51 protein-coding genes and 1 pseudogene (2 of these 52 running past the window's edge) are annotated in these 57,210 nt (G+C 65.5%); 17 read left to right on the forward strand and 35 right to left on the reverse strand.

What is annotated here, in order from left to right; translation table 11 throughout:
• The 11 genes from KXR83_RS05205 to KXR83_RS05255 form a co-directional block, all read right to left on the reverse strand.
• Positions 1 to 345, reverse strand: partial view of a D-arabinono-1,4-lactone oxidase gene (locus KXR83_RS05205; protein WP_437423876.1) — the beginning only. The gene continues 966 nt to the left of window position 1, outside the view; the window shows 345 of its 1,311 coding nt (coding positions 1–345); it begins with the start codon at positions 343 to 345; its stop codon lies off the left edge, out of view.
• Positions 333 to 1,592 carry an alanine racemase gene (locus tag KXR83_RS05210; protein WP_437423877.1) on the reverse strand — a complete coding sequence of 420 codons (1,260 nt, stop codon included), beginning with the start codon at positions 1,590 to 1,592 and terminating at the stop codon, positions 333 to 335. Before KXR83_RS05210 ends, KXR83_RS05205 begins: the two co-directional genes overlap by 13 nt.
• Positions 1,589 to 2,842, reverse strand: coding sequence for an MFS transporter (locus KXR83_RS05215; RefSeq protein WP_437423878.1), 1,254 nt, complete (start codon positions 2,840 to 2,842; stop codon positions 1,589 to 1,591). Before KXR83_RS05215 ends, KXR83_RS05210 begins: the two co-directional genes overlap by 4 nt.
• The gene (locus KXR83_RS05220; RefSeq protein WP_437423879.1) at positions 2,839 to 3,567 is read right to left on the reverse strand and encodes a TetR/AcrR family transcriptional regulator; all 729 of its coding nucleotides are present in this window, start codon (positions 3,565 to 3,567) and stop codon (positions 2,839 to 2,841) included. The genes KXR83_RS05215 and KXR83_RS05220 overlap by 4 nt, the downstream gene beginning before the upstream one ends.
• A 178-nt stretch (positions 3,568 to 3,745) precedes the next feature.
• The gene (locus KXR83_RS05225) at positions 3,746 to 4,747 is read right to left on the reverse strand and encodes an enoyl-CoA hydratase/isomerase family protein (protein ID WP_437423880.1); all 1,002 of its coding nucleotides are present in this window, start codon (positions 4,745 to 4,747) and stop codon (positions 3,746 to 3,748) included.
• Between the two features lie 13 nt (positions 4,748 to 4,760).
• Entirely contained in the window at positions 4,761 to 6,575 is a 1,815-nt protein-coding gene (locus KXR83_RS05230) for an ABC-F family ATP-binding cassette domain-containing protein (RefSeq protein WP_437423881.1), read from the reverse strand.
• Positions 6,572 to 7,510, reverse strand: coding sequence for a 4-(cytidine 5'-diphospho)-2-C-methyl-D-erythritol kinase (locus KXR83_RS05235; protein ID WP_437423882.1), 939 nt, complete (start codon positions 7,508 to 7,510; stop codon positions 6,572 to 6,574). Before KXR83_RS05235 ends, KXR83_RS05230 begins: the two co-directional genes overlap by 4 nt.
• Before the next feature lie 24 nt (positions 7,511 to 7,534).
• Positions 7,535 to 8,398, reverse strand: coding sequence for a 16S rRNA (adenine(1518)-N(6)/adenine(1519)-N(6))-dimethyltransferase RsmA (gene rsmA, locus KXR83_RS05240; RefSeq protein WP_437424452.1), 864 nt, complete (start codon positions 8,396 to 8,398; stop codon positions 7,535 to 7,537).
• A gap of 31 nt (positions 8,399 to 8,429) precedes the next feature.
• A complete protein-coding gene (locus KXR83_RS05245) occupies positions 8,430 to 9,551 on the reverse strand; it encodes a transglycosylase family protein (protein WP_437423883.1) in 1,122 nt (373 codons plus the stop codon).
• Positions 9,552 to 9,621: 70 nt separating this feature from the next.
• Positions 9,622 to 10,551 carry a TatD family hydrolase gene (locus KXR83_RS05250; RefSeq protein WP_437423884.1) on the reverse strand — a complete coding sequence of 310 codons (930 nt, stop codon included), beginning with the start codon at positions 10,549 to 10,551 and terminating at the stop codon, positions 9,622 to 9,624.
• Between the two features lie 2 nt (positions 10,552 to 10,553).
• Complete coding sequence (locus KXR83_RS05255; RefSeq protein WP_437423885.1) at positions 10,554 to 11,402, reverse strand: PhzF family phenazine biosynthesis protein; 849 nt, start codon at positions 11,400 to 11,402, stop codon at positions 10,554 to 10,556.
• A gap of 36 nt (positions 11,403 to 11,438) precedes the next feature.
• Here KXR83_RS05255 and KXR83_RS05260 point away from each other — a divergent pair, with 36 nt between their 5' ends.
• Both KXR83_RS05260 and KXR83_RS05265 read left to right on the forward strand, forming a co-directional pair.
• On the forward strand, positions 11,439 to 11,954 hold the full coding sequence (locus KXR83_RS05260; protein WP_437423886.1) for a GNAT family N-acetyltransferase: 516 nt from the start codon (positions 11,439 to 11,441) through the stop codon (positions 11,952 to 11,954).
• 10 nt (positions 11,955 to 11,964) lie between these two features.
• Positions 11,965 to 12,897: an alpha/beta fold hydrolase gene (locus KXR83_RS05265; RefSeq protein ID WP_437423887.1), complete on the forward strand. Its 933-nt coding sequence runs from the start codon at positions 11,965 to 11,967 to the stop codon at positions 12,895 to 12,897.
• Here the strand turns inward: KXR83_RS05265 and KXR83_RS05270 are convergent.
• Positions 12,863 to 13,282: pseudogene (locus KXR83_RS05270) on the reverse strand (TIGR03668 family PPOX class F420-dependent oxidoreductase). The gene KXR83_RS05265 and the pseudogene KXR83_RS05270 sit on opposite strands and share 35 nt — an antisense overlap.
• Before the next feature lie 264 nt (positions 13,283 to 13,546).
• Between KXR83_RS05270 and nhaA the strand changes: the two are divergent.
• The 3 genes from nhaA (at position 13,547) to KXR83_RS05285 (ending at position 17,658) form a co-directional block, all read left to right on the forward strand.
• Entirely contained in the window at positions 13,547 to 14,839 is a 1,293-nt protein-coding gene (nhaA, locus tag KXR83_RS05275) for a Na+/H+ antiporter NhaA (protein WP_437424453.1), read from the forward strand.
• 66 nt (positions 14,840 to 14,905) lie between these two features.
• Entirely contained in the window at positions 14,906 to 16,459 is a 1,554-nt protein-coding gene (gene metG / locus KXR83_RS05280; protein ID WP_437423888.1) for a methionine--tRNA ligase, read from the forward strand.
• Positions 16,460 to 16,479: 20 nt separating this feature from the next.
• Positions 16,480 to 17,658, forward strand: coding sequence for an aminodeoxychorismate synthase component I (locus KXR83_RS05285; RefSeq protein ID WP_437423889.1), 1,179 nt, complete (start codon positions 16,480 to 16,482; stop codon positions 17,656 to 17,658).
• 72 nt (positions 17,659 to 17,730) lie between these two features.
• Here KXR83_RS05285 and rsmI read toward each other — a convergent pair whose 3' ends face one another.
• A complete protein-coding gene (gene rsmI / locus KXR83_RS05290; protein ID WP_437423890.1) occupies positions 17,731 to 18,579 on the reverse strand; it encodes a 16S rRNA (cytidine(1402)-2'-O)-methyltransferase in 849 nt (282 codons plus the stop codon).
• Positions 18,580 to 18,667: 88 nt separating this feature from the next.
• On the opposite strand from rsmI, the gene KXR83_RS05295 reads away from it, so the two are divergent.
• The gene (locus KXR83_RS05295; protein ID WP_437424454.1) at positions 18,668 to 20,245 is read left to right on the forward strand and encodes a dolichyl-phosphate-mannose--protein mannosyltransferase; all 1,578 of its coding nucleotides are present in this window, start codon (positions 18,668 to 18,670) and stop codon (positions 20,243 to 20,245) included.
• Between the two features lie 90 nt (positions 20,246 to 20,335).
• Here KXR83_RS05295 and KXR83_RS05300 read toward each other — a convergent pair whose 3' ends face one another.
• The 4 genes from KXR83_RS05300 to KXR83_RS05315 form a co-directional block, all read right to left on the reverse strand.
• Positions 20,336 to 22,036 carry a BCCT family transporter gene (locus tag KXR83_RS05300; protein ID WP_437423891.1) on the reverse strand — a complete coding sequence of 567 codons (1,701 nt, stop codon included), beginning with the start codon at positions 22,034 to 22,036 and terminating at the stop codon, positions 20,336 to 20,338.
• A 106-nt stretch (positions 22,037 to 22,142) separates the two neighbouring features.
• Positions 22,143 to 22,502, reverse strand: a complete 360-nt coding sequence (locus KXR83_RS05305; protein WP_437423892.1) for a GntR family transcriptional regulator — start codon at positions 22,500 to 22,502, stop codon at positions 22,143 to 22,145.
• A 22-nt stretch (positions 22,503 to 22,524) separates the two neighbouring features.
• Entirely contained in the window at positions 22,525 to 23,775 is a 1,251-nt protein-coding gene (gene arcA / locus KXR83_RS05310; protein WP_437423893.1) for an arginine deiminase, read from the reverse strand.
• 10 nt (positions 23,776 to 23,785) lie between these two features.
• Positions 23,786 to 24,997, reverse strand: coding sequence for an MFS transporter (locus KXR83_RS05315; RefSeq protein ID WP_317713122.1), 1,212 nt, complete (start codon positions 24,995 to 24,997; stop codon positions 23,786 to 23,788).
• Between the two features lie 182 nt (positions 24,998 to 25,179).
• Between KXR83_RS05315 and KXR83_RS05320 the strand changes: the two genes are divergently transcribed.
• Positions 25,180 to 25,980, forward strand: a complete 801-nt coding sequence (locus KXR83_RS05320; RefSeq protein WP_437423894.1) for an oxygenase MpaB family protein — start codon at positions 25,180 to 25,182, stop codon at positions 25,978 to 25,980.
• A 55-nt stretch (positions 25,981 to 26,035) separates the two neighbouring features.
• Positions 26,036 to 28,183, forward strand: a complete 2,148-nt coding sequence (locus KXR83_RS05325; protein ID WP_437423895.1) for a molybdopterin-dependent oxidoreductase — start codon at positions 26,036 to 26,038, stop codon at positions 28,181 to 28,183.
• 13 nt (positions 28,184 to 28,196) lie between these two features.
• Here KXR83_RS05325 and KXR83_RS05330 read toward each other — a convergent pair whose 3' ends face one another.
• Entirely contained in the window at positions 28,197 to 29,708 is a 1,512-nt protein-coding gene (locus KXR83_RS05330; RefSeq protein ID WP_437423896.1) for an MFS transporter, read from the reverse strand.
• A 68-nt stretch (positions 29,709 to 29,776) separates the two neighbouring features.
• On the opposite strand from KXR83_RS05330, the gene KXR83_RS05335 reads away from it, so the two are divergent.
• Positions 29,777 to 30,361: a TetR family transcriptional regulator gene (locus KXR83_RS05335; protein ID WP_437423897.1), complete on the forward strand. Its 585-nt coding sequence runs from the start codon at positions 29,777 to 29,779 to the stop codon at positions 30,359 to 30,361.
• Here the strand turns inward: KXR83_RS05335 and KXR83_RS05340 are convergent, their stop codons facing one another.
• Entirely contained in the window at positions 30,362 to 31,369 is a 1,008-nt protein-coding gene (locus KXR83_RS05340) for a TauD/TfdA family dioxygenase (protein WP_437423898.1), read from the reverse strand.
• Between the two features lie 131 nt (positions 31,370 to 31,500).
• Positions 31,501 to 31,977: a redox-sensitive transcriptional activator SoxR gene (gene soxR / locus KXR83_RS05345; RefSeq protein WP_437423899.1), complete on the reverse strand. Its 477-nt coding sequence runs from the start codon at positions 31,975 to 31,977 to the stop codon at positions 31,501 to 31,503.
• 53 nt (positions 31,978 to 32,030) lie between these two features.
• Between soxR and KXR83_RS05350 the strand changes: the two genes are divergently transcribed.
• Positions 32,031 to 32,561 (forward strand): NADPH-dependent FMN reductase, encoded by a 531-nt coding sequence (locus KXR83_RS05350; protein ID WP_437423900.1) that lies wholly within the window; start codon positions 32,031 to 32,033, stop codon positions 32,559 to 32,561.
• Between the two features lie 2 nt (positions 32,562 to 32,563).
• Entirely contained in the window at positions 32,564 to 34,051 is a 1,488-nt protein-coding gene (locus tag KXR83_RS05355; protein WP_437423901.1) for a DHA2 family efflux MFS transporter permease subunit, read from the forward strand.
• 6 nt (positions 34,052 to 34,057) lie between these two features.
• Here KXR83_RS05355 and KXR83_RS05360 read toward each other — a convergent pair whose 3' ends face one another.
• A complete protein-coding gene (locus KXR83_RS05360) occupies positions 34,058 to 34,381 on the reverse strand; it encodes a hypothetical protein (RefSeq protein ID WP_437423902.1) in 324 nt (107 codons plus the stop codon).
• Positions 34,382 to 34,469: 88 nt separating this feature from the next.
• Complete coding sequence (locus KXR83_RS05365; RefSeq protein WP_437423903.1) at positions 34,470 to 35,342, reverse strand: universal stress protein; 873 nt, start codon at positions 35,340 to 35,342, stop codon at positions 34,470 to 34,472.
• Positions 35,343 to 36,012: 670 nt separating this feature from the next.
• On the opposite strand from KXR83_RS05365, the gene KXR83_RS05370 reads away from it, so the two are divergent.
• Complete coding sequence (locus KXR83_RS05370) at positions 36,013 to 36,513, forward strand: DUF5994 family protein (protein WP_051721550.1); 501 nt, start codon at positions 36,013 to 36,015, stop codon at positions 36,511 to 36,513.
• 17 nt (positions 36,514 to 36,530) lie between these two features.
• Here KXR83_RS05370 and KXR83_RS05375 read toward each other — a convergent pair whose 3' ends face one another.
• Positions 36,531 to 38,159 carry an AMP-binding protein gene (locus KXR83_RS05375; protein WP_437423904.1) on the reverse strand — a complete coding sequence of 543 codons (1,629 nt, stop codon included), beginning with the start codon at positions 38,157 to 38,159 and terminating at the stop codon, positions 36,531 to 36,533.
• Positions 38,160 to 38,250: 91 nt separating this feature from the next.
• Here KXR83_RS05375 and KXR83_RS05380 point away from each other — a divergent pair, with 91 nt between their 5' ends.
• A complete protein-coding gene (locus tag KXR83_RS05380; protein WP_437423905.1) occupies positions 38,251 to 39,108 on the forward strand; it encodes a LuxR C-terminal-related transcriptional regulator in 858 nt (285 codons plus the stop codon).
• Positions 39,109 to 39,111: 3 nt separating this feature from the next.
• Here KXR83_RS05380 and KXR83_RS05385 read toward each other — a convergent pair whose 3' ends face one another.
• Both KXR83_RS05385 and KXR83_RS05390 read right to left on the reverse strand, forming a co-directional pair.
• Positions 39,112 to 41,352 carry a SulP family inorganic anion transporter gene (locus tag KXR83_RS05385; protein ID WP_437423906.1) on the reverse strand — a complete coding sequence of 747 codons (2,241 nt, stop codon included), beginning with the start codon at positions 41,350 to 41,352 and terminating at the stop codon, positions 39,112 to 39,114.
• Positions 41,353 to 41,454: 102 nt separating this feature from the next.
• Positions 41,455 to 43,266 (reverse strand): ABC transporter ATP-binding protein, encoded by a 1,812-nt coding sequence (locus KXR83_RS05390; RefSeq protein WP_437423907.1) that lies wholly within the window; start codon positions 43,264 to 43,266, stop codon positions 41,455 to 41,457.
• A gap of 98 nt (positions 43,267 to 43,364) precedes the next feature.
• On the opposite strand from KXR83_RS05390, the gene KXR83_RS05395 reads away from it, so the two are divergent.
• A complete protein-coding gene (locus tag KXR83_RS05395; protein ID WP_437423908.1) occupies positions 43,365 to 43,940 on the forward strand; it encodes a TetR/AcrR family transcriptional regulator in 576 nt (191 codons plus the stop codon).
• 29 nt (positions 43,941 to 43,969) lie between these two features.
• Positions 43,970 to 45,172 (forward strand): trans-sulfuration enzyme family protein, encoded by a 1,203-nt coding sequence (locus KXR83_RS05400; protein WP_437423909.1) that lies wholly within the window; start codon positions 43,970 to 43,972, stop codon positions 45,170 to 45,172.
• Between the two features lie 6 nt (positions 45,173 to 45,178).
• Here the strand turns inward: KXR83_RS05400 and KXR83_RS05405 are convergent, their stop codons facing one another.
• From KXR83_RS05405 to KXR83_RS05430, 6 genes are read right to left on the reverse strand one after another with little or no spacing between them, the layout of a single operon-like run.
• On the reverse strand, positions 45,179 to 46,474 hold the full coding sequence (locus tag KXR83_RS05405; RefSeq protein WP_437423910.1) for an MFS transporter: 1,296 nt from the start codon (positions 46,472 to 46,474) through the stop codon (positions 45,179 to 45,181).
• 39 nt (positions 46,475 to 46,513) lie between these two features.
• A complete protein-coding gene (locus tag KXR83_RS05410; RefSeq protein WP_437423911.1) occupies positions 46,514 to 47,764 on the reverse strand; it encodes an amidohydrolase family protein in 1,251 nt (416 codons plus the stop codon).
• Between the two features lie 54 nt (positions 47,765 to 47,818).
• Complete coding sequence (locus KXR83_RS05415) at positions 47,819 to 48,463, reverse strand: GntR family transcriptional regulator (RefSeq protein WP_437423912.1); 645 nt, start codon at positions 48,461 to 48,463, stop codon at positions 47,819 to 47,821.
• 14 nt (positions 48,464 to 48,477) lie between these two features.
• The gene (locus KXR83_RS05420; protein ID WP_437423913.1) at positions 48,478 to 49,533 is read right to left on the reverse strand and encodes an isopenicillin N synthase family dioxygenase; all 1,056 of its coding nucleotides are present in this window, start codon (positions 49,531 to 49,533) and stop codon (positions 48,478 to 48,480) included.
• A 53-nt stretch (positions 49,534 to 49,586) separates the two neighbouring features.
• Complete coding sequence (locus KXR83_RS05425) at positions 49,587 to 50,471, reverse strand: ABC transporter permease (protein WP_437423914.1); 885 nt, start codon at positions 50,469 to 50,471, stop codon at positions 49,587 to 49,589.
• Positions 50,468 to 51,250 (reverse strand): ABC transporter ATP-binding protein, encoded by a 783-nt coding sequence (locus tag KXR83_RS05430; RefSeq protein ID WP_437423915.1) that lies wholly within the window; start codon positions 51,248 to 51,250, stop codon positions 50,468 to 50,470. The genes KXR83_RS05425 and KXR83_RS05430 overlap by 4 nt, the downstream gene beginning before the upstream one ends.
• Positions 51,251 to 51,567: 317 nt before the next feature.
• Between KXR83_RS05430 and KXR83_RS05435 the strand changes: the two genes are divergently transcribed.
• Both KXR83_RS05435 and KXR83_RS05440 read left to right on the forward strand, forming a co-directional pair.
• Positions 51,568 to 52,734, forward strand: coding sequence for a nitrate ABC transporter substrate-binding protein (locus KXR83_RS05435; protein WP_437423916.1), 1,167 nt, complete (start codon positions 51,568 to 51,570; stop codon positions 52,732 to 52,734).
• A gap of 132 nt (positions 52,735 to 52,866) precedes the next feature.
• Positions 52,867 to 53,835, forward strand: a complete 969-nt coding sequence (locus KXR83_RS05440) for an isopenicillin N synthase family dioxygenase (RefSeq protein WP_437423917.1) — start codon at positions 52,867 to 52,869, stop codon at positions 53,833 to 53,835.
• 103 nt (positions 53,836 to 53,938) lie between these two features.
• On the opposite strand, the gene KXR83_RS05445 is transcribed toward KXR83_RS05440, so the two are convergent.
• The 4 genes from KXR83_RS05445 to KXR83_RS05460 all read right to left on the reverse strand — a co-directional run.
• Entirely contained in the window at positions 53,939 to 54,265 is a 327-nt protein-coding gene (locus KXR83_RS05445; protein WP_437423918.1) for a DMT family transporter, read from the reverse strand.
• Complete coding sequence (locus KXR83_RS05450) at positions 54,262 to 54,642, reverse strand: DMT family transporter (protein ID WP_437423919.1); 381 nt, start codon at positions 54,640 to 54,642, stop codon at positions 54,262 to 54,264. Before KXR83_RS05450 ends, KXR83_RS05445 begins: the two co-directional genes overlap by 4 nt.
• Positions 54,639 to 55,829, reverse strand: a complete 1,191-nt coding sequence (locus KXR83_RS05455; protein ID WP_437423920.1) for a lipase family protein — start codon at positions 55,827 to 55,829, stop codon at positions 54,639 to 54,641. Before KXR83_RS05455 ends, KXR83_RS05450 begins: the two co-directional genes overlap by 4 nt.
• Before the next feature lie 62 nt (positions 55,830 to 55,891).
• A protein-coding gene (locus KXR83_RS05460) for a bifunctional 3-(3-hydroxy-phenyl)propionate/3-hydroxycinnamic acid hydroxylase (protein ID WP_437423921.1) crosses the window boundary here: on the reverse strand, positions 55,892 to 57,210 show its 3' portion. 211 nt of this gene lie beyond the right edge of the window; 1,319 of the gene's 1,530 nt are visible here — the last part of the coding sequence; its start codon lies beyond the right edge, outside the window; its stop codon occupies positions 55,892 to 55,894.

A 57,210-nucleotide genomic window follows, 5' to 3' on the forward strand; every position in this document is an offset into this window, starting at 1 on the left:
GGTCTGGGCATCCACGTCGCCGAGGTTCGCCATGGCCAAGCCGTACGGCGCGAGAAGCCCGGGGATCTCGCGCAAGGTGGTACCAGCTCGCAGTGTCGCCCGGCCCGTGGCCGTGTCGACCGCGACTAGTCCACGCTGACCTGACATGTCCAGCTGGATCTCTGGCGCGATCGCAATGGCACTGAAGCTGTGCCCCGACCCCACGGCCTTGACGCTCACTCCGTTGTTGCGAGCTCTCGCCACCACATCGGCAACCTCATCGGTGTTTCGCGGCGTCACCACCTCGGCCGGGTTCACCGATTCCGTCCGGCCCCAGTTCCGCCACACCGCCGTCACAGAAAGCACTTCCCTTCGCCGCGATACGTCGGCAGTTCACCGACCACCTTGCCGCCGTCGACCACGAGGATCGAGTTGACGTGTTCACTCAGCTCGCCGGACTTGGTGTGCCGCATCCACACCCGGTCGCCGACCCGCATCTGTTGTGCGGCCTTGCCCGTCAGTGGAGTCTGTACTTCCCCGGCCGCCTCGCGCGGCAGGTAGTCGAGTCCCGCAGGCCACACCGGCAGCGGCAACCGGTCCCGCGCCGGCGGTCCGGACGCCACCCACCCACCGCCCAGGCACGTGACGATGCCCCGTGCCGGGACGCGAACAACCGACAAGCTGAAGGACATGGCCGGCGCCGGCTTGAAGTAGGCATAGTTGTCGAACAGGTGGCCGCCGAAGAAACCACTACCCGCAGCGATGTCCGTGATGGACGGGTCGGTGGCGGTGACCTCGATCGAACCGGTCCCCCCGGCGTTGACGAACTCGAGGTCCGCGATCGTGCGCAGGGCATCGACCACCCGCCCCCGCCGATCGATCAACTCGGTAATCGACCGCCGCTGCATCTCGGTGATCATCTTGTTACGCAGGCGCTTGCGCGGTATCGCATCGCCCACACCGGCCACTTGGGCCTCGTAGGACATCACTCCGACCAACCGCACACCAGGCCGCGCAGCCACCTCGTGCGCGAGCCGTTTGGCTTGCGCAGCCGTGCGAATCGGCGATCGCCGAACACCGATGTGGCCGAGCAGTCGAGAGGAGTAGGACGCGTCGACGTCGATGGCAACCCTCACGTCAACAGCGCCCGGTGGCACCGCTTGCGCGATGACGTCGAGGTGGTCCACCGAATCGACCAGGAGGGTGACCCTCTCGGCCGCCACCGGGTCCGTCGACAGTTTCGCGATCGCATGCGCGTTGGCTGTCGGATATCCCACCAGTACGTCGGTCACAGCCGCCTCGGTGGCAAGCCAGTGGGCTTCGGCGACGTCGTAGGCCAGCACACCGGCAAAACCATCGGTGGCCAGGATCTCACTGATCACCGAACGCACCCGCAACGATTTGGAGGCGATCCGAATCGGCACTCCGCCGGCTCGGGCACGCAGATCCGCCACGTTGTGCCGTAGCGCTGTCAGTTCGAGCACTGCCACCGGCCCGTCGGGCGCACCGTGGTCGCGCACCGCCTGATCTATGGCACGCCAGTATCTTTCGGGTTCTGCCGCCCACGGCCACTCCGGCCGCATCACGGCTCCGTCCAGTCCGAGCTCGGTCATCGCACACTCCTGACCTTGAGCACCGACAGACCGCCGAGTATTCCGAAGAACGCCGACGCGACGAACAGCCCGGTGAACCCGGAAATGAGGTGGACGATGAAGGCCCCGAGCAGCGGGCCCAGGGCTTGGGGCACGGCCATCGCGATGTTCATGATCCCCAGATCCTTTCCGTAGTGGTCGGCGTCGGGCAGCACTTGCGTGGCCAGCGCTTGGTCGACGGCGAGGAAACATCCGAATCCCGCACCCAGCAACGCGGCCGCGACGATCGTTGTGGCAAGGCCGGGCACCAGCGCGATCACCAGTGCAGCAGCGCCTTGGAGCACACCGGCCACGAGCACAAACGGCTTGCGCCTCCCGATCCGGTCACTCAGGGCGCCGGCTCCGACCGCGACCGCGATGACGAACACCATGTAGACCGCGGTGAGAGCCAGCAGCGACTCCTCGGGTTCGGACACCTCGAGCCCGAACTGGAGGTAGAAGAACAACAGCGATGTCCCGAGCGCATTGCCGATGTTGACGAGAACGCGTCCCAGTAGTGTCCAGCCGAAGTCCGGTTGTTCGCGCGGCGAGATCCACAGCTCGGCGAACAGCGCGCCCACACTCAGGCGACGTGTCGCGACCGATTGCACGGGAGGGTCGGGAACCCAAAGGGCAAAGGGCACAACGAATAAGACAAGCAACAGTGCCAGCAAGGCATACCCGGCGACGTAGTGTGCGCCCACAGCGGTGAGCACTGCGATACCGGCGATGGTGCCGATCGCCTGCGGCGCCGACACCCAGCTCGAGACCACACCGCGCTGCTCGACGGGTACCTGGTCGCTGATCAGGGCGGTCAGTGCCGCGGCAGCCATGCTGAAACCGGTCAGCGCCAGGCACCAGAAGAGGGCCAGCCCCCAGTAGGTGTTCTGCGGGCCCAGCATGACAAGCGCGGCCGCGAAGACCGTCGTGCCGGCGAGGATCCAAGGGCGCCTGCGGCCGAATCGTCCAGTGGTCCGGTCACTGAGGGCGCCGGCGAGCGGGAACGCCACCAGAGCGCACACCGCCGACAGCCCGGAGATCGTTCCGAATGTGGTGACGCTGCGCTCCCAGTTACTCTGCTGCAGTACGTCTCCCACGCCCAGCCAGTCATTGATCTGTTCGGGCAGCGCCAACTGGAACGGCGCCAGCTGCGCCATCCAGATGCCCACCCAGGCCAGCGCGAACAGCGACACCCACCGTCTCGACACCCTGGGCTGCGTCGTGATGGTCACGGCGACACCAGATGTGAACGCAACATGGTCACGGTGGCATCGATGATCCGCTCTGCGATCTCACGGTTGCCGGTGCTGAGGTAGGCCAACGTCAGACCATCGGTGGCCGCGACCACCAGCGGTGCGAGATGGCTGGGCGGGGTGGCCCATTCGACATGCATCGCCTCGGCCGCCGCTTCCAGCGTCGTCTGCGCTATTTCGTAGTACCGGTCGTAGAGGCGTTGCGCGAAGTGCTCGAGACCTTTTGTGCGCCTGGCGTATTGCGCCAGGGTGATCATCGCCGATTCACGCCCGGGGTCGGCGATGATGCTCTCGAGATACGACATCAACCCGGCTTTGAGAAGGTCGCCGATGTCGGCCGGCAGAACCCATTCGGCTGCTTGTTCGGTCCCAGCACCTCCGGTCCCGGTATCTTCGGTGCGACGCCCGGGATCGTGCGGCCCGGACTCATCCGGCCCGGTTTCACTCGGCCCGGTTTCATTCGGCCTGGGGCTCGACGACGGAGGACTCAGAGGCGCGATGAAGGTGGCGAGTTCGTCAGAGGTTCCACGCGCCACCAACTCGGCGAGTAGTTCGTCGCGTGACTCGAACGCGTAATGGAAACTGGCCAGCGACATCGAGGCAGCAGCGCTGATCCGGCGGGTGGTCGCGGCTTCGACCCCGTGCTCGGCGATCACCCGGAAAGCGGCCTGGACCAGCAGATCTCTGCGGGTCTCCACGGACATCCTCGCCACGGACCACCCTTTCGCCACCGAGTGAGTGGGTCAGATGACCCACTCGTGGTGTCGAGCGTATGGCAACGGGGGTCACCGCGCTGTACGAATGGCCAGGTCGACCAGAATCGGCATGCTCAAGCACAACCCACGGCCGTGGGATCGAAGTCGATCTCGGGCCAGGTGACCGCTAGCCGACGATGCGGGCAACCACTGCTGGATCCACATCGGCGAGGTCGGCCGGGTCGAACCGCGGGTTTCGATCCTTGTCCACCAGCACGGCCCGAACCCCTTCGGCGAAGTCGTGAGTCCGGGTGATCTGTTCGGCCGCGTTGAGCTCTCGTTCGAGGCACTGATCGAGCGTGGAGCGGCCACCGAGGTCGATCATGGCAGCCGTCACGGCGAGGCTGGTGGGTGACGCCTTGTCGAGCAGGGCAACCATCTCGGTGGCCCACTCGTCGACCACGGCGCCGCGCAACCCGCCCACGATCGCCTCGATCGGGTCGTCGCTGAAGTACTCGGCGATCTTGGCCAGCGGCAAGTCGGTCCCGGTGACGGGCTCCGCGCGTCCTGACAACGCCTGACCCAGCGGCACTCCCGAGCGGATGTCGTCCGCCAGGCCCTCGAACAGATCGCTGGGCACGTAGTGGGTGGCCAGGCCGAGCGCCACCGCGTCCGCGCCACGCACCCGCGCGCCGGTGAGGCCCAGCCAGAGCCCGACGCCGGCAGGCAGTCGCGGCAAGAAGTAGGTGGATCCGATGTCCGGGATGAACCCGATTGCTGTCTCGGGCATTGCGATCATGGCCTTTTCACTGACCACGCGAACCTCACCGTGCACGCTGATGCCGAGTCCACCACCCATGGCGGCACCGTCGATCAGCGCGACATAAGGCTTGGGGTATTCGGCGATCAGCTGGTCGAGTTCGTATTCCGCGCTGAAATACCTTGTGACAGAAGCGTGGTCGCCTGCAACGGCGGCGTCCCGGATGGCACGGATGTCGCCACCCGCGCAGAACGCGCGGTCGCTGGCCGAGGTGACCAGCACGAGTTCGATGGCCGGATCGTCAGCCCACGCCGTGAGGACGGGAAACATGTCGTCCACCATCGTCTGGTCCAGGGCGTTGAGCGCCTTGGGACGATCGAGGATGATCTCGCCGACCCCACCTGAGACCTGTGTACGGATGAACGACATCGATTCCTCCTTCTCAGCCGACCTGGTCGGCGAGTTCCATCCATGACTCCTCGGCCGCTTCCCGCTCTGCGACAACGTCTTTGAGCTCGGCATTGAGCTTCATCAACTGGTCTGCATCGGTCGCGGCCGCGGCCAGGAGTTCGTGCAGTTGCTTCTCGCGGTCGACCAACCGCACCACCTGCTTCTCCAGGCGTTTGAGCGACTTCTGCATGTCCCGCTCGCTGCCGGAGCCTCTTGCCGCACCGGCACCCGTTGCCGGGGTCGCGCCCGGGCGTGACGGGGCCGCCGAGGTCGGCGCCGGTCCGGCCGCGAGCTTCTTGAGGTATTGCTCGATGCCGCCCGGCAGGTTGGTCAATCGGCCGTCACCGAACAGTGCCCAGGTGCTCTCGCAGATCCGCTCGATCAAGAACCGGTCGTGACTGATGACCACGAGGGTGCCCGCCCAGTTGTCGAGCAGGTCTTCCAATTGCTGCAACGTGTCGATGTCGAGGTCGTTGGTGGGCTCGTCGAGCAGCAACACGTTGGGCTGCGCCATCAAGACCCGGGTCAACTGCAGTCGGCGGCGCTCCCCACCCGAGAGGTCACCGACCGGCGTGCGCTGCTTGGCCGGGGTGAAGCCCAACCGTTCGGCCAACTGACCGGCCGATATCTCCTTGTCACCCAGGGTGATCCGGCCGGCCACATCTTCGACCGCCTCGATCACGCGCATGTCGACGGGCAGGTCGTCGAGTTCCTGGCGCAGCCAGCCGATCGAGACGGTCTGACCTTCGATCCTCTTGCCCGCGGCAGGCGGGGTCTCACCGGCCAGTGTGCGGAGCAGGGTTGTCTTACCCGAGCCGTTGATACCGACGAGTCCGATCCGCTCCCCCGGCGCCAGGCGCCAGGTGAGGTCGTCGAGCAGGACGCGTCCGTCCGGGGTCGTCAGCCGAGCATCTTCCAGCTCGATGACAACCTTGCCGAGTCGACGTTTGGCAAAACTGGCCAGCGCCACCGAATCTCGCGGTGGCGGCACATCGGCGATCAGCTTTTCCGCGGCCTGGATCCGGTACTTGGGCTTCGACGTACGAGCCGGGGGGCCACGCCGCAGCCAGGCGAGTTCTTTCCGGGCCAGGTTCTGCCGGCGTTCCTCGGCAGCGTCGGACAACCGCGACCGTTCCGCGCGGGCGTACACCCAGTCGTTGTAACCGCCTTCGTAACTCTCGACCTTGCCGTTCTGCACCTCCCATGTCTGGGTGGCGACGCGGTCGAGGAACCACCGGTCGTGGGTGACCACCACGAGTGCACTGCGCCGCGAAACCAGATGGTCTGCGAGCCAGGCGATGCCCTCGAGGTCGAGGTGGTTGGTGGGCTCGTCGAGGATCAACAGGTCGAGGTCCTGCACCAGTGCGGCCGCCAGCGCGACCCGGCGTCGCTGTCCGCCCGAGAGGTCCGTGACCAGAGTGTCCAGACCCAGTGCGCCGATGCCGATTCCGGCCAGCACCGAACGGATCCGGGCGTCGCCGGCCCATTCGTGTTCGGCCACATCGAGGGGTCCGAGCACAACCTGGCCGATGGTTTCTTCCGGCGGCAGATGTCCGCGCTGGGTGACCACCGCCATCCGCAGACCGGTGCCCCTGGCGACACGGCCTTCGTCGGGGGGTTCGATACCGGCCAGGATCTCCAGCATCGTGGTCTTGCCACCACCGTTGAGGCCGACGACCCCGATTCGGTCGCCTTCCTGCACACCGAGGCTCACCTTCTCGAGCAGCGGCTTCACCCCGAACGACTTGCTGATGTTCTCGACGCTGATGAGGTTCGCGCCGTTCGTCTTTCGTGCTGCGGTGGTCATGCGGCCCCTTCGATCAGGCGGGCGCCGGCAACCGGTCCGGATGCGGTCCGGACTGCGCGGCACACCCCGGCTCCCGACAACTCGGCGGCGGTGGTCACGGCGGACGTCTCATCGGCACACAAGAACGCGCAGGTCGGTCCGGACCCGGACACGATCCCGGCCAGCGCCCCGGCGTCGACGCCTGCGCGCAGTGTCCTGCGTAGCGCGGGCCGCATCGACAGCGCGGCAGGTTGCATGTCGTTGTGCAGCAAGGCCGCCACGCGCACGGGGTCTCCCGACGCCAGCGCCTGCAAGAGTTCGTCGGGCGATTCGGTGTAGGTGCCGGTGTCCTCTTCTGAGGAGTACGACTTTCGGAGTTGATCGAGTTCGCGGTACACGGCGGCGGTACTGAGTCCTTCCTTGGCCACGGCCAGCACCCAGTGGTACTCGCCGCGTGAGAGCACGGTGGTCAATTTCTCGCCGCGACCCGTGCCGAGTGCGGTACCGCCCCGCACCGCAAACGGGACGTCGCTGCCCAGTTCGGCCGCGAGGTCGCGCATCTTGTCGCGACCGATGTCCAGTCGCCACAACCGTGCCAGTGCCACCAGTGTCCCGGCAGCATCCGCGCTTCCCCCGGCCATCCCGCCGGCGACGGGAATTCCCTTGGTGATGCTGATGGCGACGGCGGGTTCGCGACCGGCCACCCGGGCCATCAGCTCCGCCGCGCGCCAGGCGAGATTGGTTGCATCGAGCGGTACCGCGCCGGCGCTGTCGCCGGTGACGGTGATCGCCAGGTCGTCGGCCGGGACCACCGAGATGGTGTCGGACAATGAGAGCGCCTGGAAGACGGTGGTCAATTCGTGATAGCCGTCACGACGTGGCAAACCCACCCCCAGGTGCAGATTCACCTTGGCAGGCACCCGGACGGTGACGGGGCGTGGGACGACAGACAACACGGTGTTCAAGTCTATGCGGCCCTCCTAATCGAGTTGCGCGGCGAGCGCGACGTAGTCCTCGATGGCCAGCCGCTCACCGCGCAGACCTGGGTCGATCCCGGCGGCGACCAGCATGCTCTCCGCCTGTGCGGCAGAACCGGCCAGTCCCGAGAGGGCGGCACGTAATGTCTTGCGCCGCTGAGCGAAAGCCGCATCGATCACCGAGAACACCCGACGTCGATGTACTTCGTCGATCGGCCACGGCGCCTGGGCGTATCGGCGGATCCGCACGAGTCCCGATTCCACCTTGGGTTCGGGCCAGAACACGCTGCGCCCCACGGTCCCGGCCTGCCCGACCTCTCCGAAGAAGCGCGCCTTGACGCTGGGGACCCCGTAGACGCGGCCACCTGGCCCCGCGGCGAGCCGTTGGGCCACTTCGAGTTGCACCATCACCAGGGCCGTGGTGATGCTGGGGAACTCCGACATCAGGTGCAGCAGAACCGGCACCGCGACGTTGTACGGGAGGTTGGCGACCAGCGCGGTGGGCGGCTGCGGTAGATCGGCTGCCTTGACCCGCAGTGCGTCGGCGGTGACAACGGTGAGTTCACCTGCCTGATCGGGCGCGCGGTCGGCAACAGTGTCGGGCAGACGACCGGCGAGGCGGGGGTCGATCTCGACGGCGAGCACCGATCGTGCCGCGCCGAGCAACCCCAGGGTCAGCGAGCCGAGCCCCGGGCCGACCTCCAGGGCGACGTCATCGCCTCCGACTCCTGACGCCGCGACGATCCGCCGCACCGTGTTGGCGTCGTGAACGAAGTTCTGCCCCAGCGTCTTGGTGGGCCTGATGTCGAGAGCGGCTGCGAGTTCCCGGATTTCGACGGGGCCGAGCAGCGCGGGTGAGTTCGTCAGAGCGCTGCCCGATCAACGGGTGCCTGCGCGGTCAGCGCAAGCCGAGTTTCGAGGAACAAGAGGGCCACGCGCCCCATCCTTGCGCGGCCTGGGTCTTGGTGGCAATTGCGATCTGTTCCTCACGGGTCGCGAGGTCGGCACGCGGGGCGTATTCCTGCCCACCCCAGCGGTCCCAGGTGTTCTGGTCGAACTGCACACCACCGTAGAAGCCGTTGCCGGTGTTGATCGCCCAGTTACCGGTGGCCTCGCACTGCGCCAACGCATCCCAGACCGAGCCCGGCGGCACGTACGGCGCACCCGGTTTGGTGCCCACGGCAACTTCTGCGGCAACCGGTTCGACCTTGACCTCGGCATCGACCTGCTTCTTCGCGGTCTCTTTGCCGTTGACCGTTGTCACCTCGTAGGTGACCTCTTGCGAACCGGGAGTGCCCGGCTTCTTGACGACCTTGCGGTCCTTGACCAAGTTCGGGTCGTCGACCTTGTTCTCGGGCGGCGCGACCGGTTCGGTGACGGTGATCGTCTCGGTGCGGATACGCGTGACCGTGATGTCCATGTTGTTGGTCACCGGGGTGTCGGGCGCTGGGGTCACCTCATCGGTGGGGGCCAGCGGCTTACCCGTGTCGGCGAGGAGTTCGGCGACGGTCTTGGCCGCGATGTCCTTGGTGACCTTCTCGGAACCGTCGGTCAGGTGCACCTTCTTGGGCAGCACCACGTTCACCAGGCCACCGGAGACGGGGAGCTGGTCGGTGGTGGGGCCTTCGATCTCGATCGAGTCCGAGACCAGGTTCACCTGCGCCAGTGCCTGCTCGACGGTGGTGGCGTTGGTCTTGATCTCACGGGGGCTGCCGTCGACGTTCACGGTCAGGGTCTTGAGCCGGTGGAACGTGATGGTCTCACCGTCGCCGACACCCGCGCCCGGGGCCGGCTGGACCAGGTCTCCGCCAGACGGGTCGTAGCCCTGTTCCTTGAGGATGCCCTCGACGGACGTGCGCATCGTGGCCACCGTCTTGAGCTCCCCGTCGACGTCGATGGTGACGTTCTTGTACATCGCGGTGCCCATGATGCCGCCGGCGATGAGCACGATGAGCAGAAGGGCGACAGCGATACGCGGGGTGCGGGAGGTCGACGAGTTGATACGAGAGAGCACAGACATGATCACGTTAAGATAACGGGATGGTGTGTTTTGTGCAAAGCGACAGGTAAAGAGCCAGTTCAGGCTGTTCTCAGATGTCGAGGCGGTAGGCCCTCACGGCGTTGGCCGTGATTGCCTCGGCGACCTCCGCGGGGTCCTGTCCTCGCACCTCGGCCAGCGCTCGCGCCGTGTACGGCAGCACGTACGACTGATTCGGCTGCCCGCGGTACGGGTGCGGGGTCAGGAAAGGCGCGTCCGTCTCGATCAGCAGCAGGTGGTCCGGCACCAACTTGGCGGCCGCCTGCAGCGTGGTGGAGTTCTTGAAACTGACCGTCCCGGCGAAACTCAGCAGATAGCCCCGCTCGATGCACTCGGCCGCGATCTGCTCATCTCCCGAGAAGCAGTGCATGATCACCGTGTCCGGCGATCCCTCGCGAGCAAGCACGTCGAGCAGATCCCGATCGGCCTCACGATTGTGGATCATCAACGGCTTACCGACCCTCTTCGCGAGGTCGATGTGCCAGGCGAACGCCTCGTGTTGTTGCGGCACCGTGGCGCAGTCGTCCGATCGGCCCGGCCAGTAGTAGTCGAGGCCGGTCTCCCCGACCGCGACGACCCTGGGATCGGTGAGCATCTGCTCGAGCTCCGCCTTGGCGGCGTCGTCCAGCTCATGGGCATGGGTGGGATGCAGGGCCACCGCGGCGTACGCGCGCTGGTCCCACTGGGCCGCGGCGAGAGCCCAGCGGGCGTCGACCATGTCATCGGCAACCGTGACCACCGCCCGCACGCCGACGGATTCGGCGTGGTCGAGGATGGCGGTCACCGAATCGGCGTCGCGGCCGCCACAGGCAGCCAGGTGGGTGTGGGAATCGATCAACGGGGCAAGAGGCTCGGGATCCGGTGGCGGGGTCCGGCGACGCTGCTTCTTCAACTCTTTGTTGCTGACCCCGGCGTCGTTGCCGTCGGTGATATTGCCGTCAGGCTTGTTGCCATCAGTGGTGGTGCTCTGGTGGTCGGCCATCGCTACAGGTCCACCTCGCCGCTGATGACGGTGGCACTGCGGCCACCGACCCAGATGTCGGTGCCGTCATCGTCGATGTAGACCCGGCCTGCCCGGCCGAGCACGGTACCCTGCGAGGCCACGTACGACGCCGGCACCGTCTGCTCACCACGCAGCCATGTCGCGAGGCCGGCATTGAGACTCCCCGTCACCGGATCCTCGGGCGCGGCGACCCCCGGGATGAAAGCGCGAACCTCAAAATCCGGCCGATCGGCGGGCATGGGCGTATCGCCCCGGTACGAACCGATCACACCGACGTTGAGCGAACCGAGTGCATCGAAATCCGGGCGGACATCGAGTACTCGCTGCGCGGAGGTGAGCATCAGGCCGATCCACCGTGGCCCGTTGTCCACCCAGTTCGAGGCGACCACATCGGACGGCGCGAGCCCCAGGGCTTTGTGGATCGTGGCCAGATCCTGGTCGTCGACAGGGCCCGACCGGACCAGCGGAGGACTCGCGAAAGCCAGGCGGTCACCGTCGGACCTGATCGTCACCAACCCGGCGCCGCACTCCTGAACGATGTTGTCGCCCTTGGGAACTCCACCCGCACGCAACCAGGCGTGAGCTGATCCGAGGGTGGGGTGGCCGGCGAACGGCAGCTCTTCGGCCGTGGTGAAGATGCGCAGCTTGTAGTCCGCCGCCGGGTCGTCAGGGGTCTGGAAGAACGTCGTCTCCGCCAGATTCGTCCAGTTCGCGAAGGCCGCCATCGACGCATCGGTCAAGCCGTCGGCGTCGAAGACGACGGCGACGGCGTTCCCCGAGAGGGATCCGGACACGAAAACGTCGACTTGCTGGAATGGGCGAAGGGGCATGTGTGAATTGTGCCCTGAGCGATTTACCGTTTTCCAATGGATATCGACATGGGCCGCGATGGCGAGACCCGGACGGAGATCGAGACCCGGCCGGCCGACGACTCCGATGTACAGCGCTTGATCGCCGCTGCCGTCGCCGAGCTGAACGTCCGCTACCCGGAGGACGTGGAACTCGAACCACTTCCCGCGACCGGCGACCACTTCGTGGCCGTTGTCGACGGTGTCACGGTTGGTGTTGTTGTCCTGATCGGTGTGCGCCCTGGACTCGACGAGGTCAAGCGGCTGTACGTCGAGCCCGGGCAGCGCGGGCGAGGCGTGGCGCGGTCACTGATGAATGCGCTCGAGCATCGGGCGAACACACGTGGGACCGATGTCGTGCGGCTCGAGACCGGCACACGCCAACCGGAGGCGATGGCGCTGTACGAGTCGTTGGGGTACTCCCTCATCGAGAACTACGGCCACTACGCAGGCAGCCCGTTGAGCCGCTGCTACGCGAAATCCCTGCGGTCCGTCGAGGAGACTTCACCCTCCGCCCGCGGGGCCGGGTACTAAGGTCGTGACGATGAGTGAGATCGAGAACCGGGTAGGCACGGCGCAGGTCGGCGACATCACGATCGCTTACGAGGACATGGGTGACCCGAACGATCCGGCAGTACTGCTGATCATGGGTCTCAGCGCGCAGTTGACCTTCTGGCAGACCGCTTTCTGTGAGTCCATCGCCGCCGAGGGTTATCGGGTGATCCGCTTCGACAACCGGGACATCGGCCTCTCGACGCATCTCGACGGCGTACGCGTCGGCGGTTCGATGCTCACCAGGATGGCCCGCCACCAACTCGGTCTTCCCAGCGATGTCCCCTACACCCTCGTGGACATGGCCCAGGACGCCGTGGGCCTGCTCGACACCCTCGAGATCGAGAAGGCACACGTGGTCGGCGGATCGATGGGCGGCATGATCGCCCAGATCCTCGCGGGCCGACACCCCGAGCGGGTGCTGTCACTGGCGATCTTCTTCTCCAGTACCAACGAGGCGTTCCTGCCCCCACCGGATCCCCGCAAGCTGTGGGCGTTGTTGTCCGGGCCCGGCAAAGGTGCCACCCGAGAGGCGTACATCGAGAACGCGGCCAAGGCGATCCGGGCCATTGGCAGCCCGAAGTACGAACTCAGCTGGGACGAGGCCCTGCGACGGTCGACTGCAGCGTACGACCGCGCCCACGACCCCGCCGGCGTGGTGCGTCAGACGTGCGCGGTGATGGGAACCGGAAGCCTGAAGAAGTACACCAACGCGATCACGGCACCGACCGTGGTGATCCACGGCAAGGCAGACGGGCTGATGCGCCCCTCCGGCGGCAAGGCCATCGCACGGGCGGTGAAGGGCTCGAAACTCGTGCTCATCGACGGCATGGGCCATGATCTGCCCGAACCACTCTGGCCTCAGTTCATCTCCGAGTTGGTGGCCAACTTCAGCCGGTCCACGAACTCCAACGCCGCACGCTGACGGCGATCACCGGGCCGTCGAGCGAAACAGTCTGATACTACGGGTATTTGGCGCGCAGAAGCCGGAGTGCAACATCCACTTCAGGGCCGTGGTCGTGGATCCGGTCGTGGATCCGGGCTGTTCCCTCGGCGCGTACCCACCACAGACGGCTCCAGTCGTCGTCGTAGTGGTCAACCACCAGGCTGACCTCCGGGCATTCGGCGATGTTCGCCAGGCGCCGCATGGGTTTACCGGACTTCGGCTTGCCGTCGACCGCGGTGTAGACCATGTCGTCGGCCACGGCGAACACCACCGGGACCACATGGGGCCGGTGGTCGGCGGACACCGTGCCCAGCCGGGCAACAGGTGATCGGGCGAACCTCTGTTTCGCGTCGGATACGGCCACGACTCACCCTAGATCGCCCCACGGATCCGTGAGATCCAACGCGCACCGACTCCCGGCGGAGCCCAACGGACCTTGTAAAGTGACCACCCAGGAGTGCCGGGAAGTCTGGTCGGCCACGGGCAACGCGTAAGACATCAGCGTGCCGTGTCATGTCAACACCGACAGATCTGAGGTATCGCGTTGTCCGACAGCACAGTTCCCGAACCCACCGGATCACCCACGTCAGGGTCACCCGGACCGCCCTCACGCAGACCCGTTCTCCCCATGTTCGCCAGAGGGTCGTGGTCGGAGGCATCGCGGGTCACGTCGATCCTCCGGAAAGAGACCGTCGGCGGAGCCCTGCTGCTGGTGGCCACGGTGATAGCGCTCGTATGGGCGAACTCCCCGTGGTCCGATGCCTATACGTCGTTGGGTGAGACGACCGTCGGGTCGGACGCACTGGGACTGCACCTCGACCTGAGTCTGGCGACCTGGGCCGCCGACGGCCTGCTCGCCATCTTCTTCTTTGTCGTGGGGCTCGAACTCAAGCGCGAGTTCGTCGCCGGTGATCTTCGCAACCCGGCCCGCGCCGCACTCCCGATCGCCGCGGCCGTCGGCGGGATGGTGGTACCCGCAGTCATCTTCGTGGCCATCACCTTGCCGGCCGGGAACGGCGCCGTCGAAGGATGGGCCATTCCCACGGCCACCGACATAGCGTTCGCTGTCGCGGTGCTGGCCGTCATCTCCACCCATCTGCCTTCCGCGTTGCGCACCTTCCTGCTGACCCTCGCCGTCGTCGACGACCTGCTCGCGATCACCGTGATTGCGGTCTTCTACACGGAGGACGTCAACGTGGGAGCGCTTGCCCTCGCCGTCGTTCCGCTCGCCCTGTTCGCGGTGTGCGTGCAGCGACGGATCCGATCGTGGTGGCTCCTCCTTCCCCTCGCCGCGTTGACGTGGGCGTTTGTGCACGAATCGGGCATCCACGCCACCGTGGCCGGGGTGCTCCTCGGGTTCACCGTCCCCGTCATCCGCAGCAAGGCAGCCGGAGGCCCCGACGCGGGGCCCGGCCTCGCCGAACACTTCGAGCACCGGATCAGGCCCATCTCCGCGGGCTTCGCAGTCCCGGTGTTCGCGTTCTTCGCCGCCGGCGTCACCATAGGCGGTCTGTCCGGATTCACCGATGCCCTGCGAGATCCGATCGCACTGGGCATCATCGCCGGACTGGTCCTGGGTAAGCCGCTGGGGATCTTCGGCACCACCCGACTGCTGTCAGCCTTCACCCGCGCGAGCCTCGACACGGCGATTCGCTGGATCGATGTCTTCGGCATCGCGATGCTGGCCGGTATCGGATTCACCGTGTCCCTGCTCATCGGCGACCTGGCCTACGGCATCGGCTCCGAACGCGACGACCACGTGAAGATCGGTGTGCTCGCGGGGTCGTTGCTGGCCGCGGTACTCGCGGCCGTCCTGCTGCGCATCCGGAATCGGCACTACCGGGCCATTTGTGCCGAAGAAAGCATCGACGACAACCACGACGGCATCCCGGACGTCTATCAGACCCCGCAGTCGCAGTGATGGCGTTGGGACGCCGGTCAGGCCCGGTGATGGCCTCTGCGCATCGGCGATAAGCTGTCAGCCACCATGGCTTCTGCATCGAAACCGCCGTTCTACATCACCACGGCCATCGCTTACCCCAACGGGGCACCACACATCGGGCACGCGTACGAGTACATCGCCGCGGACGCCATCGCCCGGTTCAAACGACTCGACGGCTACGACGTGCTGTTCGTCACCGGCACCGACGAGCACGGTCAGAAGATGCAGCAGACCGCCGAGAAGGAAGGCATCGACACCCGGGCCCTCGCCGATCGGAACTCCGCAGCGTTCCGCACCCTGCAGGAGACCCTCGGTAGCAGCTTCGACCGGTTCATCCGGACCACGGACGCCGACCACCATGTCGCATCGCAGGCCATCTGGGAACGAATGGTCGCCAATGGCGACATCTACCTCGACAAGTACTCGGGTTGGTACTCGATCCGGGACGAGGCCTTTTACTCCGAGTCGGACACCACCGTGAACGAAGACGGTACGAGGGTCTCCACCGAAACCCAGACGCCGGTGGAGTGGACCGAAGAAGAGGCGTATTTCTTCCGACTGTCCGCCTACCAGGACAAGCTGCTCGATCTCTACGAGAAGCACCCGGAATTCATCGGTCCCGGAACCCGCCGTAACGAGGTGTCGAGCTTTGTCCGCGGCGGTCTGCGCGATCTGTCGGTGTCGCGCACCACCTTCGACTGGGGCGTGCAGGTCCCCGGTCACGACGACCACGTCATGTACGTCTGGGTCGACGCGCTGACCAACTACATCACCGCTGCGGGGTACCCCGACACCGACTCGGAGCGATGGAAGAAGTTCTGGCCCGCCGATCTGCACATCATCGGCAAAGACATCATCCGCTTCCACTGCGTGTACTGGCCGGCTTTTTTGATGAGCGCAGGCATCGAGCTGCCCAAACGGGTGTACGCCCATGGATTCCTGCTCAACAGCGGCGAGAAGATGAGCAAGTCGATCGGCAACGTCGTCGACCCGTACGTGCTGGTGAACGAGTTCGGCCTGGACCCCATCCGCTTCTTCTGCCTGCGTGAGGTGCCGTTCGGACAGGACGGGTCCTACAGTCACGAAGCCATCATCGCGCGGGTCAACGCCGACCTGGCGAACGAGCTCGGCAACCTCGCTCAGCGGACACTGTCGATGGTCGGCAAGTACTTCGACGGTGTCCTGCCGGCACCCGCCGCCCTCTCCGACGCCGACACCACGTTGCTGGACAAGGCCGACGGCCTGCTGGCTCGCGTGCGCACGGAAATGGATCAGCAAGCCATCCACACCGCACTCGAGGTGATCTGGGAGGTGTTGGGCGACACCAACAAGTACATCTCCGTCGAACAACCGTGGAAGCTGGCGAAGACCGACCTCGAACGCACCGGCACCGTGCTGTACGTCTGCGCGGAGGTTGTTCGGATCACCACACTGCTGGCGCAGCCGGCCATGCCGGAATCAACCGGCAAGCTTCTCGATCTCCTTGCCGTGAAGCAGGATTCGCGCACTTTCGAGTCCATCGGAGAGCGGTTGACCGCCGGAACGGCGCTTCCGAAACCGACGCCGATCTTCCCCCGGTACGAACTCCCCAAGAGCTGACGAGATCAGGGCGCGGACTGGTGTTGCGAAGCGTTGAACTCGGTCCGGGTTCGGCGTCTGATGTGGTGCGCGCCCTGGACTTTCACACCCGGCGACTCGGAATACCCGGTCCGGCGGCGCTGATCGGCGACTGGCTCGACTCCGATGCCGTCATCGCTCCGTCCCTCGACCTCCGCGCCGGAGTCCCGATACCCGATGACCCGCAGGGGTTCTGGTTCGGCTTCCAGGGTTTCCCGGATCGCGTCGCCGAGAACCCGTTGCCTCCCGCGGCCGGCGGCGAGACCGACAATGTGCTCGAACTCGACCGGACGGGCAGCTGGTGGTGGACGTCGCTGAACGGCCAGGAGTGTCCGGATTGGGTACGCGCCAGTCTCACCGAGCATCACAGCCGGACATGGTCGGTCACCTGGCAGCCGCCGGCGCAGCGACCACACGTGGAGGCCATTGCGCAGTGCCTCGAGGCCATCCGTTCCGGCGAGGTCTATCAAGCCTGTATCTGCACCCGCTTCGCCGGTCGGTTCGCAGGTTCGGCGGCCAACTACTTCGCCGACGGCGTGCACTTCACCCGCCCCCGCAAAGCCGCTCTGCTGCATGGTGATTGGGGATCAGTCGTCTCGTTCTCGCCCGAGACCTTTCTTCATCGACGAGGATCGGTGGTGACCTCGAGCCCCATCAAGGGCACCCTGCCCATCGACCTCGACCCACAGCTGTTGCTCGACTCGGCCAAGGATGTCGCCGAGAACATCATGATCGTCGACCTCGTGCGCAACGACCTGGGAAGAGTGGCCCTCACCGGCACCGTCGCGGTGACCGAGTTGCTCGACGTGCATCCCGCGCCGGGCGTGTGGCATCTGGTGTCCACGGTGCAGGCAACGGTGCCGCCATCGGTGTCGAACTCGGCGCTGATCGACGCCACCTTTCCACCCGCCTCGGTGACGGGTACGCCGAAAGCCCGTGCTCGCGAATTGCTTTCGGAATGGGAGCAGAACTCCCGCGGGTTGTACTGCGGGGCCGTCGGAGTGGTCTCCCCCACGTCCGGACTCGATCTGAACGTGGCGATCCGCACCGTGGAGATCGCCCCGGATGGCGCGGCGTTCCTGGGCGTCGGCGGAGGCATCACCATCGACTCCGACCCCGACGGCGAATGGCAGGAGTGCCTGGACAAAGCCGCGGCCATCCTCGGTATCCAGCCCGCCTGACGCACGTCCCTGTGCACGGCGCACCGGTTCGTTCCGGTGCGCGAGACCTCGATCCGTGCGCGAGGGCCGTACTCAGCTCTCGCGGCTCGCAAGCACCGCCTCGTACAGTTCGCGGCGCGAGGCACCTGTCTTCGCCGCGAACTGGGCGCAGGCATCTTTGAGGCGCACTCCACCGGCGACCACCTCTTCGACACGCGCCACAAGCGCTTCGATGTCCGGTTCGCCCGCGACCGCGCCGTCGAGGACCACGGTGATCTCGCCGCGCACACCCTGGGCCGCCCATTCTGCGAGCTCGCCGAGCGACCCACGGCGCACCTCTTCGTACGTCTTGGTCAGCTCGCGGCACACCGCGGCGCGACGGTCGGGCCCCAGCACTGCCACCGCGTCGAGCAGACAGTCCGCGAGCCGGTGTGGTGCCTCGAAGAAGACAACCGTGCGCGCCTCGTCGATGTACTCGGTGAACCACGATCGGCGTTGCCCTGACTTGCGGGGAGCGAAGCCGTCGAAGCAGAAGCGCTCCACCGGTAGACCCGACACCGCCAGCGCGGTGGTCACCGCGGACGGTCCAGGCAGGCACGTGACGGGTAGATCCGCCTCGATACACGCGACCACCAGCCGATAGCCCGGGTCAGAGACCGACGGCATGCCGGCATCGGTGATCACCAGGACGGTGGCGCCCGACCGCACCTCGTCCACCAGGGCGGGGGTTCGCTTCACCTCGACCTGGTCGTAATAGCTCACCACCCGGCCGCCGATGGTCACGCCCAGTCCCGCAGCCAGCGCCTTCGCGCGGCGGGTGTCCTCCGCGGCCACCACGTCGGCGGCGGCCAGTGCCTCCCGGAGTCGGGGGGACGCGTCGTCGATGCGTCCCATCGGGGTCGCGGCGAGTACGAGTTGGCCTTGTGGCTGCGCAGAGTTCATCACCGCACAGCCTACGATTGGCAAGGTGACGTTCGCCCCGCCGCTCGAGAACTCCGTTCCGGAGGCCTCGGACAACGCTCGACGGTCCCTGCCCGGGTGGCAATCCTCGGACGAACTACCCGGCGTACACGCCGAGGACCTGGGCACCAGCCCTGGCGCGGCGCGCAAGGTCCCTGCGCCCGTCTTCGGCCCCACCGATCGCCGGCGTGGCTGGATCGTCGCTCTGGTCATCACCGCGATCGGCGCGATCACCCGTTTCGTGAACCTCGGCAGCCCCACCGACAAGGGCACGCCCGTCTTCGACGAGAAGCACTACGTGCCGCAGGCCTGGCAGGTGCTCACCGGCGACAACTGGCTCGAGGACAACCCGGCCTACGGTCTTGTTGTCCACCCGCCCGTCGGCAAGTGGATGATCGCCATCGGCGAGTGGTTGTTCGGCTACGACGCTTGGGGCTGGCGGTTCATGTCCGCGGTGTGCGGCACGCTGATGATCCTCATCGTCGTGCGACTGGTCCGGCGGCTGACCCGCTCGACTCTTGTCGGCGCGATCGCCGGGGTGCTGATGATCGTCGACGGGGTCACTTTCGTGGCCTCGCGGACGGGGCTGCTCGACATCTTCCAGATCTTCTTCATCCTGGCCGCGCTGGCCGCGATCGTCTGCGACCGCGATCAGATGCGGGCCCGGATGCACAAGGTCTACTCCGAGGGCCGGATCCACGACTCGCCGTACGGACCGCGGCTGGGTTTCCGGTGGTGGCGTTTTGCTGCCGCAGTCGCCTTGGGCCTCGCCTGCGGCACCAAGTGGTCGGGCATCTACTTCGTCATCTTCTTCATCGTGCTCTCACTAGGTTTCGACGTGGCGGCACGCAAGGCCTATCTGGTGCAGCGTCCGTGGCGGGGCGCGCTGCTCCGCGACGTGATCCCCACCGGTTTCTCGCTCGGCGTCACCCCCGTGCTGATCTACCTGGCGACCTTCGCTCCGTGGTTCAGTTCCGAGACAGCGGTTTACCGGTACGAGGTAGGCAGGCAGATTGGCACCGGCGGGCCTTTCGCGTGGGTTCCCGACGCCTGGCGTTCACTCTGGTACTACGAGTCGGGCGTGCTCTCGTTTCACGCCAACCTCACCAACTCGGCAGGCAACCACCACCCGTGGGAATCGAAGCCGTGGACGTGGCCCATGGGCCTGCGCCCGATGCTGTACTACATCGAGTACGGCCCGGAGAAGTGCGGCGAGTCCGAGTGCGTCAAGGCCATGATGTTCATCGGCACCCCGATCATGTGGTGGCTGGCCTTGCCGATGCTCGCGTGGGCACTGTGGCGCATGTTCATCCGGCGTGACTGGCGCTACGCGGTGGTACTGGTGGGCTACGGCGCCGCCTACCTGCCCTGGTTCACCAATCTCGACCGCCAGATGTACTTCTTCTACGCCACCGCGATGGCGCCGTTCCTGATCATGGGTCTGGCCCTCTGCGTCGGAGACGTGCTGTCCGCGAGCCGCCGCGCGAAGAAGTACGCGTACGAGAAGCGGCTGGTCGGTGCGTTCGCGGTCAGCATCTATCTGGGTCTTGCCGTGGCCAACTTCATGTGGATGTGGCCGATCCTCACCGGCGAACCCATCTCCCGCGAGATGTGGAACATGCAGATGTGGTTGCCCAGCTGGACATGATCGACCGTGCAATGGCAACGCGTTGCTGCTGCCCCCAGACGCAAACGGGCCCCCTCGAGAGGGGGCCCGTTCACATCTGAATCTTGTTGATCACTTCGGTTCGTCGGGCGACTTCCGCAACTGCTCAGGTGTGATCGCCGGGAACTGATCCGAGGGCAGCACGTCGTTTGCCTCGTCGTCGCCGGCCAAGATGTTCGCGTGCGTCCGCAACGTGTGGTCCACCTGGGTGTCGTAGTTGCGCTGGGCGACGATGAGCGGATCGCGCCGCAGGTCCATGTACAGAGACACGCACATGAAGATCATCACGATGACAAACGGCAGCGCCGCGATGATGGCCATCGTCTTGATGCCGTTGAGCGCGTCGTCGCCACTGGCCCACAACAGCAGTGCGGCAACAGCTCCGGTCAGTACGCCCCAGAAGATGGTGACGCCCTTGCTCGGTTCGTGCGCTCCCCGTTCGGACAAGGTGCCCATCACCAACGAGGCCGCGTCCGCACCGGACACGAAGAAGATCGCGACGAGCACCATCACGAGCACCGATGCGATGCCGGTCAGTGGCAGGTTGCCGAGCATGTCGAAGAGCTGACTCTCCGCCGAACTCGCGTCGGCCAGCCCCTTGCCGTCCTGTTGTTGTCGTATCGCCGTCCCACCGAAGATGGAGAACCACAGCAGCGAGACGATCGTCGGGACCAGCAGCACGCCGATCACGAACTGGCGGATGGTGCGGCCACGGCTGATCTTGGCCAGGAACATGCCGACAAAAGGTGTCCAGGACACCCACCACGCCCAGTAGAAGATGGTCCAGCCGGCAAGCCAGGTCTCACCCTCACTGTCGACGGTTGCACCTGATCGAGCCGAGAACGAGGTGATGTCGTTGAGGTAGGTGCCGATGCTGGTGGGCAGCACGTTCAGGATGAAGACGGTGGGCCCGACGACAAAGATGAACAGCGCCAACACGATCGCCAGGACCATGTTGGTGTTGGACAGCCACTGGATGCCCTTGGCGACACCCGACACCGCGGATGCGACGAACGCTGCGGTCAGCACCGCGATGATGGCCACCAGCAACAACTTCGACGGTTCGTTGATCCAGCCGACCTCTACGAAGCCCGAACCGATCTGCGCGGCACCGAGTCCCAGCGAGGCGACCGTACCGAACAGGGTCGCGAAGATCGCGAGGATGTCGATGACCTTGCCGCCCCAGCCGTTGGCACGGTGGCCGAGGATGGGAGCGAAGACGGCACTGACCAATTGTCCTCGGCCACACCGGTAGGTGCTGTAGGCGATGGCCAGGCCGACAACCGCGTACATCGCCCACGGGTGGAAACCCCAATGGAACATCGTGGTTGCCATGGCAATACCCACGTCGTTCTGCGACGTTCCGGGAGGCGCGGTGACAAAGTGGGTGAGGGGCTCGTTCGCTCCGTAGAACATCAGGCCGATACCCATACCGGCGCTGAACATCATCGCGATCCAGCTGACGGTGTTGTACTCGGGTTTCTCCCCGTCACGGCCCAGTGGGATCTTGCCGTATTTGCTGACCGCCAGGAAGATGGCGAACAGTACAAAGAACGTGGCCGACAAGATGAACACCCAGCCGAGGTTGTCGGTGATCCATGCCAGCAGATCTTGCGTCCTGGTGTTCAGGCTCTCTTTGTCGACCAGACCCCAGATGACAAAGGCGATCACTGCGGCAGCGGTGACCCCGAAGACAACTAGGTCGATCCGCGGTTTGGGACCCCGAACATCCGGAGTCGGAACCGCATCGGTGGTTTCAGTGGTCAATGCCATGGACCTAACTAGAACAGGATTCACCTCGATTGTTCAACTTTCACAACCGATTTGCTACCTGGTCGTAACCACCGGGTTCCCGCTGCACAACCGGCCTAAATGGCCCCTAGCTGCGCAATGCCTGCTTGAGCAGCGCCTCGATCTGTGTGTCGTCGACACGCAATTGTCTCAGGGCGGCAACATGCTCCACGGTCAACTGCGCAGCCCGGTGCACCGACGAATCGGCGTGCGCCTTCACGAACGACCCCTGTCGCCCCCTGGTCTCGATGACGTCCTCGGCCTCGAGTTCGCGGTATGACCGGGCGACGGTGTTGGGGGCCAGATCGAGCTCTTCGGCGAGGGCGCGGACGGTGGGGATCCGGCTGCCGGCGAGCAGCTTGCCCGAAATGACCAGTTCGATGATGCCGCGACGCACCTGCTCGTACGGTGCGATGTCGGATTCCGGATCGATGGACAGTTCGATCATCCCGGCACCGAGCCTGTGCGTGTCACAGCGGATCCCTCGACACCGGGCACGACATGCACCGCGGACCGCCGCGTCCCGAGCCGAGTTCGCTGCCCGCGATGGTGAGTACCTCCACACTCGAATCCTCGAGTCTGCGATTGGTCTCGACGTTCCGGTCGTACGCCACGACAACACCCGGGGCCAGCGCCAGGGTGTTGTTCCCGTCGTCCCACTGCTCACGCTCGGCGGTCACCGCATCCAGACCGGTGTCGATCACCCGCAACTTCTCGATTCCCATGGCGTCGGCCGCGGCCTCGACGAACGGGTCGGGACCCGTCACCGAGACCGAGCCGTCTGTCATCGCGATCGTGAACGCCGACAGGGAATCCTGGATCACCGGGTACATCACCACCGCGTCGGTGTCGACCATGGTGCAAACCGTGTCCAGATGCATCGACGCGCGGCGCTGCTCGATCGGGACGGCGAGCACTGTGTGCGCGAGACCATCCTCGAAGAGGCTGCGCGCCAACGCTTCGGCACCTGCTGGAGTGGTTCGCTCACCGACACCGACGGCGACCACCCCGGGAGCGAGCAGCAGTACGTCACCACCCTCGACCGGCGCGGTGTGCGACTCGTAGGCACGCCGGACGCCGAGGAACCGGGGATGGTGGGCGTAGATCAGGTCGGTCAGCGACGTCTCGCGGACACGGGCCGGCAAGGCGAGTGAGGTGATGGCGAAACGGTCACCGATCCAGAACGAGCTGTCGCGGGTGAACAGCAGATTGGGCAGTGGGTCGATGGCGAACTCGGTCCCGTGGTGCATTCGCCAGACCAGAGATGACCGGGCCGAGGCCGCCGACTCGGGCATCTCGTCGAAGGTCATCCCCGCCATCAAGACGCCCGCCAGGTCGGTCGGCGACAACTTGCGCAACTCGGTGGCAAGGTCGTGGGCCAGATGGTGACCGAGGCGGCGGGGGCTGACCGCTGCGGCGATCCCCTGCATCCTGGCGGCGCCGCTGTTCGCGATCGTCTCGGTGAGCAGGTCACCGAGCAGCAGTACCTCGACGCCACGCCCACGCAACACTTCGGCGAAGGCGTCGTGTTCTTCCTGCGCACGGTCCACCCACGGCAAGCCGTCGAACAACAGTTGGTCACTGTTGCGCGGGGTCAGCCGCCGCAATTCGTCGCCGGGGCGATGCAGCATGACGGCGCGGAGTCGGCCCACCTCGGAATTGGCACCCAATGCTGGTTCTTCACCCGACTCGGGGTGCTCGGGACCGGACTCCTCAGACATGCCGTCAACGTTAGTTCGGTCGCGGCTCTTTCGCCGGTATCTGTCCACCGGTGCGCGCGGGCGCGGTCTCCCGCGCAAAGCCCCAGACGATCAACGCGGCGAAGGCGATCGCCCCGGTCATGGCGAACGCCGGTCCGAAGCCCCAGGTTTGCGCGATGGCCCCGGCGATGACCGGCCCACTGATGGATCCCAGATCGGTGGTCATCTGGAAAGTCGCCAAGGCAGGCCCGCCTTGGCCCCTCCCGGCCAGCACGTCCGCGAGCGCAGCCTGGTGGGTGGGCGCGAACAGACCGGAGCCTATGCCCGCCACAAAAGTGAGTCCGCCCACGATCCAGATGTTCCCGCTGTAGCCGAGGACCACGGTGGCGCCGCCCATCAGAGCCAGGCCCGGCAACATGATCGGCCGGCGACCCCATGAATCCGACAGCCTCCCGGCCACCATGATCGCGAGTACGTTGCCCGCCGAGTAGATGGCCAGCACCACACCGGACATCGCCGCGGATTCACCCAGCTCGTCGACGATGAGCAGGGGCACCAACGCCACCCGCACGCCCATCGACGCCCACCCCTGCGTGAAACTGGACGCGAGAATCGCCCGGTAGGCCGAGTCGCGCAACGCTTCTCGCAACGGCATCGCTGCCTGGGCGGCCGCACCCGGCTGCGGTCGGCCGCCGACGCCGCGCAACTGGGTGGCCACCACCGCAGAGGCGACGAGCAGGGCGATGGCGTAGACGACAAACGGCATGCGCAGGCCGAAGCCGATCAGCGCGCTCCCCACGAGAGGGCCGGTGATGTTGCCGACGAGGAATCCGGCGCTGAAGTAGCCGGACACACGTCCGCGGATGTCGGGTGGCGCCAGCCGGATCATCAGTGCAGTCGCCGACACCGAGAACATGGTCGAACCGATGCCGCCGAGACCACGGAAGACGAGCAGTTGCCAGTAGGTCTGCGCGAACGCACACGCGAGTGTGGACGCTGCGACGATGAGCAGGCCCGCCAGGTAGATCCGCCGCTCCCCCAGCACCCGCACCAACCGACCGCTCACAGGGGCGAAGGCCAAACGCATGAATGCGAACGCCGAGATGATGATCGATGCAGCGGTGATGCCCACGTTGAAGCTGCGGGCGAATGTCGGCAGTGCCGGGGCGATGAGTCCGAAACCCAGAGCGATGACGAAGTTCGAGCTGAGCAGTACCCAGATCTCGCGGGGTATCTGCTTCACGCCGCCCAAGTTACCGCCGACGCCTGCCCGAACCCCAACCGCGGCCCGCCGAACAAGCCGGGCCGTGTTCTGCGCCGGCGGTTGACGTGAAGGTCTACGATCTGATCACACGCGTAACCACAATGCCACAGCCCTGGAGCCGGACCACAATGCACAAGAACCCCACCCGCACGGCGGATCTCATGACCACACTCGGCTCCACCATGGGTGTGGCGAACGTCATCATGCAGCTGTCCTTGCCGGGGGTGGGCTATGGGGTGCTCGAGAGCCGGGTGGACAGCGGCAGCACCTTCAAGCACCCGTTCAAGCGAGCGCGCACGACCGGGCAGTACCTCGCGGTGGCCATCCAGGGCACCGACGACGATGCCGAATACGTCCGCACGGCGATACAGGCGATTCATTCTCAGGTCACCTCGACACCCCAGAGCCCGGTCGGCTACAGCGCGAACAACCCCAACCTGCAGCTGTGGGTGGCCGCCTGCCTCTTCCGCTACTTCGTCGACCAGTACGAGTTCATGTACGGCAAGATCAGCGACGCATCCGCCGACGCGATCTACGCCGATGCCGCCCGGCTCGGCACCACCCTCAACGTGCGTCCCGACATGTGGCCCGCCGACCGAATTGCCTTCGAGGCCTACTGGGCCGAGCAGATGCAGAAGATCTCCATCGACCCGCCGGTGCGGGAGATGCTCGCGTCGCTGGCCGACCTCAGCTTTTTGCCGGGGCCCCTCGGACGCGCCGGGGTGGTGATGCAGCGCGCCCTCGGTCAACGCGTCCTGTTCATGACCAAGGGCGCCCTGCCGCCCGAGTTCCGCGATGCGATGGGCTTCACCTGGACAGCGGACGACGACCGCCGCTACCGCAAGGCCATCGCCATGCACCGCCGCTTCGACTGGGTCAACCCCGGCTTGCTCAAGGGTTACAACCAAGTGATGCTGGCCGGACTGCGTGTCCGCCGGAAACTGGGTATCCGTGTCTTCTGACCGGTTGTCGCGAACGGCGCCGCGGGCCGGTGGTCGGGGGCTAAGCTCGGCACGCATGCTGCCCCTCACCACGCACGGCGTGTGCAACCTCTGCGAAGCCATCTGTGGACTGCAGGTCACCGTCGAAGACAACCGCGTCACCGACATCCGCGGCGACCGCGACGATCCACTTTCGCGCGGCCACATCTGCCCCAAGGCAACAGCACTGACCGATCTGCACGCCGACCCCGACAGGCTCCGCACCCCGGTTCGCAAGACCGCCGACGGCGGGTGGGAACCGATCAGCTGGAAAGCCGCGACAACGCTGGTGGCCGAACGCATCTCGATAACACAACGTGAACACGGTCGCGACGCGGTTGGCCTCTATCTCGGCAATCCGAGTGTGCACAGCCTCGGATTCGCGACCCACGGCCTGTCGTTCCTCGGCGCCCTGGGTTCGAAGAACATGTTCTCCGCGACATCGGCCGACCAGCTGCCCATCCAGCTGGTGGCGCACCTGATGTACGGACATCAGCTGCAGATCCCCATTCCCGACCTCGACAACACCGATCATTTCCTGGTCTTCGGCGCAAACCCGGTGGTGTCCAACGGCTCGATGATGACCGCACCCGACTTCCGGAACCGCATGCGCGACCTGCGCCGGCGCGGCGGTCGGCTGGTGGTGATCGACCCTCGCCGCACCGAGACCGCCGCCATCGCCGACGAGCACCACTTCATCCGGCCCGGCACCGACGCGGCGCTGCTGCTGGCGATCCTGCATGTGCTGGTGCATGAGCGGGGCGTGGACAACGCACGCATCGAACATCTTCCGTTGTCGGGCATGGACGGCGTGCGCGATGCGTGCGCCTCCACCACACCCGAGTGGGCTGGGCCGATTACCGGGATCGATCCCGGCGAGATCCGTCGCGTCGCTTGCGATTTTGCCGAGGCAGATCGTGCCGTGGCGTACGGCCGGATGGGTGTGTCAACCCAACAGTTCGGCACTGTGTGCCAGTGGGCGATCCAGGCGATCAACGCCGTCACCGGCAACCTCGACCGCGTGGGCGGGTCTCTGCTGACCGATCCCGAGATCGACCTGGTGGCCCGGAAATTAAGCGGTCGTGGGCATTTCGACAAGTGGCGCAGCCGCGTCCGAGACCTGCCCGAGTTCGGCGGCGAATTGCCGGTGTCCACCCTCGCCGACGAGATACTCACCCCTGGTGCCGGGCAGATCAGGACGCTCATCACCCTGGCAGGCAACCCGGTGTCGTCCACCCCCGGCGGAAGCCGCCTCGACCACGCCCTGGAGAACCTCGACTTCATGGTCTCGCTGGACTTCTACATCAACGAGACCACGCGGCATGCCGACATCATCCTGCCGCCGACGATGATCCTCGAACGAGACCACTACGACCTGGTGTTCCATCAGCTAGCGGTCCGCAACACCGCCCGGTTCACCCCTGCGGTTCTCGAGAAAAGCGCCGGTGCCAAGCATGATTGGGAGATCTTCCGTGACCTGACCCTGGCGCTCGGGCGGGCGCGCGCCTCCAAGCGAAGCCTCCGTGAACGGCTTCGAGCCGTCCCCGCCGCGGCCACATCGTCGGCTCGCATCCATGCGACCCCGAAGATGCTGATCGCGTTGCTGCTGCGCACCGGGCCCGGTGATCTCACGATGCGCGACCTCCTGAAGTCACCGTCGGGTCGTGACCTCGGGCCGTTGCGTCCCGGCCTCCGACGCAAACTGGTGGCCAAGTCCAAAACGGTGAACGTGGCCCCGTCGCTGATCGTGGACGATCTCGCGCGGGTCCACAGCGAGCTCGTGGGAACACACGACGGCGAGCTGCTGCTGATCGGACGGCGCCATCTCCGATCGAACAACTCCTGGATGCACAATTCCGAGAGGCTGTCCAAAGGCCAAGAGCGTCATCATCTTCTGATGCACCCCAAAGACCTGGCGCACAGCGGATTGTGTGCCGGCGACAAGGCTGTCCTGCGTTCACGCGCCGGCAGCACCACGGTCACGGTCGCCGAGACCGAGGACATCATGCCGGGTGTGGTCAGCCTGCCCCATGGCTTCGGTCAGAACCGCGGCGGCGTGCAACTGGCGGTGGCCGGTCTCATCGATGCACCGAGCGCCAACGACGTGACCGACCCGCAGTTGCTGGATGCGGTCTCGGGCAACGCCGTACTCAATGGCGTGCCCGTGACCGTCTCCGCCGTCTGACGCGGCCCGGGCGTCAGCCCATGTGGACAGCGCCCTGGGCAGGCAGGTCGTGCTTCTTGACCCGGGTCAGGATCAGCACCACCGGTGTCACCAGGACCAGCAGACCCGCGGCCCACGCGAACGCGGACGTGTAACCCGACACCTCGGCGGCGAGGAATGCGGTCGCGTCGGATGTGGCCGGATTCGACGGCAGTGCATCTGTTTTGGCCGATGTGTACACCGTGGTCAGTAGTGCGGTGCCCATTGCCGCGCCGACCTGCAGGCCCGCGCTCGAGAGTGCACTGGCGGCGCCGGCGTCGTGGTCACGGACACCGATCAGGGCCACGTTCTGCACCGGCACCATCAGCAGTCCCATACCGAATCCGAAGACGGCCAGGGCAGGGAAGACACCGGTCCAATACGAACTGTCCACGTCCACCTGGGCGAGCAACAGCAGACCGGCGGCGGCGACCACAGGGCCGATGGCCATCGGGACCTTGGGCCCCACCGACACAGCCAGTTTCGCGGCGATCCCCGATGCGAGCACGATGAACGCCGTGATCGGCAGACATGCGACACCGGCGATCATCGGACTGAAGCCCAGAACCGCTTGCAGGTAGATGGCCAGATACAGCGTGCTCCCGACGAGTGCGACGCCGGCGAGTGCGATACCGATGAGCGCCGAACCACGGTTGCGGTGCCACGGAACCGACAGGGGCAGCAGTGGATTGGCCGACCGGTGCTCCACCACCGCGAACAACCCGAGCACAACGAGTCCGCCGACGATGAACCCGATGGCGTCGGGTTCCAGCCAACCGTGCTCGGCGCGGGTGAAACCGTAGACGAGGGAGCCCAGGCCCACGGCGACCAGGATCGCCCCGGGCAGGTCATAGCTGGTGTCGCCGTGCGCCTTGGTCTCCTTGACCACCGGAACGGCGGCAGCAATGGCGACCACTGCGATCGGGATGTTCACCAGCAGGCACCAGCGCCAGTCGACATACTGGGTCAGCGCGCCACCCAGGAGCAGTCCGATGGCCGCGCCACCTCCGGAGATCGCACCATAGACAGCAAATGCCTTGGCGCGCTCCTCGTCCCGGGTGAACGTGGTGGTGAGGATCGCAAGCGCGGCCGGTGCGACCAGCGCCGCGAACACACCTTGACCGGCGCGGGCGATGAACAGTTCGATGCCGTTCTGCGCAATGCCACCGACGCCGGACATCACCGCGAAACCGACCATGCCCACGACAAACGAGCGCTTGCGCCCCCAGTAGTCCGCGATGCGTCCACCGAGGAGGAGCAACGCTCCGAAGGCCAGCGCATACGAGGTGACCACCCACGCGCGGTCACCGTCGGTGATGCCCAGATCAGCCTGGGCGTCCGGCAGGGCTATCGACACGATGGTGCTGTCGAGGACCACCATGAGCTGGGCCAGGGCCACGATCGCCAGCACCAGCCAGCGGCGTTGATGATTGGGATTGGCGGGTCCTGGGTCGATCGCGGCGGAACCGGTTTCGGGCACGTCTGTACCCACAGGGGATGTGGTCATGGGAAGCGACGGTAATCGTGTTTCTCCCCAAAATCAAACGAACTAGTTCGACTGACTATGCTTGGTCGATGGCCCCCACCGATGTGACGGCGACAAAGCAGCGAATTCTCGACGCAGCGCGAGACGAGTTCGCGGTCCACGGACTGGCCGGCGCCAGAATCGATCGCATCGCCTCGAATGCCAACGCCAGCAAAGAGCGTCTCTACGCGTACTTCGGCGACAAGGTGGCCTTGTTCCACGCGATCCTCGACGCCGATTTCGATCGCTTCCTCGATGCGGTCCCGTTCGACGCCGAGGATGTGCCCGCCTATGTGGTGGCCCTTTTCGACGACCTCGTCGCCAGACCCCAGACTCAGCGATTGCTGTTGTGGGGCCAACTCGAGGGCCGCGCCCCGCGACTGCGTGAGCTCGCGACATCCGATCCGCGATGGCGCATCCGCATCGACGCCATCCGTGCCGCGCAGCACGTGGGGCAGATCGAGCCGCACTGGGATCCCGAAGAGGTGCTGACGGTCATCTTCGGGCTGGTGTCGAGCTGGGTCACCACTCCGGGGTCAGACGGCCATGCCGATGTCTCCCCCGCGATCATCGATCACCGCAGATCGATCGTTCGCGAGTCCGCGCGCCGGATCTTCGGTCCGGCGCCGCACTGATCAGCAACCCTCGATCTCGATGATCGGCGATCCCTCACGCCGGGCGAAGCGAGATGTCGCCAGGTTGCACAGCCCCTGAGTCCTACAGAGCCATCGATCGCCGCCGTCCCACTGTGCGGTGAATGCGCTGCGGCCGTGGATTGCTCGGCTGTTGTCGAGGATGAAGAGTTCACCCGGATGCAGCACCACCTCACTGCGGTGGGCCATCCACACATCCCGGACGGCCTCGAGCGCAATCCGATGTTCCGTACTGGACGTCGACATCAGGTCCTCGTCGTACGTGAGCACCGGGTCGTCCCAGGAACCACTCAGTACCGGGATGGGACCACGCACCTCGTCGGGTACGCCTCCGTCGATGAACGAACTGTCGACGCGCGTGAAGTAGACCGGATCACGCAGTAGTCGAGACGTCTCCGCGGGCAGCCTGCGCTGCAACTCACGCGCGGACAGCAGGAACGTCGAGGCGTGGGGGTCACCGCGCAGGCAACCCAACGCGATGAAGTCCGGGCGGGTGCGCAGGTTGTGACACTGCTCGGTGTGGCTCTCGAGGTCGACGGCACTCCCGGTGGACGTCTGCCGACGCAGGTGGCGACGCACCGGGACAAGCGTCTGGACCAGTTCTCCGCGACATTCTGGCCGGTAACCCACGAGATGCACGATGCTCGACAGCAGCAGGGCCGATTGCCTGGCCATCAGCGTGTGGCGTGTGTTCGCACCCACCGCAATGTCTGGAGTCGGCGGAATGGGGCCGACCTCCAGCCCGCTGAGCAACAGCCCCCCGTCGCCGTCGACGAGGAAGTCGAACAGCAACTCCCTCAGTTCGGTGGGTAGCAGTGCCGCCGCGAGTCGGCTCTGGCGTGCGAACGCGTGGGGGTCGTCCAGGGAGTCGGCGGTGATGTTCTGGGCAATCAACTCGACGACCTCGCGATTGCCGGCGACCGACTTGCGTCGGACGGTCGGCCACGGGGTTCGAGGTGTCCAATCGGCGTGCGTTTGTGCACTCATCATGAGTCCGCCCTCCGGTCCATGCTCGTTGCGGTAACAACAGCGTAGTGCGCAACACCGCTGCGCACACCGCAACAAGCGACGGTCAGTCGCCGGAGCCTCAGGCGCCCGCCGGCGCCGTGGGCCGGCGGCCGCTAGTCGGTCGCCTCGAGTTTGCGTTCGCAGTCGTCGGTGATCAGCCGGTTGTTGCCCAATCCCTGTTGCGCATAGGCGTCTCCGGGATTGAGCAGCAGGCACGCCTTCATCGACAAGCAGCCGCACCCCACGCACGAGTCCATCAGGTCTCTCATGCGTTGCAGCAGGGCGATTCGCTCGTCGAGGTCGTCCACCCATCGTTGTGACGCGCGGTGCCACATCGACTTGGTCGGTGACTCGTGCTCCCCGAGAGCTTGGAGTACCGAGCCGATGGTGGCGAGCGGTATGCCCGCCGCCTGCGATGCGCGGATGAACGCGACCCGGCGCAACATCGCCCGGTGATATCGGCGCTGATTGCCTGCCGTTCGCCTGCTGAAGATCAATCCGCGATCCTCGTAGTATCGAACCGCCGATGGCGCGACCCCTGCTCGGATGGCCAGCTCCCCGACCGTCATCTCCAATTTCTTCGGTGGCATGACCACATCGTAGCTTGACTTCAAGTTCACTTGAACTTGAATACTCGTTTTCCATGACCCACACACAGCCAAAGTTCGTTCTCATCATCGGTTCGGTACGCAAGGGCCGGATCGGCCCCAAGGTCGCGGAGTGGTTCTTGCACCACATGCGTTCTCGTGACGTCGATTTCGAGGTGGTCGACCTGGCCCACCCCAGTGACACCCGGACAAGCGCCGTCTTGGCATCCGCCGACGGCTTCGTCGTGGTCACCCCCGAGTACAACCACTCCTACCCCGGTGAGCTCAAGATCCTCATCGATGCCCACCGTGAGGAGTGGAAGAAGAAGCCCGTCACATTCGTGTCCTACGGCGGGATGTCGGGCGGCCTCCGTGCGGTGGAACATCTTCGCGCCGTGTTCGCCGAGCTCTATTCGGTCGGCACCCGCAATGGCGTGGTGATCCATGCGCCCTGGGACCACCTGGTAGACGGAACGCTCGAACTCGACGATGCCGCCGTCGCCTCCGCCCGAGCGGCGATGGACGAATTGACCTGGTGGGCCGAGCTGTTGAAGTCGGCACGCGTGGCAGATCAAGGGGCGGCGTGATCATGGATGCTCGGGCAAAGAAGGTGGCTGCGATTCTCGCGCTGGGCACCCTGATGGTGATGCTGGACGTCACGGTGACCGTGGTCGCGATCCCCGGGCTCGCCGAGTCGTTCGACACGAATCTCGCGACAGTGCAATGGGTCACCACCGCATACGCTCTCGCACTTGTCGCCGTGATGCCGACAGCAGCGTGGATGATCGGACGATTCGGTGCCGCACGCGTGTACATCTGCGCACTGACCGTGTTCGTGGCCGGATCGGCCCTCGCAGGTCTGGCCTGGAACGTGGAGAGCCTCATCGCCTTTCGGGCGGTTCAGGGATTCGGCGGAGGTTTCCTGCAACCAGTCGGCATGACCATAGCTCTGCAGCTCGTCGACGAACGCCACCGAGGGAAGATGATGGGCTGGCTCGGCCTCCCGTTGCTCGTCGGGCCGGTCCTCGGCCCCACGGCGGGTGGCTTCCTCGTCGATAGTGTCGGCTGGCGATCGCTCTTCCTGATCAACGTTCCGATCGGGATCGCGGCAATCATCTTGGCCATCAGAGTGTTCCCGCGAACAAAGGGAACAGAGAAACGCCCCCTCGACTGGGCGGGCCTGCTGATGCTGGCACCCGGTGGGGCACTGCTCGTGTTCGGCCTGGCCAAGGCCGGCGACCACGGCGACCCTCTCACGCTCGCTGTCGTCGCACCTGCCGGGGCCGGGGCACTGCTGCTGGCGCTTTTCGCGCGGCGGACACTGAACACCGAACGTCCGTTGCTCGACCTCCGGTTGCTTCGCGAGCGGTCGTTGTCGACGGGCGCGCTGACCATGCTGCTGGTGGCCGGGGCGTATTTCGGTTCGATGATGATCTTGCCCATCTACGTCCAGGCAGTTCGGGGAGACACCGCGACCACTGCCGGCCTGCTGATGATCGGCCAGGCACTCACCACCGGCGTGGTGGTGCAGATCGCCACCCGGCTGGTCGATCGCGTGGACCCGCGAATGGTGGTGTGGTTCGGGATCTCGGCCACGGTGGTCGCGATGTCGCTGATGACAACGATCCTCGACGACAACACCTCGTACGTCGTGGTCGCCGGGATCGGCGTGGTGATGGGTATCGGGATCGGCTCCACGTTGATGCCCGTGATGACTGCCGCCCTACGCGGCGTCTCGGCCGAGCACATGCCTTCGGGTACAACGATATTGACAACCGGCAACCAGTTCGCCGCCGCGATCGGCGCGGCGGCCGCCGCGACGGTGCTCACGACTCACCTCAACAATCGGGTGCCCCTGCTCGACGACGGCGGTATGGCAGCGGCGCTCGGACTCTCGACAGCCGAACGCTTGGTCACAGGGCCGGCACTCGCCGACGCCGTAGCCGACACCTACCTGTTGACACTGGGCCTACTCGTCGCGGCGCTTGTGACGTCGTTTCTTCTCCCGCGGACAGCGGTCGCGGTCAGAACGGCCGAGCCCGCCGAGCGAACCGAACTCGCCGCAGAAGCGGGCTGAACGCCTCTAGGCGACGGCGCGCCTCACACGACCGCGCTCGGGCCACGGCCAATCGAATTGCAATTCGCCGCCGACGCCGAGCTGCCGCCAGCGGCGGGCCAGGCCATCAGCTTCGGTGAGGCAGTCGTCGATCTGGCGTGCGGTGGCGCCGGCGATCTCGATTCGATCATCCAGCCGCGGTGGCACCAGATGTCCGTCATGGTGCTGGTGCCACCGCACATGAATGACAAAAGCAAGCGACTCCGAGCGCTGAACACCGTGTCCTGCGGCCACGTTCCGTTTTGCACTTCGCTTCGCCCATCGCTTGTCGCGCTGGGCATCGAGGGGCACGAACGAAACACCACAACTGCCACGGGTTTTCGCCACCGCGCGGCAAAGGGACGATGAACCTCGCAATCCGGCCGCCCGGGTGTGAGGACTACTTCGTTCGCGCCGGCTTGACCACGAGCACCGGGCACGTGGCCTTGTGCAACACGGCCTGACTGGTCGAACCGAGCAGCAGCCCGCGGAACCCGCCTCGACCGCGGCTACCCACCACGAGCAACTGGGCGTCGGTGGCATGTTCGATCAGTTGGTTGGCCGGGCCGTCCGGCACCACGACGCGTTCGATCTCGACATCCGGGTAGTCGCTGCCGAATCCGGCGATGCGCTCGGCGACGACTTCGTGGGCTTCGTCCGCGAGCCGCTGCAGCTGATCCGCATCGAGTCCGTACCCGTTCAGTGCGTCCGATGCCAGATCTGTCCAGGTGTGCACCACCTTGAGCTTTGTCCCGAGCTGAGATGCCTGCTCGAAGGCGGACGACAGCGCGGCTTCGCTCAACTCCGAACCGTCGATTCCGACAACCACCGGGCCGGGGCCACCGGGGCCCGCGTAGACCACAACCGGGCTCGCCGCGTGAGCTGCGACGTCGACGCCGACCGATCCGAGGAACAGGCCACGAACGCCACCGAGGCCGCGGCTGCCCACGACCACCAGAGCCGCGTCATGCGAGGCGTCGATCAACACGGGGCTCGGCCGGCCTTCGACGACCTTTCCGGTCACGTCGACGGACGGAGCCGTCGTGCGGGCCTTCGCCGCTGCCGTGTGTACGTTTTCTTCGGCTTCCTTACGGATGATGTCGATGACGTCCTGCGGGATGACCAACGCCGGTGCGTATGCCGCGGCCTGTGTCTCGTAGGCGGCCAGGATCGTCAACGACTTTCCCTGCCGCTCGGCAGCTTTTGCCGCCCACACCGCTGCCTCGAGGGCAGACTCCGATCCATCGATTCCGACAACAATTGTCGAGCTCACCACTGAACCTCCTTTTTCGCGTTCCCCGACCATCCTTCTCTCCTTTTGTTCATCGTCAACGCGTGGCGGGCGTCTACTGCGACACATGCGGGTGAACTGCTCGGGCCGACAGGCGGGCCCCACAACCGCGTTTGTGGCCGGGGTACCCGTACACTAGAGACGTCGGACACATTACGAACGCTGTTCGTGCTCGAACATCCACTGACCGCCGTCTCTCCCACCTGGCCTGAGAAGGCGTCGGAATGGGCCAACGGCCCAGGTGAGCGGCATGAAATGGCTAGCGGCTACGAAAGGCCGATCCATACCGCTGCGGTGTCGGGTAGCAGACCTGGAACCGATACACCGCTCGTTCACTCTCTAGATCGCAGCCGGATGCCCGGCTCGTCTCGCAGATCGTGTCCATGATTCACCGCCGACGGCGACCGATGGATCCATTCCCCTCGCCGCGGCCCACAAACTCGAGCGCCACAATCGGCACTCACACCAGAAAGAAGACAAACATGCAGGATCGAGACCTTTTCTCGCACCGCGAATTGAGCCATTCTGATGACTCGCACAAAGCGGCCCCGTCGGGCGACATCCCTCAACCGGTGTTCTCCGACCTCGTGATCGACCCGAAGGCAAAACGCCAAGAAGCGCAATCCACATTCGTATCGGACCGTGGCTGACCATGAGTAAACCGATGTCGGCGCCGATCCGCTTCACGCTCGCCCGCGAGCGCGGCGCCAACATCGACGGAGCCTGGTGGCCCGAGACCGCCCGCGTTGGCAACGAACTGCCGTTGCTGGTCAGTGCCCTCAATCCGCTGCTCGGAGTGGTCCGGGATGTGTCGGTGAACTGGTCGCGTTCGGACTCGTTCCCGGATCTCGACGCTGTCGACTACGACGGCATCAGGAACTCGCTGATCCCGGTCGCCCAGCGAATCATCTGCCTGACCGGCCTCAAACGCACCGCGACGTTGTTGGTCATCCCTTACCGGACGTCGTCCGCGTTGGCCGTGGCGATTCTCGGTGAGTCCGCAGGCATCGCCTCGGCGGGCAACGCATCAGCCAAGGCGCGGGTTTCGGCCAGACGGATCGTCCGCGAGGCGACCAAGCAGATCCACGGCGCCCTGCCGATCGCCAAGACACCCGCGGCCAAACCGCGCGGAGGAGCGCGCTCAGAGGCCTGATCGGCTCCGACCGTTTCTCACCGCTGCCGCAGCACGAATCGCTGGACCTTTCCGCTCGGGGTCTTGGGCAGGGCATCGATGAAATGAACCTTGCGCGGATAGGCGTGGGCCGCGAACTTCCTCTTCACCAGCTGCTGCAGGTCTGCCTCTAGCTCCGGCGAGGGCTCGGCCGAATCATGTAGCACCACATACGCTTCGAGTACCTCGCCGCGCAACTCGTCGGATTTGCCGACCACCGCCGCCTCCATGACCGCGTCGTGCATGACAAGCACACTCTCCACATCGAACGGCCCGATCCGGTAACCGGCCATGATGATCACGTCGTCGTCGCGCGAGGAGAAGAAGTAGAAGCCGTCACCGTCCACCGCCCCCGAGTCCCCGGTCAGGTACCACCGGCCGTCGCCGGTGTAGCGGCCCGCCGTCTTCTCCGGCGCGTTCACATAGCCGTTGAACCAGAGCAGGTCACTGGATGAGGTGTCGATCGACACCCTCCCGAGCGTTCCGGCGGGGGCCACATCGTCCGAATCCTCTTGCAACACGGCACATGTCCAGCCCGGCAAGGCCCGTCCCATCGAGCCGGCCGGTACGTCGGTGCGCAGCGAATCGTGCCAGGCGTTGACGATGAACATGCCATGCTCGGTCTGCCCGTAGTGATCTCGTACCGCCACGCCCAGAGCATCGCTGGACCAGCCGACCACGTCCGGGGTCAGCGGTTCACCGGCCGACGACGCCCGGCGCAGCGTGATCTTCTCCGCCGACGCATCCCCCGCTCGCAGTGCGCGGTAGACGGTCGGCGCCGCAGCGAAGTTGGTCACCTCGAAGTCGCGGAGCACCTGCCACGTCAAGGCGGGCGAGAATCCCGCGTGCAGCAGCAGGCTTCGGGTGCCCGATGCCATCGGCCCGAGAAGTGCGTAGTAGAGCCCGTAGGCCCAGCCCGGGTCGGCGGCGTTCCAGAACACGTCCTCCGGCCGCACGTCCAGGCCGAACTCCTGGTACGCGTGGAACGACGCCAGCGCACGGACCGGAACCGGGACGCCCTTCGGTGTGCCGGTGGTGCCGCTGGTGAACAGTTCGACCAGCAAGCCGTCGCCGCCGACGGTCACCGCGGCCGCACCCGGTTCGTCAGACGTGTGCGCGTCGATCAGCGCAGACAGTTGGAGTCGGTCGTCGGAGATGTTGCCGGCGGCGATCACCTGCCACGGCGCGTCGGCCGGCATGTCCTCGCCGGGCGCGAGCTTGGTCAGCTGGTCGAGGTCGGAGATGACGATCTTGGCACCGCTGGACTGCAGTCGGTACGCGATGGCGGGGGGAGCAAAGGCCGTGAACAGCGGGACATACACCGCTCCGCGACGCCAGATGGCCAGTGCCGCAACGACGAGCTCGGCTGACTTCCCCATCAGTGTCGCGACCCGGTCCCCCGGCTCCACCCCGAGGTCGGCAAGGGCCGCCGCGAATTTCGAGGACTGCTCCCGAAGGTGGCCATAAGTGAGGTCCACCGACGTCACGTTCCCGCCGCCTGCGGAGTCGATGACGGTGAACGCGATCGCATCACTCGGGTGCCGATCACACAGCAGGTCGGCAGCACACGCCTGCGGATTGTCGTACTGGGCCAGCAACTCGGCCACTCGGTCATCGATGGCATTCATCTGCGGAGTCCTCTTCTCGCTCGCTCGTTCCACACACGAGTAGGATCCAGGTCACACTTGTCCGCCCGCTACCCCCGAAAAGGGGTGACACATGACCAGCTCGTCCCCCGTACTCCGTCCACGCGACACCGACGCTCTACGCAGCGAGATGCGTCAGGTGGCGGCACGGTCGGAGACGCCGGTGATGTTCGGCGGTGAGGTCCACGCGGGCACCTTGATCCTCAGCGAGTTCGTCGGCACCCGAACCAACGGGCTGCGTGGGCTGGCGGTGAGTTCGTCGTCGGGGCTGGGCGGCCGGGTGGTCGACCGGCTGCGTCCGGCGTCCGTCTCGGACTACCGCAACGCCTCGGCCATCACCCACCACTACGACCGGCCGGTTCTGGGCGAAGGTCTGCGATCGGTGCTGGCCGTGCCCGTGGTGGTGGACAACCGTCCGCGCGCCGTCCTGTACGCAGCTCGGCGCGACGCCGCACCCATCGGGGGGCGCACCGCGGACGCGGTGGTCGAGGCCTGTCGACGGCTTGCCGCAGAGATCGCAATCCGCGATGAGGTGGATCGACGGGTGGCGATGATGACCGCGGTCGCCGCCATCCCACAACACACCGATCCCGTTGCCACAGAAGAACTCCGCAGCATCCATGCGGAGTTGCGCCAGTTGGGCGCAACGCTCGACAACTGCGCGGGCACCCGGCTGCGAGACATGTCCGAACGCCTCGCGCGAATCATCAACTCCGACATGGACACCCCGGGCCATGTGGCACTGGCCCCCCGTGAGATCGACGTCCTCTCCGCGATATCGCTCGGCGGTTCCAACATCGATGTGGCCAAGCGATTGTCGTTACGACCCGAGACGGTGAAGAGCTACCTGCGTAGTGCCATGCGCAAACTGGATGCCCACAGCCGGCACGAAGCGGTGGTCACGGCGCGACGGATGAACCTACTCCCCTGAGCGTCAGCTCGGAGTCGGGGTCTGCACCTGCGGAATCTCCACACCGGTGGTGGTGACCGTGACCACCCGCGCCGTGGCGATGTCGAAGAAGAGACCCGCAACCCGCAGCCGCCCCTCGGCGACCGCGCGCCCGACAATCGGATGGCGTTGAAGCGTCTGCACCTGCAATGCCACATTGACGATGGCCAATTGGTCGACGTCTCCGAAACCTGCTGCAGCCGCGCTCAACCCGGCCGGGTGCCCTGCCCTCCAGGCAGCAAGGCTCGGCTCGGCGTTCTTCAGCCACTCACCCACCGGGCCGGCCTCGCTTGCACCGTCCGTCGACAGCAGCGCCTTCATCGCGCCACATGACGAGTGCCCACACACCACCGCCGAACTGACTCGCAGCTCGTCGATGGCAAACGCGATCGCCGCTTCCGCGGATACGTCCGCCTTGGGCGGGGCGGGGATCAGGTTGCCCACGTTACGGACGGTGAACAGGTCACCGGGACCGCTGGAGGTGATGACGTTGGGAACCACGCGCGAGTCGGCGCACGTGATGAAGAGTGTGTCCGGATCCTGCACGTCGGTGAGATCGACGAGATATTCCAGGAGTTCGTCCGCACCGGTGCGGTGATACTCGTCGACGCCCTCCTTGATCGGTTGTAGCGCTCGGGGCGAACCGGCGTCCGTCGTGGTGGTCGACTGCCACGACTTCCAAGGAGCCAGACCCAGGCCGCGACCCGAAGCAGTCTTCCGCCGAGGCGGTGCCGTGGGGGCGTCCTCCATCGTTGCCTTACCGGTCTGCTGGATGTGCACTGATCCACCGTTCGCCTCGTGCGCGCGTTTCCAGTCCTCGATCATCTCGGCGGCAGCATGGTCGAGATAGTCGGTGTCGAGTTCCACACTCACGTGCGCGTCCGCCGGCACCGATCCCAGTGTCTTGTTCAATCGCGGGAGCGCCAGGAAGCTGAGGGATCCGCGGATGCTCACCCGCCACTGCCGGGCTCCTTCGGCCCCGAACGGCTCGGCGACCATCTCGGCGCGGATCACCCGCCAGATCAGGACAGCGATCGCCACCGCCAACCCGATTCCCACGCCTTCGAGCAGATTGAGGAAGACAACACAGGACATCGTGATGAGGTACACCCAGAGATCACCGGTACGCCACGCCAGCTTCATGTGGGCCAGTTTCACCAACTGGATTCCGATCACCACCAACAATCCGGCAAGAGCTGCCTGCGGAATCTGCTGGACCAGGGAGGTGAGCATCACCGAGAACACGAGGAGCCAGAAGCCGTGGAGAATGGTCGATGTCCGGGTCCGGGCGCCGGTCGTGACGTTGGTGGTGCTTCGCACGATCACACCCGTGATCGGAAGTCCACCGAGGCCACCCGACACGATGTTCGCGCTGCCCTGTCCCAACAACTCTCGGTTGAAGTCGGTACGTGGGCCCGTGTGCATCTTGTCCACCGCAACCGCCGACAGCAACGACTCCACACTGGCGATCAGGGCGACCGTCAGAACTCCGAGCACCACGCCACTCCAGTTGCCCGTGGGCAACTCGGGAAGGGAGATCGAATCAAAGAAGTTGCCGCCGAGGTCGATCCGTTCGACATCGATGGGCGCCAAAGCGGCGACGAGTGTTGCCGCAACGATGGCGACCAAGGGGCCGGGAACCTTTCGAACTCTTGCCGGAAGCGTCGGCCAGCTCAGCATGATCACCACCACCATGCCACCCACCAGCACCTCGGCGTGCTGCAGATCGAGGATCTGTCCCGGTAGGGCGGTCAGGTTCTGCCAGGCGTCGCTCTTGGACGAACCACCGAGCAAGACGTGAATCTGTTGCAGCGCAATGGTGATGCCGATTCCGGCCAGCATCGCGTGCACCACAACAGGAGCAATGGCCAACGCGGACTGTGCAACACGGCTCAGACCGAACACGATCTGCAGTACACCGGCCGCCACGGTGATCGCACAGGTGACCCGCCAGCCGAAGGTGTTGACCAGTTCCGCGACCACCACGGTGAGGCCCGCGGCAGGGCCGCTGACCTGCAGGGGTGAGCCACCGAGGAAACCGACGACGATGCCGCCGACCACACCGGCGATCAGGCCCGCCATCACGGGAGCACCTGACGCTATGGCGATACCAAGCGAAAGTGGCAGCGCCACAAGGAAAACCACAAGAGAGGCCGGGAGGTCATATCGGATGTTGGCCTTGAAGTCGGTCCCCCGGAAATACGATGTTGAGATTTCTCTGAGCATTCGCATGCTCTACAAAGTAAAGAGAAAGTATTAACGGGGCCTTAGAGCGCTGTTACCTCCGGTGGTTTTGTGACCTATCCGACCCGTCGTCGCGGACTCGGATCACGTCACTGCGGGGCCGATCGGGTGCACGTCGTGCGAGGGTTCGAATCCTCCGGCTCGCACCATTCGCCCGTACAAATCATCGGTTTTCATCAACACATCGTGACTGCCCACCGCACTCACCCGCCCCTCGTCCATGACGATGATCGTGTCGGCATGTCGCACCGTCGACAAGCGATGGGCGATGGTGATCACGGCGCCGGTCTGGGCGCGTTGCCTGATCGACTCCACGATCACCGCCTCGGTGAGGGTGTCGACCTGTGATGTCGCCTCGTCGAGCAACAAGATGGGCGAGGGACGAATCATCGCGCGCGCCATCGCTATCCGTTGGCGTTGTCCGCCCGACAGATCCGTGTCACGGATCGGCGTGTCCACACCCGCCGGCAGAGCGGCAATGGTCGAGTCGAGTTTGAGCAAGGTGAGCACCTCCGCGAGTTCGTTGTCATCTGCTTCGGGGTGGATGAACCTCAGGTTGTCACCCACCGTGCCCGGTACAAGCGGCGATTCCTGTTCGACGTAGGCGATCTGCTCTCGCACCTCTGCCACCGTCATCTCCGGATACCCGACGCCCCCGAGTCGCAGAACGCCGCTGTGGGGCTCGATGAAGCGGAGGATCGCCGAGAAGATTGAGGTCTTGCCCGCACCTGACGGTCCGACGATGGCAGTGTGACCGATGGCGGGGATCTCGACCGACACCCGGTCGAGCGCGGGTAGCAGGTCGTCGCCGTACCGGAATGTCACGTCGTCGAACACGATTCCCCCGCTGCCTGCACCACCATGCTGGGGCAGTAGGACTTTCACCGCCGGAGCCGAGACCTCCGACTCCAGGTTCTCCATCTCCCGGATGCGGATTGCTGCGGCGATTCCAGACTGCAGCGCGGTGATGTTCTGCGTCAACTCCGACACGGGCCCCATCAAGGTGAAGGCGTACAACAGAAAAGCGATCAGTGTCGACACCTCCATGGCGCCGGCTTCCACGCGCCACGCCCCCAGTGCGAGGATGGCGATGATCGCGCCCTGTACACCGGTCCACCCGGCCGTCATGGCGCCGGCAGAGACACGCACCGCGGCCACCGCATGCGAGCGGGCACGAGCGGCGTTGTCGCCGATGACCGCGCCGACCCGATCCTCCGCTCCGGCCGCCTTCACTGTTCGCACCGAACGCAGACCGCCTTCCAGCACACCGCCGAGATGCCCGAGTGCTTCCTGGGTGCGCGCTTCCGCCTTGGCAATTCGCGGCATCAGCACCGTGAACACCGCCGCGACGCAGATGATCGCGACCATGGTGACCCCGAGCAACACCAGGTCCAGCACACCCATCAGCACGATGGTCCCGACGGCGACGCAGGTCGCGTTGATGACCCCGACCACTGCGCTCGACGCGGCTTCGCGCAGCAACACCGTGTCGGAAGTGACGCGCGTGACCAACTCGCCCACCGGCCGGGCCTGGACCGACGGAACGGTGGAACCGAGCAACCGGCGGACCAGCGACGAACGAGCGTCGTAGACGATCGACTCCGCAGCAGTTCCCAGCACGATCCACTGCGCGCAGCCGAGTACCGCCCCGACCACCAGGAAGATCACTAGCACCAGGACCGGGGTGACGATCGACGAACCGTTCCCCAGCGAATCGAGGATCCACTTGGTGACCATCGGCGTCGCGAGGACGGTGACCGAACCGCTGAGCGCCAGCACGAGGCCCAGGACGATCGATCTGAGATGAGGACGCGCGAACCCGGCGAGAACCTTGATGTTCTTCAGGTCACCGGATGCCGCCGCTTGAGGGCTGTTCTCTGCGATGGAAGTGTCCATGCCCAAGTGGAACATACATGTTCCACTTTGGAAACCCATTTGTTCGTCGCGGTACGGCGACATCCCGTCGTTGATGACAGCGCGACTATGCTCACGTCATGGTCGCGACCTCAACCGCCGAGGAGTCCGGAGCGCGTGAGCGTACTCGCCGGGCAATTCTCGACGCGGCTGTGGCCGCACTCGCCAAGTCACCCACGGCGCCGCTCGCGGAAATCGCAGATCGCGCGAGAGTCGGCCGCACCACGTTGCACCGCTATTTTCCGGAACGTTCCGATCTGCTCGGTGCGGTTGCGCGATTCGCCGAGCAGTCCGTCGCGGACGCCGGCCGGCGCGCCGACCTCGCACGGGGCACGGGTCTGGAAGCGATCTTGCGCCTATGCGAGGAGTACTTCGAACTCACCGATGTGCTCGCCGTCTTGTTCTTCGCTTCCGGGGTGAATGATCAGGACATCGCGTTCACGGACGGCACGGTCATAGAAGCCGTCGAACGCGGACGATCCGACGGCTCGATCGATGCCGAACTCGAAGCGGAGTGGATCGTGAACATGATGTGGGCGTTGCTCTATGCCAGCGTCGACCACGTCAATCGTAGTTCCGGCACCCGCATGAAGGTGCAGACGATGACACTGCGGAGCCTACGCAAAGCCATTGCCGCGACATCGGTGCCCGCGTGACATCGGTGCCCGCGTCGTAATCTGAGCTGATGAGCCGCCCCGACAACGACGACCCGTCCACCCTGTCCTTCGACAGCCGCGCGGTGCACGCCGGCAATTCGGTGGACAAGGGATCCGGCGCCGTACGCACGCCGATCGTGATGGCGAACTCGTACGCCCTGCCCGACGACCCGTCGAACGTCAGCTGGTCCGGAACCGACATCCCGCTGTACACCCGCAACTCGGGCGCCAATCAGATTGCGCTGCAGAAGAAGTTGGCGGCGCTCGAAGAGGCGGAGGACGCAGTCGCCCTGGCCTCGGGGGTTGCCGCACTGCACGCGGTCTTCTTCACGTATCTCAACACCGGTGACCATGTGGTGGTCGCCGACGTCACCTACGAGGCCACGTGGAAGTTGTTCACCGAACTGCTCCCCGTCAAATACGGCATCGAGGCGACCTTCGTCGACGCATCCGATCCGCACGCGGTCGAAGAGGCCATGCGCCCGACCACTCGTCTGGTGCATGTCGAGGCCATCGCGAACCCGACCACCAAGGTCACCGACATCGCCGCGGTCGCCGCCATCGCGCACGAAGGCGGCGCGTTGCTCGTCGTCGACTCCACATTCACCCCACCCCCGCTGTATCGACCGCTCGCCGACGGGGCCGACCTGGTGGTGCATTCACTGACCAAGTACTACAACGGGCACGGGGACGCGATGGGCGGCGCCGTGGTGGGCGCACGCAGCCTGATCGATCCCATCAAATCTCATGCCATGGTCGATGTCGGAGGAGTGATCTCGCCGTTCAATGCGTGGTTGATCAGCCGCGGTTCAATCACGCTGCCACTGAGGCTGTCCCGGCATCTCACCTCGGCCGAGCAGGTGGCGCAGTTCCTCGACGCCGACGATCGGGTGGTCTACGTCGCCTATCCGGGACTTGCCTCACATCCCCAGCACGAGTTGGCGTCTCGCCAGTTCGGCGGTCGAGGTCACGGGGCGATGATGGCGTTTGCCGTCCGCGGGGACTCCGACACCCAGAACCGGTTTGTCGCGAACCTGAGGATGATCACCTCGGCGGTCTCACTCGGACACGACGAATCACTCATCGTGCACGTCGGCACCGAAGGCGCGCGAGTTGCGAACTATCCGAACGAGTTCCGCGAGTGGGGGCACCTACGTTTCTCGATCGGACTCGAGGATCCCGCCGACATCATCGCCGACCTGTCCGCGGCCCTGGACGACACGTTCGGCTGACGCCCGTCAGATCGCGTCACGCGGACGCATCAGCAGGGCGATCAGCCCGCCTACAGCCATCACGGCGATGACCGAGGCGAACACCACGCCGGCGGTGGTCAGCGTCCACGCCTGCGCGGCGAAGCCATCTGCAATGATCGGCACCGAGATGGCAAGGTAGGCAACAACAAAATAGGCGGATGTGGCATCGGCCTTGCGCTCGGGCTCCACCCGGGCGGCGATGGCGGCGATCCCCTTGCTGAACAGCAGGCCTTGGCTCGCCCCCGAGATCACGGCGCCGACGATCAATCCCGCCAACGACGCAGCCTCCAGACTGACGATCAACACGGCCATACCCACGGTGAGTGAGATGTATCCGGCGACAAGCGAAGGGCGGACCGGCGCATTCGACAACACGATCTGCGTGACAGCCGAGGCCGCGAAGAGGACAAAGACCACCAGCCCGGTGATCGTGGGCGACGAGATGTCCAGGACCTTTGTCATGAAATTGGGGGCGACCGCGGTGAACAACCCGCAGACCGCGAATCCGGCAACGGCCCCCACAACCGCTTGCGGGAAGATGCCGCGCACAGACGGTGGCACACTGACCCGCTGCAGTCTGGGCCGAGCCCCCTTGCGCACCTTGACCGTTTCCGGGACGGCAAGCAGGCCGGCTCCTGCCACCATCAGCAACAGGGCATGGATCACGAAGATCGTCCGCGTCGGGTACGGCGCGAATTCGGTGACCACGCCGGCGACCAGAGGACCCAGGCCCAAGCCGCCGATGTTGGCGGCGGTGGCGATCGCCGGTGCCATCCGGCGTCGAGCCGCCGGTGCGGCCTCGATGACCGCGACGGTTGCCGTGCTGGTGAAGATGCCCGCGGAGAATCCCGAGACCAGGCGGCCGACGAACAAGATCTCGACACTGCCGCCGATCAGGAACAAGACCGCGCTGGCCAGTGACAGGGCCACGCCTGCAAACAGCATCGGGCGGCGGCCGATCGTGTCCGAGAACTGCCCCACCCCGATGAGTGCAGCAATGACCCCGACCGCATACGTCGCGAAGATGATGGTGGTCATCAGGCTGCCGAAGCCGAACTCCCGCTGGTATTCGGGATAGAGCGGGGTCGGCAACGTGGTGCCCATCATCACCACCGCGAACGCGTAGACCGCCGCGGGGAAGGCGATCAGCCGTAGCGCTCGGCCCGGCACCGGTTGCCCGGTGTGGGTGTCGACTCCGGCACCAGCAGCAGTCATGGCAGAGCCCTTCGGTTGGTGGGTGTCGCGGGTACGCACGGGCACCTCAACGTCAGCAACGCTCACGATCTTCCGCGGGGGCCGGATGAGCCCGGAATGTCCGAATCAGTGTGCGGAAACGGCCATATGGGTTCGGGTTTCACTCAGCGACACCAGCTTGCCGTCGTGGATCACCACCCGATCCGCAGGGGCGTTGGCGATGACGTCGAGCACACTCGTTCCTCGGACAGCCAGGAACTCTGCACGCGCCCCCACGCGTGGGCCTGCCTCGGGCAGCCCCATCACCGCCCGCGCGTCTTCGGTGACCATCGCCATGGCGACGTCCGGGTGTACGTGTGCTGCCGTGATGGCCAGCATCGCGGTCTCGAGTGCGTCGCTGCGCCCGACCGGGTTGAACGCGTCCCGCACGTTGTCGGCGCCCGCCGCCACCCGAATCCCCGCTTCTCGGAGCGGTTCGATGGCGGTGATGCCCCGCGGAGTCGAGACCGGGTGACCCCGGCCCTGCAGATACAAATTGGTGATCGGGTTGGCCACCACCCCGATGCCGCTCGAGGCGATGAGCGGCAACAGCCCTGCGAGTTCTGTTCTGCTCATCGTGCCGAGCCGGGTGCAGTGTCCGGCAGTGCGAATCCGGCCTGCCGGCCATGTCGCCACGCGTTCGGCGAATGCCCCGATGGTGTGGTGGTCTCCCTCCAGGAACTCGTCGGTGTGCAGGTCCACGCCCACTCCCCTGGCCTCGGCGATCGTCAGCAGGCGGTCCAGGTCGCCCAGTGGGTCCGGCGCACTGTGCGGCGAGCCGCCCACGAGGTCGGCGCCTGCGTCGAGTGCCTGATGCACCAGTTCGTCGGTGGCGTACACCTTGCTCAGCGCGACGATCTCGATGTCCATCACCCCCTCTAGTTCCCTTCGGACCCGGTCGATGGCCCGGATACCCCGGAGGGGGTCGGCGCCGAGGAGGATGTCGACATGCGACCGGACGGCGGTGGTGCCGTTGCGCAGCAGGGCCAGAGCGGCCGTTCGCGCGCGCGTCCGGAATGACTCCTCGTCGAGACCGGCGCTGCCTTCCTTCCAGTTCGCGATCGCATCGTGCAGGTCGCCAAGGGGCGGCCGCAACACGTCCCACGACAGTGCCTTGTCCAGATGTGCATGAGGCTCGGCAGGTGCGGTGAGCAGAACGTACCCACGCAGGTCGAGTACGTCGGCTCGGTCCGGAGCAACCGCGCGTTCGTCTGTGGGCTGCACAGCCGTCACAACGGCGTGACCATCGACCATCGAGATGTCGACGTCGACCACAGATCCGTCGGCGAGCACGGCGCCGCGCATCTGCGAGAGCGATTGCGGCAAAGAGAGATTCATTATTCAACCTTCTGATCTGCGCATGGGGCGAGAAGTGATGCGGGGGCGCGCCTGTCACACCCGCTGGGTACGCACGAACACCCCGGCCACATGGGCGCACGCGGCGGTGCGGGCGCCTTCGGCGTCTCCTGCTTCGATCGCGGCGACGATCCGTTCGTGCTCGATCACCGCGAGACGGCGATTGAGGTCGGCGGTCCACACGTCGGACCGGAACAGGTGCGACTGGCCATCGAGCCGCGAAAGCGCTTCGCCCAGTGGACGATTGTTCGCCGTCTCACGGATGAGGGTATGGAACTGGAGGTCGAGGGTGGCGTCCCGCCGGGAGTCGGCCGGATCCTCGAGCAATTCACGCTGCACCTCGACCATCTTGCGCAGGTGGGCCACTGTCTCATGCGTGGCGGTGAGAGTGGCGTTGTACGCCGCCAGCCCGTCCAGAACCTCCCGGACCTCGAACACGGACTTGAGCGTCTGGGCATCGAGTGAGGCCACCCGGGCGCCCGCGTTGCGCGTATGGGATGCAAGACCTTCGTAAATGAGCTGCTGCACCGCCTCTCGGACCGGAGTCCGACTCACCTTCAGCCGAGCGGCCAACGCGGGCACACTCAATGGGCTCCCCGACTCCAGTTCGCCGGAGAAGATCATCTCCTGCAGCGCGTCGTGCACCGAGTCGGTGAGCAGGGCACGCTCAGATGCCGTCACCTCTGCTCCCCTCCCTACTTCTCGGCCGCGGCAACGCGCGCGGCCTCTCGAAGTTGCGTCGCAGGTGCCACACCGGTGCGCAGGCCGGCAACCTTCATGGCGATGTTCTCGGCAATCGTAATCGGAGGGTAGCCCGTCTCGCCCTCTGCCAACGTCCCGGGAAGAGCTTCGATGACCGCGTCGTGATTGCCGTCGAAGAAGAATGCTGCCGAACGACGCCGCGTGATCTGACCGTCGACCACCGGAGGGTCGACGCGATGGATGGTCGACATCCAGCGGTCGTTGGTCCACCGCGACATCGCATCTCCCAGATTGATCAGCAGGGCACCTTCGGCCGGCTGGACATCGTGCCAGTGTCCCTCGCGGTCGAGTACCTGGAGACCTGGAACGCGGTCGGCCCACAGAATGGTCAGGATCCCGAAATCGGTGTGGGCCCCCATCCCCGTCAGGTCACCGGTGAACTCGGTGTCGCCTTCCGGCAAGGCGTAGTTGTTCATCTTCAGCGCTTCGATCGAGTGGTCGGTCATGGTCTCGAAGTACCCAGGTCGCAGACCCAGTGCATCGGTGAAGGCGTCCATCAGGCTACGCGAGAGTGACTGTGCTGCAGCGAAGTAAGCCTGGACCGCGGGAGCGAACCCCGGCGCGGCGTCGGGCCAGTTGTTCGGCGCGTAGCTGGTCTCGGGTACTTCGAGCGGCGTGAAGTCCGCCGCTTCGGTACCCACCGTGTATGCCTCGTAGAAGTCGTTCATCTGTCCTGCCGTCGGGATGCCCAGACTCATGCTCAGGGACTCCGACTTGGGCGGCGAGTAGCCACGATTGGTTGCCGGGTCCCGTCGGTACTGCTTCTTCACCGCCAGTGGCAGGGCGAAGAACTCATCGAGCGCGTCGGCGAGTCCCGCAATGGTGTCGGTGTCGATACCGTGACCGACGATCTGGACGAAACCTACGTCGCGGCACGCACGGTCGAGCGCGGAGGCGACCTCTGCCCGCGCCGATGAGTCCGAGCTTCGCTTGTCGTCGCGGTACGGGCTGATGTCGATGGTGGGTACCTCGAACGGTGTGCTGGCCATGAAATGTTCCTTCGTAGAAGTTCGATTGACGGTGATCTCGGGATACGGATCGTTCATGAGTCACGCCCGGACTCGTGCCAGCTGCCGACTGCGAACTTCGACACGATCCCCATCACGCCGAACACCGCGACTCCGAAGATCGATGCGAGCACGATGGCTGCGATCAGATCGTCGGACTGCAGGCGGCCGCGGTAGACGTCGAGCAGTGTGCCGATTCCCGGCTGTCCCTTGGCGAAGAACATGTCTCCGATGATCGCGCCCACCACGACAAGTCCCGACGCGGTGCGCACACCGGTGAGAATGGCCGGAAGTGCGGCCCGCAGTTCGAGTTTGACCAACCGGTCCCAACGTGACGCACGAGAGAGCGCAAAGAGCTCGTGCAGTCCGCGGTCAACAGACCTTATTCCGAAGTGGGTGTTGGTGATGATCGGGAAGGCAGCGATCAGCACACAGACCAGCGTGCGCGACATCATTCCGTATCCGAACCACAAACCGATGAGCGGAACGATGGCGAGGATGGGGATCACCTGGATCACCACGGCATAGGGATAGATGATGCGCTCGATCCACTTGGCCTGACTCATCAGCACTCCGGTGCCGACACCCACCACAACCGCCACCAGGAATCCGACCATCGCCACCTGCGCCGTCACCGCCAGCGCTTCGAGCATGGGCCGCAGGTGCGTCCAGTCCATCAGGGAGTTCCTCAGCACATCGCCCGGTGGCGGTAACAGGAATCTCCGCTCCGGCGACAGGACCCAGTAGCTGACCATCGACCACAACACCAGAGCGCCGAGCAGCGACAGCAGGGGGCCGAGCACAACGGCTGTCGCCGTGCGGATGCGCCGCTTGGACAGGCGACCGGACGGCGCGTCCGGTCGTGCCGTTGCCGTATATGTCCTTCCGGGCCGGGCGAGCGTGGCATCGAGCTGGGTCATCGGTTGCTCCTGTGCAGGGTCGCCGAGATCTCGGAGACGTGGTCGGTGAAGCGGGTGTCGAATCGCAGCTCGGGGCTGCGTGGATAAGGGAAGTCGATGTCGAACTGGGCGGCTATGCGTCCCGGTCGTGCGGTCATCACCACCACCCGATTGGCGAGGTAGACCGCCTCGGACACCGAATGTGTGATGAACATGGCGGTGAAATGCCGTTCGGCGTATAGCCTTTGGAGTTCGACCTGCATGTCCAGTCGAGTCATCTCATCGAGTGCGCCGAACGGTTCGTCGAGCAGCATGGTGGCCGGCGACAGAGTCAGCGCCCGCGCCAACGACACACGCATCTTCATGCCACCGGAAAGCGCTTTGGGTAGTTGATCCGCGAATTGCTCCAAGCCCACCGCGGAGATCGACTCCGCGGCACGACGTTTGACGGCGGCACGATTCTCGCGACGCAACTCGGCCGACAACTCGACATTCGCCCGAACGCTTCGCCACGGCAGCAACGTCGGTTCTTGGAAGATGAAGCCGACCGAATCGTCAGCCACTGCGACCGATCCCGCGGTCGGCTCTTCGAGACCGGCTGCCATCCGCAATAGCGTGGACTTCCCGCAACCCGACGGCCCGACAACCGCCACAAAATCTCCGCGGCGCACCTCGAGGCCGACGTCCTCCACGGCAACCGTCCCGGTGTCGAACTGCTTGCCGACATCGGCGAAGACGATCTGCGTGTTCTTCGTGAGCCTGCGCGCGTCTGCGTCCCGCACTGTGTCCGCGAGTCTCATCTCGACCTCCATACGATCGGCTAGTACATGTAACAGTGGGCTGTTCATTCCTCACCATGGTGGATTACATGCATGACGATCGAGTTGCACGCAGTTACGTTCTCGTGACATCGGTTCTCTTGCGGGCCGTTCAACTGGCTTTTTGAAGTGTCCCCAGATGCTGCCTACGGTTTTAACAGTCGGTAACAACGTCGCAACACACTACTGATTGCATGTAATTGTTCCGGCGCACGAGGCGACCGGGCGGCGCGAGCACATGCTCGATCGCAATCCAGGTGAGCGTCCGCGACCACCCCACCCATCTTTGAGGAGAAACCATGACGTTCTCGCACCGTCGGCGTTTCGGCATCACTGCCGTAGCGCTCACCACGTTGACCCTGTCCGCCTGCGCATTCGGGTCCGACGACGCGGCAGAAACGGTCTCGATCGAACCGGCGGCAGCGGAGCAAAGTCTCGCTGATGTGTGTCCGGCAAACGTCGGCGCGCAGTTGCAGTGGCAGCCACAGTCCGACATGGGCGCTCTCTTTGCCATGCTCGGCCCGGGCTACCAGGTGAACACCGACGACAAATCGGTCACCGGCCCGCTGGTGGCCGGAGGCAAGGACACGGGAGTGGACATCACACTGAAGTCCGGCGGACCGGCGACCGGGTTCCAGTCCGTCACCTCGCAGCTGTATGTGGACGACTCGGCGATGCTCGGTGTGGTGCACGGAGATCAGCTGGTGTCGGCGGCTGCCGACCAACCTGTGGTCGGGGTGACGCCACTGCTCAAATACAGCCCGGCGATTCTGATGTGGGATCCGCAGACGCATCCCGAATGGAAATCCGTCAGCGATGTGGGCACCGGCGATGCCACCGTGGTGGTTTCCAAGGACCAGATCTTCCCGCAGTGGATGGTGGCGAAAGGTCTGTTGAAGCCGTCCCAGATCGACACCAGCTACGACGGCGCACCATCGAGGTTCGTCGGTGACCCGGCGATCGCCCAGCAGGGGTTCGCCAACTCGGAGCCGTACACGTATGAGGAGGAGACGCCCGCGTGGGACAAACCGGTTTCCTACGGCCTGATCAAAGATGCCGGCTACGACATCTATGCCTCGAATGTCTCTGTGCGAGCTGACAAACTCGCCGAGTTCTCGCCGTGCCTCGAGAAGCTGGTGCCCATCATCCAGCAAGCGGGCGTCGACTACATCACCTCTCCCGAGGCGACGAACAAGGTCATCGTCGACGTGGTGTCGCAAGACCAGACCTACTCGCCCTACAGCGAGGGCGAAGCCGCTTTCAGTGCTGATCTCCTGCAGGAGAAGGGTCTGCTCGCGAACGAGGACAACGGCGCGTTCGGTGTTTACGACGACGCCCGCACCAGCCGCAACGTCGCAGAACTGACACCGGTACTGGCCGCAGGGGGAAATAGTGTGCCCGCGTCGATGACCGCGCAGCAGATGTTCACCAACCAGTTCACCGATCCGACCATCTCCATTCCCTGACCAGCAGCACTCTCGCGAACGCAGCGCGTTCCCTCCCGGCCCTGAACCCCCGGACCCAAAACTCCCAGACCCCAAGACCCCCCAAACCCCAGACCTCAGACCTCAGACCTCAGAACGGGAAGTCCTCAGCTCATGACGTACGACATGACCGAATTGCAGCGCGAACGCCGAATGGGCGCAATCGGCACCGAGAGCACACGCGAGGTGCGGCGCATCTCGCTGGCCGACCTCAGCACCAGACGCGCCGAGATCGCCGATGAATTGTGGTCGGCAGCAACCGACATCGGGTTCTTCCAGGTGGTCGACCACGGTATCGACCTGACCGAGGTACGTCGGGCCTTCGCGATGGCAGAAGCATTCTTCGCACTGCCGGCCGAGGTCAAGGCCCGCTATCCGAAACGATTCAATTCCGGATGGGAGAGCATGACCCAGGTTCGGCCGTCGGTGGGAACCCCGGACCAGAAGGAGTCTTACCAGGTCACCCTCTCGAACATGGACGGACTCTGGCCTTCTGACGATGAACTCGTCGGGTTCACCGACACCATCAAGGCGTTCGAAGCCAAGTGCTGGCGCCTGGCGATGGATCTGCTGTCGCTGTTCGCCGAGAAGATGGGTTTTCACCGCGACTTCTTCGCGGCGGCCCATGACCCGACATCTGCCACCTACCAGAGCACCCTGCGTCTACTGCACTACTTCGCGGTCCCACAGGACGCCGAACTGACCGGGATGTGGCGAGCGGGAGCGCACACCGATTTCGACTGCCTCACACTACTTTTCCAGCGAAACGGTCAGGGCGGATTGCAGGTGTGCCCGGGCAAGGAGATGGATTCACAGGAATGGACGTCGGTTGAACCCTCCGATGATGCGATCACCTGCAACATCGGGGACATGCTGATGCGGTGGAGCGACGACGTACTACCGTCCAACTTCCATCGGGTGCGCAGCCCCGGGGCCGGGGACGACCGTGGTGCACGGTATTCCATCGCCTTCTTCGCCCAGGCCAACAGCGAGGTGGTCATCGAGGGGCCCAACGGTAAGTACCCGCCGATCACTGCGAAGGACTATCTGCACCAGCGGATCAGTGCGAACTTCGCGAAGTAGTTCCAGCGCATAGTTCCAGCGCGGCGTCACAGCGCGGCTCCGGGTTCGGTACCCGGGGCCGCGTCCTCGACGAAAGGTCCGGCGTCGCAATGCCTGCGACCCGTCAGTGGTGCGAAGAACTCAGCTCGATCACCAGGACACCACAGGCAATCAGGACGATGCCTGCACCCATCACCCAGGTCAGCGGGTCCTTGAAGACCAACCTCGCCACGACCGCGGTCAATGCGACTCCGCACGCGGCCCAGATCCCGTAGGCCACACCGACGGGCATGCCGCCGGCCAAGGTCAGCGACAGGGCCCCGAACGCAACCAGATAGCCGACAACGGTCGGAATCAGCCAGATCATCTTGCGGAAGCCGTCCGACGCTCGCAGTGAGAGCGTGCCCCCGACCTCGAAGACGATCGCGATCATCAGGTACGTCCACGTCATTCGGGCGCCCTGGGTTCGTCCGTCGTCTCATGGCCGCCGTGCGAGCCCAATTCGACCAGGAGGACTCCACCGATCACGATCGCGATACCCACTCCGATACCCACGGTGAACGCATCACCGAAGATGACGGCGGCGAGCACCGCGGTCAGTGCGACCCCCACGGCCGCCCAGATCCCGTAGGCAACCCCCACCGGCATCCCGGCCCGCAAGACAAGCGCGAGGAAAGCGAACCCGCCGAGGTATCCGGCGACCACCAGAACCAGCCACCGCGCGTCGTCCACCGACGCGCGCAGGGCGAGGGTGGCGCTGACCTCGCTGACGATGGCGCAGCCGAGGACAAGCCACTTGTTCGTCGCGATGTTCGAGAGGACGGTCATCGACGACAATCATCGCGCACCGGCACGCCGGCGACCCGGTCGGCCAGATACCGCGCGATGCCGCTCGTGTCCACATTGCCGTGCCCGGCCGCGGGGCTGTAGGTGATGGTGATCGGGCCACCCAATTCGCACGCCTTGCGGATTCCGGCGGTGATCCACTCGGGGGCATTGAACCGGTCGACGCCGCCGTACAAGACGTACAGCGGGGCCGACAACCGGGTGCGCGGCAACGCCATCGACTGCAACAACGTGCGCAAGCGATCGGCTGCGGCAGGACTCGCCGGCGCGAACTCGGAGGCGGAGATCTGCCGTAGCGCCCGCTCGCGCGCGTTCGACCGTCCGCAGCCACTGAGATCGACCCACCGCTCCGCAAGGCCACCCTGACGATAGTTGTTCAGGTTGAAATCGGCGTGCCTGCGCGCCAATGACTCCTCGAGCCATTGCAGGATGCCCTGTTGTTCGAGGGTCAAGGTGCCGGCTGCGGCCAGATCCACCATCGGGGTCTTGTCCGTCGACGGAACCTGCGCAACTGCTCCGACAAGGCGGAGTTCCGGCGCATAAACCGCCGCGAGCTCGTCGGCCGCCCAGCTGGCGGCTCCACCCTGAGAGATGCCGTAGGTCGCCCATGTCGACGACATGCTGGGGAAGACGTGTCGGATGGCGCGTACCGAGTCGATCATCGTGCGAGCCGCCGCATACGGATCGAGATAGGGGTGGGGTCCACTCGGCGTGCCGAGCCCGGAGTAGTCCGCGAAAGTGACGGCCATCCCCGCACGCAGGTAATTGCGGACCAACCGGAGCAGGCCGTACAGGTCCGGGGTGAGAGAAGGTGCACAGTCGACGTTGATGCCGGTGGATCCGTGGCCGATCGCAAGAATTGGCCAACCGCCCTCCGGCGCCTGCCCCGACGGCACGAACACGGTTCCCGAGACGACGATCGGCCGGTTCTCGATGTCGGTGGATCGGTACAGGATCCGCTTGCCGGACACCCGCGTCGACTCGGCGCCACCGGACACCCAGTCCGTCACCTCGACCACGTCACCTGGGCCCGGGAACGGTAGATGCGCCGGGTTGGTCCAGCTCGTCTCCTCGCCGTTCGATGTCGAGGTGGCTTCGCCGCCGCAGCCGGCGAGCACAAGGGCCACAACCAGTGCGGCGAGTGCAACCGCTCGCCTCGTCAGACCCACGGCAGGAACTTACCAGCGACACCCCGGGGCGCAGTGCACGCCGCGGGCGGCCACGTTCACGATCAGGTCCTGAACGCGCATGTCCTGAACGCGGTGACCCGGCCGGACGTCGACTCTGCGGCAGCAATCACCCGGTCCGGCCGAACGAGAACTGCGTTGAGATGGCCGCTGCGAAGCCACTGGGTGAGTTGAGGTGCGGCCGGGCCGAACTCGCCAACCGTCACTCTGCGTGCACCAACGGCATCGGCGTGGTCGGCCAACTCGTCGGTGAACCGACCGTTGTGCACCAGCACCGGGCCGAGCCCCAGCACGTCGTCGGAGCCGGCCAGCATCTCGCCGTCAGGGGCCGAGCGCAGGACGAATTGGGGGAACAACGCGCCGAGTCGACCACTCCCCCGTCGGATGCGCTCCCGTGCGTGCAGGCTTCCTCTGCCGACCCGCGGATAGATCAGCCGCGGCCCGATGGTCGCGGCACCTGGCGCACCGCCGAGCCCACGCAACACCGCGTCCACGGCCGCTCTGCCCGGTCCGGGCTCGACGGTCATGGCCCGGCCGATCGCTGTTGCCGCGACCACCGACCGCAGGACGTGCGGTGCGCGCTCGGTCTGGTAGCTGTCCAACAGACGGTCGTCCGCGCGACCGTCGAGTACGGCAGCGAGCTTCCAGGTGAGGTTCATCGCATCGCGTTGTCCTGCGCCGAGTCCCTGACCGATGAAGGGCGGGGTGAGATGTGCTGCGTCGCCCAGGATGAACAGGGGGCCTGCGCGCCAACGCCGTGCCACCCGCGCGGCGTGCCGGTATCGCGCCGTCCGGACCACCTCGATGTCGCAGCTGCCGGGCAACGACCTCCGTATCTCACCGAGTGCCCAGAGCGCGTCCGGCTCGCGATCCAGATCGGCCGGTAGCCGGAACTCCCACCGGTACCGGTCAGCTCCGATTCGCATGAACGTCGATGCTCCAGATCCGGCGCAGACCTGGTGCACGCCCGGCCACATCGGAACCTCGTGGGAGGTACGGACATCGACGACCAGCCACTCCTGGGTGAATCGCAGGTCGCGCCAAGTCCCCCCAATGGCTTGCGCCACCGCACTCGAAGCGCCGTCGCAACCGAGGACATAGCGTGCGTGCAGCGTGGCGCGGGCACCGGAGTCCCGTCGGACGCTCACCACCGCCCCGTCGGCTCCGGGTGTGATCGCCTCTACGAGAGAGCCTTCCATCACCTGCGTACCCGGGTGTTCGGCCAGGGCGCCGCGCAGTGCCCGTTCCAGGTCCGGCTGATCGAACATCGTGGACTCACGCCAGCCCCCGTGACCCACGGCGCGTTCACGTGCGAACTCCATCAGCACCCGACCCCGCGGATTCACCAGGCGCAAGCCGTGTG

Source organism: Williamsia muralis (assembly GCF_051487485.1).
Classification (GTDB): domain Bacteria; phylum Actinomycetota; class Actinomycetes; order Mycobacteriales; family Mycobacteriaceae; genus Williamsia; species Williamsia muralis_B.

Excerpts from the sequence above, each read along its gene's own strand:
- KXR83_RS05320 (WP_437423894.1), top strand. The coding sequence starts at position 25,180 with ATGACCACACTCGGCTCCACCATGGGTGTGGCGAACGTCATCATGCAG.
- KXR83_RS05395 (WP_437423908.1), top strand. The coding sequence starts at position 43,365 with ATGGTCGCGACCTCAACCGCCGAGGAGTCCGGAGCGCGTGAGCGTACT.
- KXR83_RS05255 (WP_437423885.1), bottom strand. The coding sequence starts at position 11,402 with ATGCCCCTTCGCCCATTCCAGCAAGTCGACGTTTTCGTGTCCGGATCC.
- KXR83_RS05380 (WP_437423905.1), top strand. The coding sequence starts at position 38,251 with ATGACCAGCTCGTCCCCCGTACTCCGTCCACGCGACACCGACGCTCTA.
- KXR83_RS05225 (WP_437423880.1), bottom strand. The coding sequence starts at position 4,747 with ATGTCGTTCATCCGTACACAGGTCTCAGGTGGGGTCGGCGAGATCATC.
- KXR83_RS05355 (WP_437423901.1), top strand. The coding sequence starts at position 32,564 with ATGGATGCTCGGGCAAAGAAGGTGGCTGCGATTCTCGCGCTGGGCACC.
- KXR83_RS05370 (WP_051721550.1), top strand. The coding sequence starts at position 36,013 with ATGAGTAAACCGATGTCGGCGCCGATCCGCTTCACGCTCGCCCGCGAG.
- KXR83_RS05340 (WP_437423898.1), bottom strand. The coding sequence starts at position 31,369 with ATGATGAGTGCACAAACGCACGCCGATTGGACACCTCGAACCCCGTGG.
- KXR83_RS05400 (WP_437423909.1), top strand. The coding sequence starts at position 43,970 with ATGAGCCGCCCCGACAACGACGACCCGTCCACCCTGTCCTTCGACAGC.
- KXR83_RS05350 (WP_437423900.1), top strand. The coding sequence starts at position 32,031 with ATGACCCACACACAGCCAAAGTTCGTTCTCATCATCGGTTCGGTACGC.
- soxR (WP_437423899.1), bottom strand. The coding sequence starts at position 31,977 with ATGCCACCGAAGAAATTGGAGATGACGGTCGGGGAGCTGGCCATCCGA.
- KXR83_RS05430 (WP_437423915.1), bottom strand. The coding sequence starts at position 51,250 with ATGAGACTCGCGGACACAGTGCGGGACGCAGACGCGCGCAGGCTCACG.
- KXR83_RS05450 (WP_437423919.1), bottom strand. The coding sequence starts at position 54,642 with ATGACCGTCCTCTCGAACATCGCGACGAACAAGTGGCTTGTCCTCGGC.
- KXR83_RS05330 (WP_437423896.1), bottom strand. The coding sequence starts at position 29,708 with ATGACCACATCCCCTGTGGGTACAGACGTGCCCGAAACCGGTTCCGCC.
- KXR83_RS05245 (WP_437423883.1), bottom strand. The coding sequence starts at position 9,551 with ATGTCTGTGCTCTCTCGTATCAACTCGTCGACCTCCCGCACCCCGCGT.
- KXR83_RS05250 (WP_437423884.1), bottom strand. The coding sequence starts at position 10,551 with ATGGCCGACCACCAGAGCACCACCACTGATGGCAACAAGCCTGACGGC.
- KXR83_RS05260 (WP_437423886.1), top strand. The coding sequence starts at position 11,439 with ATGGATATCGACATGGGCCGCGATGGCGAGACCCGGACGGAGATCGAG.
- KXR83_RS05410 (WP_437423911.1), bottom strand. The coding sequence starts at position 47,764 with ATGAATCTCTCTTTGCCGCAATCGCTCTCGCAGATGCGCGGCGCCGTG.
- nhaA (WP_437424453.1), top strand. The coding sequence starts at position 13,547 with ATGTTCGCCAGAGGGTCGTGGTCGGAGGCATCGCGGGTCACGTCGATC.
- KXR83_RS05230 (WP_437423881.1), bottom strand. The coding sequence starts at position 6,575 with ATGACCACCGCAGCACGAAAGACGAACGGCGCGAACCTCATCAGCGTC.
- KXR83_RS05385 (WP_437423906.1), bottom strand. The coding sequence starts at position 41,352 with ATGCTCAGAGAAATCTCAACATCGTATTTCCGGGGGACCGACTTCAAG.
- rsmI (WP_437423890.1), bottom strand. The coding sequence starts at position 18,579 with ATGAACTCTGCGCAGCCACAAGGCCAACTCGTACTCGCCGCGACCCCG.
- KXR83_RS05440 (WP_437423917.1), top strand. The coding sequence starts at position 52,867 with ATGACGTACGACATGACCGAATTGCAGCGCGAACGCCGAATGGGCGCA.
- KXR83_RS05325 (WP_437423895.1), top strand. The coding sequence starts at position 26,036 with ATGCTGCCCCTCACCACGCACGGCGTGTGCAACCTCTGCGAAGCCATC.
- KXR83_RS05300 (WP_437423891.1), bottom strand. The coding sequence starts at position 22,036 with ATGGCATTGACCACTGAAACCACCGATGCGGTTCCGACTCCGGATGTT.
- KXR83_RS05220 (WP_437423879.1), bottom strand. The coding sequence starts at position 3,567 with ATGTCCGTGGAGACCCGCAGAGATCTGCTGGTCCAGGCCGCTTTCCGG.
- arcA (WP_437423893.1), bottom strand. The coding sequence starts at position 23,775 with ATGTCTGAGGAGTCCGGTCCCGAGCACCCCGAGTCGGGTGAAGAACCA.
- metG (WP_437423888.1), top strand. The coding sequence starts at position 14,906 with ATGGCTTCTGCATCGAAACCGCCGTTCTACATCACCACGGCCATCGCT.
- KXR83_RS05435 (WP_437423916.1), top strand. The coding sequence starts at position 51,568 with ATGACGTTCTCGCACCGTCGGCGTTTCGGCATCACTGCCGTAGCGCTC.
- KXR83_RS05305 (WP_437423892.1), bottom strand. The coding sequence starts at position 22,502 with ATGATCGAACTGTCCATCGATCCGGAATCCGACATCGCACCGTACGAG.
- KXR83_RS05335 (WP_437423897.1), top strand. The coding sequence starts at position 29,777 with ATGGCCCCCACCGATGTGACGGCGACAAAGCAGCGAATTCTCGACGCA.
- KXR83_RS05445 (WP_437423918.1), bottom strand. The coding sequence starts at position 54,265 with ATGACGTGGACGTACCTGATGATCGCGATCGTCTTCGAGGTCGGGGGC.
- KXR83_RS05420 (WP_437423913.1), bottom strand. The coding sequence starts at position 49,533 with ATGGCCAGCACACCGTTCGAGGTACCCACCATCGACATCAGCCCGTAC.
- KXR83_RS05375 (WP_437423904.1), bottom strand. The coding sequence starts at position 38,159 with ATGAATGCCATCGATGACCGAGTGGCCGAGTTGCTGGCCCAGTACGAC.
- KXR83_RS05265 (WP_437423887.1), top strand. The coding sequence starts at position 11,965 with ATGAGTGAGATCGAGAACCGGGTAGGCACGGCGCAGGTCGGCGACATC.
- KXR83_RS05390 (WP_437423907.1), bottom strand. The coding sequence starts at position 43,266 with ATGGACACTTCCATCGCAGAGAACAGCCCTCAAGCGGCGGCATCCGGT.
- KXR83_RS05210 (WP_437423877.1), bottom strand. The coding sequence starts at position 1,592 with ATGACCGAGCTCGGACTGGACGGAGCCGTGATGCGGCCGGAGTGGCCG.
- KXR83_RS05425 (WP_437423914.1), bottom strand. The coding sequence starts at position 50,471 with ATGACCCAGCTCGATGCCACGCTCGCCCGGCCCGGAAGGACATATACG.